This is a genomic window from Streptomyces sp. SP18CS02, from assembly GCF_036322365.1.
Classification (GTDB): Bacteria; Actinomycetota; Actinomycetes; order Streptomycetales; family Streptomycetaceae; genus Streptomyces.
Genome location: NZ_JAQYXC010000306.1, coordinates 57,672 through 115,342 on the forward strand (window position 1 = coordinate 57,672; position 57,671 = coordinate 115,342).

Here is a 57,671-nt window from a genome sequence, read left to right on the forward strand (position 1 = left end):
GCAGGACCCGGGGGATGATCCGTCCGGGGTTGCGGCCCGCCTGCTCCATGTCGATCAGGCCGACCCGTTCGGCGTCGCGCCCCAGGGCGTCGCGGAGCAACGCGAGGTTGGCGGCGGGAACGGCGACGGCCACCGGCTCGTCCTTGGCGAGCCCGGCCTCCAGGAACGGGACGGTGCCGGACAGGTACGCGGCTTCGTCCGCGTAGAAGAGGGCCGGGTGCACGAACGGCTCGGCCTGCGCCGCGACGCCGGTCACTTCGCGACCTCGATCCCGCAGAGGTCCGGCCAGAACAGGTCGAGCGACCGGACGAGGGAGGCGGGCGGGTTGCTGACCACGATCCGCCGCCCCATGGGCAGTCGCTGCGCCGCACGGGCCAGCGAACTCGCTCCCGCGACATCGACAAAAGTCAGTCGCGACAAATCCATGTGTACGTCCTCATCGCTCGTGGTCAGACGGTCCAGCGTCTGCTGCCACTCCGTCTGCGTGCTCAGGCACACCTCGCCGGACACGTGCACGCCCGGCCGGTCCTCGATCCGCCGGACCGCGAGGGCGGCACGGTGGGGCGCGCCTGCCTCCCCGCCCCCGCTGTTGTACTGCACCGCCATGCTCACCTCTGTGGGATGGGCCCTCTTCGGCCGTACCCGAAAGTACCGCGTGAACACCGAAGGACGAAGTCGTACCGGTTGTGATCCCGGTGCGGTCGTTCCGGGGAGACACCGGAACGCATGGCCGAGGACAGGAGAGCCGAAGCCTTTCGCCTGGTATGCGTGCTTTAGCCTGACGCCATGTCCGACAGGCCTGATACACCCGACGTGTCCCAGAACACCCGTGAACCCGTGCAGCCCGGCGCATCCGGGCCTTCGGACGCGCCCGGTGGCTCCGGACACGGGGCCCACGGCCGGCCGCCCACGGGGGCGGACCGCTGGGCGGCGTTCAAGCGGTCCCCCTTCCTCCCCGCCTGCGTCCTCGTCCTGATCCTGGCCGCCGCCGCCGCGCTGTTCGCCGGTTCGTACACGTACACCATGGCCAACCCGACCCCTCGGCACATTCCCACCGCGGTGGTCGGCTCCGCCGGGACGGAAGAGGGCCGCGCATTCATCACGGGGATGGAGAAGGCCCTCCACGCGTCGCTGGAACTGCGGCCGTTCGCCACCGACGCGCAGGCGCGCGACGCGGTGGAGGTGCAGCGGATCTTCGCGATCATCACCGTGCGGCAGGGCTCGGTAGAACTGGACGTGGCGAGTGCGGCCGGCGCGTCGGTCGCCCAGGTGCTCGCCGAGTCGGCGGCGCGGGTGAGCGGGGCGACCGGGGTACCGGTCGAGGTACGGGACATCAAACGGCTGCAGCCGGGGGACCCTCGGGGCCTCGCCCTCTTCTACATCTCGCTCGCCGCGGTGATCATCGGCTTCGTCGGTGCCATCCAGCTGAGCGTGCACGCACGGGCGCTCCAGCCCGCCGAGCGCATCGGCTTCACGGTGGCGTACGCGCTGCTCGGCGGGTTCGCGATCGCCGCGACCGTCGACTGGCTGCTGAACGCCCTCGATCTGCCCTTCGTGGAGTCATGGCTGATCCTGGCCCTGACCATGTTCGCCTCGGGCATGGTCTTCACCATGTTCAACACCCTCATCGGGCGCTGGGCCATGCTGCCCACCTGGGGGTTGATGGTGCTGCTGGGCAACCCGTCATCGGGCGGGGCGGTCTCCTGGCCGCTGCTGCCGTCCGCACTGGGCCACATCGGCCGCTGGCTGCCGCCCGGCGCCTCGGTCAACGCCCAGCACACGGCGGTGTACTTCGGCGGACACCAGCATGTCTTCCCGTTCGCCGTTCTGGCCGGCTGGGCACTGGTGTCCAGCGGCGTCTTCTGGTTCTGGCGCCACCGCCACCCCGGCGGCCGGAGCCGGACACCGGCGCATGCGGCGGACTGACACGACCCCGGGCGAGCACCGGCGAAGGGCCCACGGCCGCCGCACGGGCCGACGGAAGGACCGGCGGCAGGACCGGCGTGCGCGCCCGCAGTGCCGGGCCCGGCCGGCTCAGACCGTGAAGGGACGCTGTTCGAGGAACTCCTCCTGCGGCTGCCCCGCGAGATGGAGGTTCGGACTCTGGGTGGGCGGCATGCGCCGCAGGATGTCCCGGTGGAACGCCCGATACGGGCCCTGAAAGGCTCCGTCCCCCCACACCTCGATGAGGGTGCCGGTGAACTTGCCGTTGACGGGACCGTCGGAGGCGAGCTGGTTGTCCTGGCAGGCGGAGATCAGCACGGCGTTCGCCCGGGCGTGGTCGCCGCCGTCGGCGAGTTCCCGCTGGAGCCGCTGGAAGAAGTCCTTGTCCCGCTCGTAGATCTCCCGCTGCCTGTCGACCGGCATGAGTCGCGCCTTGTTCTCGATCTCGTCCGGGTCGTCCGTCTGGAACTGCTCCCGCATGGCCTCGGGATTCAGCAGGTCCCGCACCTCGATGGCGCTTCCGCTGTGGCAGCTGTCGAGGAAGGCGAGGATCCGCACACCGTCGGCGAAGCGGGCGAACTCGCGGTACAGCTCGTCGTCGAGGAACTCGCGGTCGAAGAGAACGAGCGTCTCGTCCATGTCGTCCGGTTCGCTGTCCGGACCGACCCTGTTGGGCACCTGGCCGCCGTGGCCCGAGTAGCTGAAGAGCAGGATGTCACCCCTGGTCAGCCTCTCGGCGGCCTTGCGCAGCTCGCCGGTGACGTTCTCCACGGTGCCGTCGGCGGTGAGCAGGGTCGTGTCGGAGAAGCCGGCGGCGCGGGCGATCCGCGCCATGTCATGGGCGTCGTTCTCGCAGGCGACGAGCTCTCCGTCCCAGCCGCCGTACTTCTTCGGATCGACCTTGTTGAGTCCGATATGAAGGGAAAGGCCGGTGGCCATGGGAACTCCTCTCATGGGGCGTCCTAGTCGTCCCGATGCCTTCCACGGCCTTGCGCACACCGAATCCGGCCGCCCCCGCAACCGCCTGAACGGGCCTGCCGCCGGGAAGTCCGGGCGCCCCGCCACCCGCACGACCGAACGGGTGGCAAACGGGTGGCATAGGCGCCCGTGTCGCTGAACGAGCCACGCGACGGGAACCTAGAATGTCATGATTTCACCCGATTCTTCGCCGACAGGTGGAGCGGACACCGCCACCTCCCGCGCCTCACTGAGCGGTCGCGACGGGTACGACGAGAGCTTCCTCGGGCACGAGGTGCCGCTTCCGAAGCCGGTCGATCCCCAGGTCCAGACGGTGACCCTGCCCTACACCCACTTCACCGTGGTCCTCAGACCCGACCGGCGACTGGCCGCCGCCACCGCCGTCTGCATCGACGGCCGGCAGCTGCTGGAGGACGTGCCGCGCGACGACAACTGGCGTTTCGACCCCCGGCTCCCGGAGGACCAGCAGGCCGGGAACGAGCTGTACCGGAACAACACACTGGACCGGGGCCATCTGGTCCGCCGCCTCGATCCGGTGTGGGGCGAGCGGCCCGAGGCGGTCCGGGCCAACGACGACACGTTCCACTACACCAATTCGGCTCCGCAGGCGGATGTGTTCAACCAGGGCAAGGAGGTGTGGCAGGGACTGGAGAACTACCTGCTGGACCACGCCGCGCAGTTCGACCGCAAGCTGGTGGTGATGACCGGACCTGTCCTGCACGACTCGGACCCCCCGTACCGCGGTGTGCAGGTGCCGTTGCGCTTCTGGAAGGTGGCGGCGTTCGCCCAGAACGGGTCCCTCGCCTCTACCGCGTACATCCTGGACCAGAGTCCCGACCTCACCCGGGAGGCCGAGCGGGCCTTCGCCGGCGCGAAGCCCGGAGAGCCGCCGCCACTGGGCGCCTTCCGGACCTTCCAGGTCCCGGTGTCGGACATCGCCGAGCTGACGGCGCTCGACCTCGGGCCGCTGCCGGACGCGGATCTGATGCCCGCCGCCCGGGCGCCCGAGGCACGCTGGAGGCGACTGGAGTCCCCCGCCGACACCGTTCTGAGCAGCTGACCGTCCCGGGTGCCGGCCGGCACCGTTCCGAGCGGCCGACCGGCGGACGCGGGCGCCGGCCGGCACCGGATGGCGGCCGCGCCACGCGCGACCGATACTGAGCGTGACCGGCGCTCTCGCGCCGGCGGGAGGCACCATGGGACCCAGGGTGATCTACGTCCACGGCAACGGGAACAAGATCCGCCGGGAGCTGCTCAAGCGGCAGTGGGACCTGGCCCTGTTCGGCGGCGACATGGGCGGGACGACCCGCATGGCGTACTGGGCCCCGTTGCGCCATCCGTCTCCCCTGCCGGACCGCGCCGTCGACCCGCTCGACGGCGGTGCCGACGCGTTCGACGGCCTCGCCGAGACGCCGCAGCCGCTCCCCCAGGACGTCGAACCGCCTCAGGAGTTCGTGGCGCGCACCCTCGGCGAGACGCCGTACGCGTCGGGGGGCATCGGCCAGGAGCTGCCCGGGGCCGGCGGACCGGACGACCCGCTCGGCGACTGGCTGAGCGAGATGACGTACTTCGGCGACCTGCTGGCCGAGAGCGAAGCCGGGACCGGGGTCGACACGGGGACCGGTGGCGGTCCCCGGACCGGCGGCGGGACACGGAACGGGCGGGACGGGACCGCGGGCCACGGGCCGGCGGACGGGGACTTCGCGACGGAGCCCCTGCCGGAGGTCCTGCCGCTGCCCCCGGTGGCCCGCAAGGCGCTGTTCAGGGCCCTCGTCAGACACACCTTCAAGGACGTCCACGCGTACTTCTTCACCGGGGCGGGGCAGCCGATCCGGGACCTGGTCACGGCGGAGATCGAGGAGGCGCGGGGCGCTTCCCTCATTGTGGTGGGCCACAGCCTCGGCTCCATCGTGGCGTACGAGGTCCTGCGGGAACTGGAGCGTGACGTGGAGCTGTTCGTCACCGTCGGCTCCCCGCTGGCCATCACGGAGGTGCAGGACCACCTGGCCCGGCCGCCGGCGGTGCCGCCCGGCGTGCGCGCCTGGCGCAACGTCTCGGACGTACGGGACCTGGTGGCGCTCGACCACACCCTGCGTCCCGAGTACGCCCCGGCCGACCGCGTCACGGACCTGCTGGTGGCGAACACCAGCAGGACGCACCACGGCATCTCGCAGTACTTGATGAATCCACAGGTCAGCGATGCCTGCCGGGAGCTCATGGACCGCCTTGCACGAGCCTGAACCGGGTGGAAGCATGACAAGTGGGGCAACAGACGAACGCTGCCCCGACGGGGGCACACGAAGAGGTGTGGCATGCCTCTGAAAGAACCGGAATGGGACCTCGTGACCCGGTGGGTCCGCGAGTACCTTCTCGACACCACCGACCCGCACACCCAGCTCGCAGCCGAATTCCCGCCCGAGTTCGTCTCCGCACTCCCGTTGACGGCGGTGAGCTCGGAGAACGCCCGTGCACTCGTTCAAGCTTCACGTAGAACGATCGAGCGCCAGCTCCGCCTCGTCGAGGTCATCGCGTCCAACGACCGGCTGTCCGTCCGGCCCGAGGTCGCCAAGGCCCATGAGTTCCTCGAACGCCTCCGCGAGGACCAGCACATCCATCTGTCCCGGGACAACTTCCGTACCTGCGTACTGAAGAACGGCACCGAGGTCTTCATCGACCGGCAAAGCCTGCGCGAGACGCTGCGCGGTTTCGTCGAGGACCCCGAGAAGTGGGTCCTGCTGGTCGACGGGGCGCCGGGCAGCGGCAGGTCCTACACGTACAACCTCATCCGCCACATCGGGCAGCACAGCGGCTTCAGGCCGGCACGGGTGACGCTGACCCGGACGTCGACCGCGGTCAGGGTGCTGCGGCGGCTGGCCGAGTTCGTCGCCGATCCGCACGCCGGGGTGTCCCCGCTCAACCCCACGGAGCTCAACGACCTGCTGCCGTCGATCGACGACGCCGTCCACTGGATCGTCGGGCGCGCCACCGCCGCGGACGACCGCTTCTGGATCGTCTTCGACGAGTGCGACAAGCTGGACCCCAGCTCCGACGTGTGGGACTTCATCGGCAAGCTCTCCCTGGCCATCTACGAACACGCCTCCGTGCGCGGCGACCAGGTGCCCCGGCTGGTTCTGCTCGGATACGGGCCGGCGATGCGGCAACTCCCCTACGACGTGCGGGGGAGCCTGTGCCGGGACACGGCCCGGGTCGCCGAGGCCGCCGATCTGCGGTGCTTCTTCGACCAGTACTTCCACGAATCGCCTCCCGCCGCCCTCGCCGACGCGGGCGAGGCGACGGAGGCCGCCATCGCCGACCTGGTCGAGGTGGCCGTCGAGGAGGTGCTGCGCGCCGCGAGCGCCGGCGAGGACAGCGGTGAGAGCTACATGCGGAAGGTCTGCACGGCGACGGAGGGGGCGATCCGTGTCTACCGGTCCCTCTGATCTGCGGGAGGTCTTCGCCGCCCGGCTCCGCCGGGAGCTGCACGGCGCGGAGGAGCACACGCCCGCCGTGTCCGACGCCCGCCGCGCCTACCGGGAGGCGGCCTGTCTGCTCACCCGCTTCGACCCCCAGACCCTCCGGCTGCCGGGCGAGGCCCGGCCGAACGGGAACGCCGTACTCGAACTGCTCGACGACTGCACGAGCGGCGGGGTGGAGGGCGCCGCCCTGTGGTCGCTCAAGACCGACGTACGCGAGGCGGCCCTGCGGGGGCTGGCGGATCCGCAGGCCGCCCGGCGCGCCCTGGAGTGCAACGTCGACCAGCTCCCGGACGAACCGGGGCCCGAGCAGAGCTGCCTGGCCTACCTGTCCGGCAAGGCGCGGCCCGCCCGGGCACAGAGCGCCGACGAGCTGGCCGACAGCCTCCAGGCGGTGCTGTGGCTCACCCACGTGCCGGGCATGACGGGACTTCCCGACCTGGAGGAGCTCCAGCACACCCTGGAGCGGGCGAGGCTGCTGGAACCCCTCGAACGTCTCGTTCAGGAGTCGTTCACGGGGCGCACCCGGGAACTCGGCGAGCTGCGCTCCCTCCTCGGACTGCCGGCGGGAACCGCCGCGGGCCTCCGGGCAGAGCACACCGTCGACCCGGGCGGGCGGCGCTCGCCGGGTGCGCCGCTGATCATCTACGGTCCGGGCGGGATGGGAAAGAGCACCCTGCTGGCCAAGTTCATCCTCGACAGCGCCCAGCACTCCACACCCGGGTTCCCGTTCGCCTACATCGACTTCGAGCGCCCCACGCTCTCCGTGCACGAACCGATCACGCTCATCGTGGAGGTGGCCCGTCAGCTGGGCGTCCAGTACCCCTCGCACCGTGCGGAGTTCGACGCGCTCGGCGACGAGGGTCAGCAGGCCGCGGGCAGCCAGCGCGAGGGGCAGGAACGGGTGACCCAGCTGCACCGGCTCGCCACCACCCGGGCCGTCCTGGGGCGCAGTTCGTCGCAGGAGTTCCAGCGGGCGGCCACCGAGCGGGAGACCGGCCTCATCCGCAGGATCGCGGACGTCCTGGTACGGGCGCTGGCCGGGGCGGGCCAGCAGGATCCGCCGTTCCTGCTGGCCCTGGACTCGTTCGAGGCGGCGCAGTACCGCGGGTCGCCGGTGCTCGGCCGGATCTGGGCCATCATCAACACCTGGCAGGCGATATACCCGCCGATGCGCCTGGTGGTCTCCGGGCGGGCACCGGTCGGGCACCCCTCGCAGACCATGGCACCGCTGGGCATGGAACTGCGCGACCTCGACCCGGAGGCGGCCGTCGGTCTGCTGGAGGCGTGCGGGGTCACGGATCACGGCGTGGCGCGGGCGCTGGCGGACCGGGTCGGCGGACACCCGCTCAGCCTGAAGCTCGCGGCCCGCGCGGCCGCCCTCGCCGGCGGCGACACCGACCGGATGGGCGACCTGATCAGCAGCCTGCCCGCCCGGCGGCGGCACTTCTTCCACCGCGTGGACCAGATGCTGGTCCAGGGCATCCTGTACGACCGGATCCTCAATCACATCGCCCACGAGGAGGTGCGCCGCCTGGCCCATCCGGGGCTCGTGCTGCGCGTCATCACCCCGGAGATCATCAAGGACGTCCTGGCCGAGCCCTGCGGGCTGCGGGTGGAGACCATGGACGACGCCCGGACGTTGTTCCACGAGCTCTCCCGGCTCGACCTGGTCGAGCCGGCCGGTGCCGAGGCGCTGCGGCACCGGCCGGACGTCCGGGCCATCATGCTGCGGCTCACGGGCACCGACCGCAACGCCCTGACCCGCGACGTGGAGCAGCGCGCGATCGCCTACTACGCCGCCCGGGAGGGGGTGGAGGCGCGTGCCGAGGAGATCTACCACCGGCTGCGGCTCGACGAGAACCCACGTGCGGTGGAGGAGCGGTGGCTGCCGGGGGTCGAGCTGTTCCTCACCGGGGCGCAGGAGGACATGGGGCCCAGGGCGGCCGGTCTGCTGACGGCGAAGCTCGGGCTCGGCGCCCAGGACCGGGTGATGGCGGGGGCCGATCAGGAGGACTGGGAGCGGATCGCCGCCCAGGTGGTCGAGGACCTGCTCGCCCAGGGTCACACCCAGAACGCGGTCATCAAACTGGGCGAGCGCCGGCCCTGGACGCCGTGCAGCCCCCTGCACGCGCTGCTGGCGGAGACACTGAACCGGTTGGGGCGGCCCGACCAGGCCCGTGAGACGGTGTCGAAGGCTCTCAGCGGCGTGGAGGCCGCCGGGTGCGGGGAACGCCGGCTGGAACTGCTGCTCCTCTCCGCCCGGCTGGCGGAGGAGGCGGGCGACCGGGAGAGCGCCGATCGCGATCTGCGCGTGGCCGAGGACATCGCGGTGGGGCTCGGTCAGGAGCTGGAGGCCATGGGGGCCCTGCTGGCCAGGACCCGGCTGGCGGCCGGCGGCGACGGGGACGACGACGCCGACGGCCGGCTCGCCCAGCGGCTGCGGCGGCTGCCCGACGCCGTCCTGGCCGACCAGCCCGTACTCGTACGAGCGGTCGCGTCGCAGATCTACACGATGGACTCCCACGCGCTCGATCACGTCCTCGATCTGGTGGGCCTGCCCGACGACGAGGAGGTTCCCGACATCCTCGGCTCGGCGATCCGCCGCGCGGTGCGGGGGGAGCCCGGTCTGATGCCGGTGCTGATGCCGCTGCTGGGTGACGCCGCCGTGCCGCCCCGGGGCGGTACGGCGCCGTCCAGCATCACCGAGATCCTGCGGCTGGCGCGCGAGCAGGGCAACCTCGACCAGCTGGCGCGGCGGCTGCTGTCGGTGCGCGACGGGAGCGGCCTGATCGTCGCCGGGGTGGCGGCGGCGATGGGGCTGGGCTCCGCCGGCCGGGCACGGGCGCGGTCCGGCGCTCGGGCCGACAGCGACGGACGGGGAACGCCATGACCGCGTATCTGTCGAGCGAGGAACTGCGCCGGGTGGCGGGCGCGGCGCTGGAGAGCGGGCTGGCCGACCCGTCGGTCCGGCCGCTGCTGTTCGACGGGATCATGCCCAGGTACCGCGGCACGCTGCCGTTGCTCGCGGCCCCCGGCCGGCAGGTGCAGTCGGACCTCGGCGAGATGAACCGGGTCGAGCGGCTCGTGGACGGTTCCGTACCGCTGGAGATCTGGCTGCGCAACGCGGTGGCCGAGACGACCGAGGCGGCGGCGCTCGCCGTGCTCCAGCGTGCCCTGGACGACGTGGCCAGGAAGGCGGGCGGGGAACCGGACGCGCTCTCGGGGGCCGGCACCCCCGAGATGAAGGAGCAGATCGTCCACCGGGACGACACGGTCCCGTTCGGGTTCCTGAGGGGCGGTGAGCTGGCCGGTACGGCGGTCGCGCGGATCAAGGTCCCGCCGTACGAAGGAGGCGCGCCGCTCCAGCCGAACGGCTACCCGCACTCGGGGACAGGCTGGCTGATCGCCCCCGACCTCATCGTCACCAACCACCACGTGGTCAACGCCCGGAGCGGCACGGGCGACGGGCGCCCCCGCGCGGCCGAGGACGATCTGCTTCTCCAGGCGCGGCACGCGCGTGCCAGGTTCGACTACGACACGGACGACGTCGAGTCCGAGGAGGCCACCGTGGGTGAACTCGTGGCGGCGGACCCGGATCTGGACTACGCGGTCCTCCGGCTGACCGCCGCACCGTCCCGGCCGGTGCTGAGACTGGCGACGAGGGCGCTCACGGTCGCCCGGGGCGACGTCGTCCCCGTCAACATCATCCAGCACCCGGGGGGACAGCCGAAGCGGGTCGCGCTGCGCAACAACCTCGTCTACGAGGCGGACGAGCACGATCTGCGCTATTTCACCGATACGCGGGGCGGGTCCTCGGGGTCGCCCGTCCTCACCGACGACTGGAAGGTGGTGGCGCTCCACAGGGGGACGCGGCGCGTGGAGGACGTGATGTTCCAGGGCAGGACGACGGCCTTCGTGAACGTCGGTACCCAGATGACCGCCGTCATGCGTCATCTGGCGGCCATCAGCCCCGGTGTCCACGCGGAGATCGAGGCGGCACAGCGCGATGGAGGAGGTTGACATGAGGCGTCGGAACGGGTCACCGGTGGCGACGGACGTCGAACAGGTCTTCTCGGACCTGGAAGGGGTCGCCCGGCGCGTCCGGGCGGGACTGGGGCGGGAAGTCCCCGAGTCGTCCCAGGATCTCCCGCCGGACCAGGAGCCCGCCGAGGAGATAGGGCAGTTCGCCGGGCAGGAGCGCGACCGGATCCTCGCAGCCGGCGCGGACGGACTGGAGAAGCTCGCCGAGGGGCGTGCGGACGAGATCACCGATGACGAGTCCTTCGGCATGGAGGCGATCGTCCTGCTCGAAGGCAGGCCGGCCATTCTCGTCCGGGGCAACGACTTCGCGTCCCAGGAGGGCGACTGGGCGGTGCTCGACGGGCACCGGGAGTCGATCCGCGCCTCGACCGCGCGCGTCGGCCGGGTCGAGGTGTCGGGCCACGTGAACCTCGACTGGATCGGCACCGGTTTCCTGGTCGGCCAGGACGTCATCATGACGAACCGGCATGTGGCCATGGAGTTCGCCGGAGGAGACGGTGAGAGGTACTTCTTCCAGCAGGGCATGTCCGCCCGGCTCGACATGGCCGAGGAGTACGGCGCCGTGGAACAGAACGGCGGGCCCGCCTTCGAGGTCACCGAGGTGCTGGGCATCCACTCCGAGGTCGACATGGCCCTGCTGCGGGTCGCGCCGTCCGACGGGGCGGGCTCCCTGCCCACGCCGCTGGCCGTGGCCGGCGACGCGCCCGCCGACCTCCCCGGCCGCCCGGTGTACTGCGTCGGCTACCCGGCGTGGGACGGCCGCCGCAACGAACCGGAGTCGATGCGGCGGATCTTCATGGACATCTACAACGTCAAGCGCCTCCAGCCGGGTACCGCCACCGAGCTGCTGGCGGAGCAGAACGTCATGCGGCACGACTGCTCCACGCTCGGCGGCAACAGCGGCTCGCCGGTCTTCGACCTGACCGACCACCGGGTCCTGGGGCTCCACTTCGGGGGCCGCTACCGGACGGGCAACTACGCGGTACCGCTGTGGCAGTTGGTGGACGATCCCCTGCTGAGCGGCGCCGGGGTCAACTTCGTGTGAGGGAGCAGTGGTCGAGCAGTTCCGCCGGGCCGGCACCGGCCGGTCTGACGACGGTGTGACCGGCCGGCGGGCGAGGCCCGTCGGTCAGCCAGTCCTCCAGGGCGGTGAAGGCGGAGCGGTGACAGGGCACGAGGGGGCGCAGCCGGCCGGGGAAGACGTCGACGAGCGAGTCGGTGTGGGTGCCGTCCTCGATCCGGTAGTAGCGGTGCAGGCCGCCGCGCCCCGCCTCGCGCACCATGCGCGCGTACACATCGGAGTCCTCGCCGATGGGCAGCAGCACGTCGAGGGTGCCGTGCACCGTGATCAGCGGCTTTCCGATCCGGCCCGTGAGCTCGATCCGCTCCACCGCGTCGTGTGTCCCGCTCGGCCGGGCCGCGTACGCGTAGTCCGCGTCACAGGCCGGTGCCCCCGGGGCGCAGTACGGGGTGCCCGCCTCGGCCGCGCCGTCGAAGTCCGGGTCCAGCTCCTCCCGGTAGATACGCTGCGTCAGGTCCCAGTAGACCCGGTGGTGGTAGGGCCAGAGGAATTCCGATCCCGCCGGGAACCCGGCGGCGTGGAGGGCGGCCGTGGCGTCCTCGGCGTCCGGTCCGCCGGCGGCGTGGGCCGGGTAGTGACGCAGGGCGAGAGGAAGCGAGGTGAGCGGGTTGGGTCCTGCGGAGCGCCAGAGGGTGCCCTCCCAGTCGACTCCGCCGTCGTACAGCTCGGGATGGTTCTCCAGCTGCCAGCGCACGAGGTAGCCGCCGTTGGACATGCCGGTCACCAGGGTGCGCACCGGTGGGCGGTGGTAGCGCTGGGCGGTCACGGCGCGGGCGGCACGGGTGAGCTGGGTGAGGCGGCTGTTCCACTCGGCGATGGCGTCGCCCGGTGCGCGGCCGTCGCGGTGGAAGGCGATGCCGGTGTTGCCCTTGTCGGTGGTGGCGAACGCGTACCCGCGGGCGAGGACCCAGTCGCCGATGGCCCGGTCGTTGGCGTACTGCTCGCGGTTGCCGGGCGTGCCGGAGACGACCAGGCCGCCGTTCCACCGGTCGGGAAGCCGGATCACGAACTGGGCGTCGTGGTTCCAGCCGTGGTTGGTGTTGGTGGTGGAGCTGTCGGGGAAGTAGCCGTCGATCTGGATGCCGGGAACCCCGGTGGGGACGGCGAGGTCCTTGGGGGTGAGACCGGCCCAGTCCGCCGGGTCGGTGTGACCGGTCCGGACGGTCCCCGCGGTCGTCAGCTCGGCGAGGCGCGCCGCCCGCTGGTGGGCGGCGCCGGGCACGCGCGGAGGCACGGCGGCGGACGTGGACCGGGCGGGGGCGCCCGTGCCCGGATCGACCTGCGGGGAAGCACCCGCGGCCCCGCTCGGGGCGGCCCCCGCCATGAGCGCGAGGAGGGCCATGAGGAAGGTGAGCAGGCGCGAGGTGGCCGTGACGGGCGACGGGCGCGATGGCATGAGGGGCTCCTGGATGGCGTGCGGCTGCCGTGGGGCCCCGCCGATGGGCCGGCGAAGGTCCCCGGACCGGGACCGTACGGGCGAGGCCCGGAGCGGGAATATGGCCATGGACACCACACTCCGATCAACTCCCGTCCGCGGCCGAGGGGTTGCGCGGTACGGGAGGCGGCTGCTAAGGCGTGTCCACGCGGCGGCTTAGGCCGCCCGGAGGGCGGGACGGGCGGTGACCGGCGCACGGACCCGTCAGACGGAAGGGGGCCCGGGGGCGGGTGCCCCGGCGTGCCCGAGGCGGTGTCGCCGGGGTCCGTCCGCTCGGCAGGGGTCCCGCGGGCGGCGGAGGAGCGGCGGCGGGCGGGCCGGGAGTGCCCAGGTCCCCGCGCGGGGGCCGGCGCGGCGCCGGGGTCCGGTGGGCCGGAAGCGTCCATTCGGGGCCTCCCCCGCGCCGCCCGTGCCCCCGTACGCCCTCCCGGGGTATGCGAGGTGCATGCCCGACAAGTCTTCCGGCGCCGTGGGCCGGGAACGGTGGATCAGACGGTGGCACGGCGCGTTCCACGGCTCGGCCGCCGGGCGCGGCTGGCGGCGGGGCCACCAATTGGAGCTGATGCATCGCGCGATGGGGTTCGCCGCCCTCGGGTTCCTGACGCTGGTACCGCTGCTCATCGTGGTGGCGGCGGCCGATCCGGCGAACGGCCAGGGGTTCGCGCAGTGGCTTTCCGACGGCCTGGGGGTGGAGACGGCGTCGGTGGACGAGGTGGAGCTGCTCTTCGCCCCGCCGGGCCAGGCCCTCGAATCGACGACCGGTTTCGGTCTGGCGGCGCTGGCGGTGTTCGGTCTGACGTTCGGGGGCGTGGTGCAGACGGGCTATGAGAAGGTCTGGGAGCTGCCGGCCGCCCGCTGGCACACGATGTGGCGCCACCTCGTGTGGCTCACCATGCTCATCGCCTATCTGCTGCTGTCGGCGCACCTCGCCTTCGACGCCGGCGCGGGGATCGGGATCCTGTGGCGCGGCGCGATCGCCGCGGCGGGCGCGGTGCTGTTCTTCTGGTGGTCGCAGCGGTTGCTGCTCGGCGGGCGGATGGCCTGGAGCGCCCTGTTCCCCGGCGCAGTGATGACCGTGGCCGGGCTGATCGGGCTGCGGGTCTTCTCCCGTCTGGTGTTCTCGCCGCTGATCGCGTCGAACGCCGTGGCGTACGGCCCGGTGGGCACCATGCTGGTGGTCCAGTCGTGGCTCGTCGGGGTCGGATTCGTCGTCTTCGGCGGCGCGATGGCAGGCCGGCTGATGTACGAGGAGCGCTGGCACCTGGCGCGCGTGCTCGGACGGCTCGGCAGCCGGCTGCCCGGGCGTCGGTGACGGTCGCGGTCTTCCTCACCCGGCCGCCCGGCCCGGGCTCGTGAGGTACCACCGGACAGGGCGCCACGGCCGTGCACCCCCGTGCACGGACGCGGCCCCTCAGGAGCCGGCCGGCACCGCGTAGTCCCCGAAGCCGGCCCAGTCGAGGACGACACAGCTCTCGTCGCCCAGCACCCAGGCGTCGTGCCCGGGAGCGACGGAGATGAAGTCGCCGGGACCCGCTTCGGCCGTCTCGCCGTCATTCATGACGATCTTCATACGGCCGCTGACGATGTAACCGGTGTGGGCGGCCTGACAGCTGTCGGTACCGGCGATGGGGCCGACGTGCTCGGTCCACCGCCAGCCCGGTTCGAAGACCGCCCGTCCGACCGGCCCGTGATCCGTGGTGAGCAGGGCGAGCTGCCCCTTGCCGTCCTCGAACGGGCGCGTCTCGTCGGCTGAGTCGAAGTTCCTGCACACGAGTCCGGCCATGATCATCCGCCTCCCGGCGGGCGAGTAGGGCCCCGAGTCCACTTCCAGGTTACGCCGGGCCGGTACCGCCGGCCGCGCCGTGGACGGGCGCCGCGCCCGGGGGTGGACCCGGGACGACGTCCACCCGACCGGGGGATCCCGCGTCGCGTGCCCCATGGCCACCCGTCCGGGGGTACGGGCCGCCCGGGCGCCGGCCCGGCCCGGGGATCGCGCAGAGCGGGCACGGGCGGCGCCGCCCGGGGCCGCCGGTCGCGCGCCGGGGCCGAAATCGTAGACTTCTCGGCCGCTGCCCGCGCTCGCACCCCCGGAGGACCGTCCATGACCGGCGTCATCATCGTCTTCTTCGCCCTCGCGGCGGTGACCCTCGCGCTGGCGCTCGCAGACCAGCGGTGGCTGTACCGGCGTCTCATGGCGTGGCGGTACCGCGACCCCGCGGCACACGAGCCTTCCGACGCCGCCTGCCGAGCGGGCCGCGTCCTGGCCTTCCTGGTCTGCGGCGCGCTGCTGTTCATGGGTTTCCGGGCCCTCGACTTCACCGACGACTCGTCCTGGAACCGGAGCGAGCTGCGTTCCGTGGTGGAGGCGGCGGCCGGATCGCTGGAGGAGGACGCGCATATCGGCGGCGCGGGCGGCGCGGAGGGCCTGATCAGGGACGCGCTGCGCGACGCCGCGGACTCCGACGGGGAGGGGCCGTCGTACGACCTCGCCGTGGAGGCCCAGGGTGCGCAGAAGTACGCGATCTCCACCCTCACGGGTGAGTATCCGTTCTGCCTCACCCTCGGTGAGGAGGAGTCGTCCGGGGGCGGGGTCGCCGTGCCGGGCGCGGACGGTTCGACCACCGTCATCACCGAGTACGACCTCACGGCCGACGTCAGCGAGGGGCGCTGCTCCTGAGGTCAGGCGGAGCAGACGGGGCGGCCGGCACGGCCGGAGGCACCCGCGGGGCGGGGCGGATCGGCGCGATCGGGAAGCGCGGGCGCAGCGCCGGCCGGGTCCGAGTACGGCCGTGCGCACAGTTCGTACTCCGACCTGACGATCCGACGGGTGGCGCGGCGGAATTCGAGCGTGGAGCCCGGCCACAGGGTCGTGTTGCGGCCACGGGGGTCCATGTACCAGCTGCTGCAGCCCCCGGTGCTCCACACGGTCCGCCTCAGCCTCCGGTCCACCTCCGCGTTCCACGCGTGCACGGCTTCCCCACGGGGGGCGAGCGCCGCGCCCGGCCCCGCCCCGTCCAGAACCCTGAGGTAGTCCATGAGGTAGTTCAGCTGTGACTCGATCATGAGGACCAGGGACGAGTTGCCGAGACCGGTGTTGGGCCCCAGCATCGTGAGGAAGTTGGGGAACCCCGCCACGGTCGAGCCGCGCAGGGCGCGCATCCCGCCGCGCCACGCCTCGGCGAGCGTGGCACCGCCGGCACCCACCACCCGGTGGGCGATCGGCGGGTCGGTGGCACGGAATCCCGTACCGAAGATGATCACGTCCGCGTCGGTGTGGGTGCCGTCCCAGGCGATCAGCGTGGAGCCGCGCACCTCGGCCACCGCGGAGGTGATCACCTTGACGTGCGGAAGGGTCAACGCCGGGTAGAACGTGCTGGACACGAGGATGCGCTTGCAACCGATGCGGTAGTCGGGCGTCAGCTTGTCCCTCAGCTCGGGGTCCTCGACGGCCCTGTTCAGGTGGGCGAGCGCCATCGCCTCGAAGAGCGCCAGCCCCGCCGGCAGGCGGGTGAAGGCACGGGTCATGACCTCCCTGATGCCCCACGCCACGGCCCGCCGGGCGGCCGCCGTGACGGGGGCGCGCCGGTGCAGCCACTGTTCGAGGCCGGTGATCCGCCGGTCGAGGCGCGGCACGACCCAGGCGGGGGTGCGCTGGAACAGCCGCAACTCGCGCACCATCGGAGCGATGGCCGGGACGATCTGGACCGCGGAGGCACCGTTTCCGATGACGGCGACCCGCTTGCCGCGCAGGTCGATCCGGGGGTCCCAGCGCGCCGAGTGGACCGCGTGGCCGCGGAAGGACTCCAGTCCCGCGATGGTGGGCAGGCTCGGCTCCGACAGCGGGCCGGTGGCACACACCACGACGTCCGCCGTCCACCGGCCGCGTGTCGTGGAGATCTCCCAGTGCGTCCGGGCGGCGTTCCACCGCATCAGCTGCACGTCACGGCCCAACTTCAGGTGCTGACGCAGGCCGTGACGGTCCGCCACGTCCTCCAGATAAGCTCGAATGTGCTCTTGACGCGAGAACACCCGTGGCCAACCGGGGTGCGGCGCGAAGGAGTACGAGTACAGGTGCGCGGGCACGTCACAGGCGGACCCGGGGTAGGTGTTGTCCCGCCACGTTCCGCCGATCCCCCCTGACCGCTCCAACACCACGAAATCCCGCAGGCCTTCGCTTCTGAGCCGGGCCGCGACCCCCAGTCCGCTGAGTCCCGCCCCGATGACCGCGACCCGTACATGCCGCGCACTCGTGCCTTCGCACACGTCCCGCAACTCCAGTCCTCTTTCGGCCAAACCGTTGATCACATAGAGTATCTAAGCAGCTGCACACAGTATGCAAAGCTGAGGTGGCTGGCCCCTGTTCGTCCCCCCTCATCGCGGAGCTGTACGTGAACACACCAGCCGGCCCCAGACTCGGAGCCGTGGACCGGAGCCTGCTGTACCGATCGGACCGCCGTCAGCCGATCACCGGTTTCTTCCTCGACTTCGCCGGACATCCGCCGCATACCCATGAGTTGGCGACGCGGATCCTCCGCCGGGCGGCGCACCTCCCCGCGCTCAACCTGCTCCCGCCCGCGCCGTACGGGCAGCGCTGGCGCCCTCGCGTCCGCTGCCTCGACCCGTCGGTGCACGTGCGTCACCGCACGGACCTCGCCGGGTACGCCGATCTCGCCCAGGTCACCGACGACCTTCTCCAGCATCCGCTGGCCGCCGCCGGGCACCCCCGGTGGGACGTGTGGCTGCTCTCCGGCTTCGCACCGGGCCGCTTCCGGATCGGCTACCGGATCCACCACGCCCAGCAGGACGGCGCCGGCGCGGCGCACGGGGCCCTGGCCCTGCTCACGGACACCCCCGCCGACAGCCCCTGCGGCCCCAGGCCGTATCCCGCCCTGCGTCCCGGTGTGGCCGGCCTGGTCCATCTGGGCCGCGATCTGATCCGTTCCCTGCGCGCCGACCGGCAGTGGGGCCGGGCGGCCCGCGCGGCCGGGCAGCGCTCCGCGCTCACCTACGAGGACGTCCCCGAACAGCGGCTGCGCGATCTGGCGTCCAGGTGGGGCGCGAGCCTCAACGACGTCTCCCTGGCCGGGCTCGCCATGGCGCTGCGGTCCTGGCGCGAGCGGCGGACCGGCGGCGCCGCCTGCCCGGACGTGCCCGTGCTGGTGCCGATGTCCACGCGCCAGGCGCACGAGACGCACACGCCCGGCAACCGTCTGGCCCTCCCGCGGCTGTCCCTGCCGTGCTCCGCTGCCGACCTCGCCGCCGCGGTGAGGGACGTGCGCCGCCAGACCGAGGCGGTGCGGCGCTCCGGCAGGCGGGACGCGGAGCGCGTCGCCCTCGCGTCCGTGCCGGCCCGTGTGGGCGTCTGGGCCACCCGCGCGATGACCGATCCGCGTACGCTGCCCCTTGTCGCGAGCAGCCTCTCGATGCCCTGCCCCTCCCCGTGCTTCGGCGCGCGCCTGGTGGCGGCGTCGATGTTCTGCGACCGGCCGGAGGGGCTTCTGGCGTACGTGTCCTTCACCCGCCTGCCGGGCACGGTGCGGTGCACGGTCGTCTGCGACGCGGCGGACTCGGCGCAGGCGCGCGGGATCGCGCGCCTCTGGCGGGGCGCGCTGCATCCGCAGGACGCCCCCTGAGCGGGGCCTCAGCCGCCGAACAGGCCGAGACCGTGGAGGTAGAGGGCGAGAAGGGCGGCCACGCAGGCGAGTACCGCCCAGGAAGCGAGGCCGGTGTGCCTTCCGCCGCGGGCCGGGCGCTTCGTCCTGCGGGACCCGCGCCGCTTCCCCGTGCGTCCGGGTCCGCCGGACCGGTCCGCCTTCCGGGCCGCCGGGCCCGCCACGCGCGGCGCCGCGTCGGCGGCGGCCTCGGCGAGCAGGCGGCGGCAGGTCGCGGCCAGTTCCCCCGTCCCCGCCGTCAGCGGAACGATCATTTCCGACCGGGCGGGGGCGGTGGTGCCGCCCTCGAGGATGCGTCCCGCCCGCACGAGTATCTCGTCCCGGCCTCCGGCGGGGGCGAGGCTGATCCAGCGCTGGACGTGCTCCCCCCGGATCACGACGCCCCCGGCGCGTTCTCGGTAGATCGTGTGCTCCCGCCAGAGAAGCCCGGCCAACTCCCCCGCCGTCTCCCTCAGTTGCGGACTCAAGGCCCTCCCCCTTCGCCGTGCGTCACCATGATCGAGCACCGCACTCTAACGTCAGGTACACACCAAGGCAGCTCCGGGGGCCCGCTCGCGCCGAGCCCGGACCGGCGGCGGGCGGCGGCGCCGGACGAGGCGGTGGGCGGGAGGGGGCGGACGCGACCGGTCGCCCGCCGGACTGCCGTGCGCTCCGGCACCGCTCGGCACGGTCACTCACCCGCCCGCTCCGCCAGGACGCGCGACGCGCCGTGTGCCAGCATGCTGGAGCGGGCTCACACGACAGGGGGGTGAGCTGGAGGACGCAGATGCACGACATACAGCAGCAGGACAGGGCTCCGGTGGCCACCGACCGGCCGGTCGGCGGAGCGGCAGAGCTCCGCCGCTCGGGATTCGCGCGCTACCGCGCGCAGGATCTCGGTCTCGGCCCGGCGGACGGCGCGTCGGCCGGGAGCCTCGCCGACGAGCTGGCGGCGATCACGTCCGCCTTCGCGGAACTGCCGCCCGACCCCTACGCACCGACGACCAACCGCTTCCGCAGGTACTCGCACGCCGCCTACCTGCCGTGGAGCGGCGAGCTCTCCTGGATCCCCGGACTGCCCCACCCCGAGTACGGCTCGGTCACCGAGTACTACCAGGACGGGCACAACCCGGAGTACCCGGAGATGCAGCGCCTCCTGCCGGACGTGCCGGCCGCGCTGCGCGAGAGCCGGCTGCTGGAGCACCTCATCCGCTTCGACATCGAGCAGGCACTGTGGCTCGACGAACTGCGGCGGGCACCTGTGTACGCGGGCGTCCACATGATCAAGCTCTCCGTCCGGGACGCCGATCAGATCGCCGTCTCCTCACCCGACTGCCTCCACCAGGACGGCGGGTCCTCGGCGACGTTCACCTTCGCCCACCTCATCAGGTGCGACAACATCGTCGGCGGCGAGAACGTGATCGCCACCCCGGAGAGCGCGGGCCGGCAGCCCGGGGAGCTGCCCGCGGAGGCCGTGCACGCCCGCTTCACCCTGGCCGACCCGCTCGACACCTATGCCGTCCACGATCCCCGCGTGAGCCACTACGTCGCCCCGGTGCGGCTGGGCGCGGGCCCCGGACAGGGGGAGCGCTGCATCCTCATCGTCGGTCTGGCCCCCTTCGCCCCACGCCTTTGACGCGAACGACGTGTGCGAGGTACCCGAATGCTGATGCAACCCCGGGGGGTCTACGGGCCTCAGGGCGACTCCCACCTGCTCAAGGAAGCCCTGGAGAGGGCGGCCGCGCCGAACGGTGCCCGCGTGCTCGACGTGTGCACCGGGACCGGTGTGATCGCGCTGACGGCGGCGCGCCTCGGAGCACGCGAGGTCCAGGCCGTCGACACCTCGTACCGGGCGGTGCTGACCGCCCGGTGCAACGTGTGGCTCGCCCGGCCCCCCGCACCGGTCCGGGTCCGCCACGGGGACTTCCGCACCTGCCTGACGGGGCAGCGCTTCGATGTGATCACCGCAAACCCGCCCTATGTGCCCTGTCCCGGCCACGAGCGGGGACGATCGAGTCTGGCCGGCGCGTGGGACGCCGGTCCGGACGGACGGCAGCTGCTGGACGTGCTGTGCGTCATGGCGCCCGAACTCCTCGACGCCGACGGCACCTTGCTCATGGTGCACTCCGACATCGCGCGACCCGCCCTGACGTTGCGGATGCTGAGCGACGCGGGGCTCAAGTCCTCGATCGTCGCGCGCAGGACGCAGCCCTTCGGCCCCGTGCTGCGCTCACGCGCCGCCTGGCTGGAGCAGCAGGGCCTGATCGCACCGGGACGACGGCACGAGGAACTGGTGGTGATCCGCGCCGACCGCGGGGCCTAAGAGGTATCCGGGAAGTGCGTTCAGTGGCTTCTGTGCCGACTTCGGTTCACCCGGGCGCCTCCCCCGGAGGATCGGTGCCTCCAGGCCCGTCCGGCGTCGGGGAGTCGATGGCACCGGCGCACCGGGGGCGCGGGGTCCGGGACCGGGAAGCGGGGCGGCACGAGCGCGGGCCTGTGCACCGGCGCCGGGGGCGCGGAGGCTTCGACGGCGTCAGATCCAGGAGATCGTCTGGACCTCGGAGCGCTGGACACCCTTCTCGGACCAGGTCTGGGTGACGCGTCCCTGCGGGGCCACTCCCATGTCCATGGCCAGGGGGAAGTCGACGTACGCCCTGCTCGGGATGCGCTCGGCCACGAGCATGCCGAAGAACTCGGGGGCGCTGCCCTCCCCCACCGGCTCGATGGCCAGCGCGACGTCGTCGGCAGCCACATCGCCGAGGTTCTCCACCCGCAGCCGGTGGTTGTGGCGCATCGTGCGCACCCGCCCCTTGAGGTCCGCGATCTGCCGGGTGTCCGCGAGGTGCGTGCAGCGCAGCAGCGCACGCGCCCCGCTCGCGGCACGCGGATCGCCCGTGGCGGCGACGGCCGGTCCGGGCGCGGTGGCCGCGTCGACCGCCAGGTAGGCGTCGTGCTCCAGGCACGTCCTGACCCTGGTCCGCAGTTCGTCACCGGAGGCGTACGTCCTGGTGAGGCCGTGCCCCTGCAGTTCGAGGCGGAACGCGTTGAGTGCGGCCAGCTGGGCGGGGTCGTGATCACGGGGAACAGGCGCCTCGGAGAAGAAGACATGCACCTGGGCGCCGCGGTCACGGGCCCGCAGGACCTCCTCCGCCGTGCCGGAGACGGCGCGCCGTGTGGCCTGCCCCAGACGGCTGTTGAACAGCGCGACCACGATGTCGGCGGCGTCCGCGAACTGCTCGTTGATGAGCGTCTGGGCGTCCTTGCGGCCGTCGAGCCGGGGCACGGCGCCCAGTTCCCAGCGCAGCGGCAGCAGATGGACCTTGCGCTGCAGTGTGTGGTCGCTGTTGAAGCTGCGGATGACGTCCTCGACGGCGTCCCGCTCGGCGGCCGTGTCCCCCGGCGAGGCGATCAGAACGCTGAGGGTGACGGTCTGTATGGGCATGGTCACATGCTACGTGGACGGCCTGCTCCAGCCGCGATCCAACGCCGGTCAAAGCCCGTCACGCCCGCCGAGCCCCGCCAGGAGCACAATTCGCCACGTCACAAGGGCAGTGGCTCCGCGCGCCGTCGGTGTGCGCCGGTGCATGCCATCGTGCGCTCCCCGTGCATCGCGAGTGCGCCCGGCGCACCGGATATTTACTGAACGGCGAGACAGCCCCTGTATCCGTTCTCGGCGATCCTTCCAGGGCTCGTCGGCAGGGGCGGATGGAAGGACGCACCAGGAATGACCGACCAGCAGGTTCCCACGTCGGCCGATGTCGGGAGCATGTACGACAACTCCACCGACCTGCTCTCCGAAGTCATGGGGGGCAACATCCACTTGGGGTACTGGCGGGACGAGAACGACGACTCGTCGGTCGAGGCCGCCACCGACGCCCTCACCGACATGGTCGCCGACCGGCTCGCGCTCAGGTCCGGCCTGCGGGTTCTGGACATCGGCTGCGGCAGCGGGAAGCCCGCCACCTACATAGCCATCGAGCGTGACGTGCACGTCACCGGTGTCACCATCAGCGCCCACCAGGCCGCGGTGGCCAATCGTCGCCCCCAGGTGGGGGACGGCAATCGGCAGGTGACGTTCCGCCAGGCGGACGCCATGGAACTCCCCTACCCGGACGAGCACTTCGACCGCGCCTACGCCATCGAGTCGTTCCTCCACATGTCCGACCGGGGCAAGGCCATCGCCGAGGCGGCACGGGTCCTGCGCCCCGGTGGCGTGCTGGTCACGGCGAACCCGTACCAGCAGGGTGAGCTCGACGCCCGGGGCACCGAGATCGTGGCCGCCAATCGCAAGCTCTTCCAGATCCCGCCGATCGGCGACGCGGACGAGTACGTCGAGCACATGGTCAAGGCGGGGCTGGAGATCGTCGAGCTGGTCGACATCGGCGAGAACGTCCGGCGCAGCCACACCCTCGCCGCGGCCCTGATCCGCGAGAACAACGGGTCGTTCGACGGCTCGTTCAACGAGGAGCTCGCCGAGGCCGCCGACATCATCGAGCGTTTCGGTGATCTGCCGCAGATCGGATACGGGCTGATCGCCGCCCGCAAGCCGTAGGGCGCCTGCGCGGGGCGCGGTCGCCGGGCCCGTCGGCTCGGCGACCGCGCCCCGCGGACGGCAGGCGGTCCCGGTGGGCGCCGGGACCGCTCACGGCCGTGAGCGCACGCCGGGCCGGGAGCCGTGCACGCGCGGCGCCCGGCCCGGCGTGCGCGGGGTCCCGCCCGGCACCCGGTCCGGGATCCGGCCGGGCACCGCGGCCCCGGCGAGGAACAACGGCGGACGCCAGGTGTTGAGGGTGACCGGACGCGCCGACACGCCCCACCGCCGGCGCGGCTACGACCGAACCCGCCCTCCGGCAGCAGGAGCTGATCACACATGACCGCGCATCCCAGTGGAGCCGACCCTCTGACCCTGGAGGTCGTCGACCTCATCGGCTCCGTCGTCACGAGTTACCACGCCGAATACGAACAGGCCGCCTCGCAACATGAACTGACCGGTACTCAGGCCCGCGTCATCGCGCTGCTGTCCCATCAGCCCCTCCCGATGCGCAGGATCGCCGAGCGGCTCAAGTGCGAGCCGTCGAACGTCACCGGGATAGTGGACCGGCTGGAGGCGCGCGGGCTGGTGGAGCGGCGGCCGGATCCGGCCGACCGCCGCGTCAAGCTGGCCGCCGCCACCGAGCGGGGCACCGAGGTGGCCGCCGCGTTGCGCTCCTCCATGGCCTTCGCCGGAGAGCCGCTCGCGGAACTCACACCGCGCGAACGCGAGGCGCTGCGCGACCTGCTGCGCCGCATGCTGGACCTGCCACCGGCCTAGGGAGTGTCCCGCTTGGCTCCTGCCGGGCCGATCCAAGCGAACGCCCCTGGGCACACTGCCGGACGTCCATGTTCCGTTGGGGGAATCGCTGCCTCAGCTTTGCGATTCCTTTGCTTCATGAAACATACCAAGCAGTCCGTATACTTCACCAAAGAGCGCTGAAAGGGCGCTCAAGCGGCCCTAGCGGAACCAGACATAACACTACGGAATGCCGTAACCAGGGATACCCCGTGGGGTAGTTCTCCATTGACGAACCGACTCGCCAGTTTGTATCTTCAAGATCGTCGGTCCGCTTGCAGCGCGAAATCGCACGCCAGTACCGCCACTACGGGGGAGGGCATTGCACTTGTTTCGTTGTGCTGCGCGGGAGAGAAACGCTTCGGCACGCCCCAGGGGGCGCGCCGTCCAACTCATCGCCCCGGCCCTTGAATGGGGAGTTCAATGCGCGCCGCCCGGACACCATCACGCACTTCGGTCAGCAGCCAAGACGAGCCCGTCGCGATAGTCGGCCTGGCCTGCCGGTTCCCCGGTGCGCCGGACGCCGACGCCTACTGGCGGCTGCTCAGCACGGGCGGGAACGCGATCTCGGACCCTCCGCCCGGCCGGGGGGTCGCCGACCGCCCGGGTGGCTTCCTGGAGCACGTCGACCGTTTCGACCCGGACTTCTTCGGCATCTCCCCGCGTGAAGCCGCCGCGATGGACCCCCAGCAGCGGCTGATCCTGGAGCTGAGCTGGGAGGCGTTCGAGGACGCGGGCACCGTGCCCTCGACGCTTGCCGAGGACAAGGTCGGGGTCTTCGTCGGAGCCATCTGGGACGACTACGCCACCCTGCTGCACCAGCGCGGCTCCGGATCGGCCACCCAGCACAGCATGACGGGGCTGCACCGCAGCATCATCGCCAACCGGGTCTCGTACGCGTTCGATCTGCGCGGGCCGAGCATGGTGGTCGACACGGGCCAGTCGTCGTCGCTGGTGGCGGTCCACATGGCGTGCGAGAGCCTGCGGCGGGGCGAGGCCACCGTCGCGCTGGCCGGTGGCGTGAACCTCAACATCACGCCCGACAGCACCCACTACTCGTCGAAGTTCGGCGGCCTGTCGCCCGACCACCGGTGCTTCACGTTCGACGCCCGGGCCAACGGCTACGTCCGTGGTGAAGGCGCCGGCGTCGTCGTGCTCAAGCCCCTGTCACGGGCCCTGGCGGACGGCGATCGCGTCTACTGCGTGATCGAGGGCACATCCGTCAACAACGACGGCGCGGGCGAGGGGCTGGGGCTGACCGTGCCCACGTCGCGCAGCCAGGAAGCCGTCCTGCGCGAGGCGTACGAGAAGGCCGGGGTCGATCCGGCGGACGTGCAGTACGTCGAGCTGCACGGCACCGGAACGAAGAAGGGCGACCCGATCGAGTCGGCCGCGCTCGGCGCGGTGCTCGGCGCCGCCAGGTCCGGCGGGGCGCCCCTGTCGGTCGGCTCGGTGAAGACCAACATCGGCCACCTTGAGGCCGCGGCCGGTGTCGCCGGGCTCATCAAGACCGCGCTGAGCATCAGGAACCGGAAGATCCCGGCCAGCCTGAACTTCGTCACACCCCATCCCGACATCCCCTTCGACAGGCTGAACCTGCGGGTGCAGACGTCCCTCGGCGACTGGCCCGAAACCGAGGGACCGGTCCTCGCCGGTGTGAGTTCCTTCGGCATGGGCGGCACCAACTGCCATGTCGTGCTGTCCGACGCGGTCACCACCGACAGCGGCGCCCCGTCGCGCGAGCTCTCCCCCGCCCAGGGCCCGTCGGTACTGCCGTGGGTGGTCTCCGGACGGTCCCGCGAGGCGCTGCGCGCCCAGGCGGAGCAGCTCGCCGAACACGTATCGGCCCGCCCGGGGCGCGGCGCCGCCGACATCGGTGCCGCGCTGGCCGGCCGCCGCACGGCGTTCGAGGAGCGCGCGGTGGTGCTGGGCTCCGCACCCGACGAGTTCCTGCACGGGCTCGGCGCCCTGGCCCGCGACCTGCCCGCGCCGAACGTGGTCCGGGGTTCGTCCCGGGGCGCCGGCTCGACGGCGTTCCTCTTCACCGGACAGGGCAGCCAGCGGCCGGGCATGGGCCGCCACCTGTACGAGACGGTCCCGGCGTTCGCGCAGGCCCTCGACGAGGTGTGCGAGCGGCTGGACGCCCATCTTCCCCACCGGCTCAAGGACCTGATCTTCGCCGAGCCGGGCAGCCCGAACGCCGCCCTGCTCGACCGCACATGGTTCACCCAGGCCGCCCTCTTCGCCCTGGAGGTGGCGCTCTTCCGGCTGCTGGAGCGGTCCGGTGTACGGCCCGGCCACCTCATCGGCCACTCCATCGGCGAACTCACCGCCGCCCACGCCGCCGGAGTGCTGTCCCTGGAGGACGCGTGCACGCTGGTGGCGGCCCGGGGGCGGCTGATGCAGCAGGCCACCGAGGGCGGCGCGATGATCGTCCTGGAGGCGACCGAGGCGGAGGCGCGCGAGGCGCTCGCCGGCCATGAGGAGCTCGTCTCCGTCGGCGCCGTCAACGGCCCGCGCACCGTGGTGATCTCCGGTGACGGCGAGGCGGCGGCGGAGATCGCCGGGCGGTTCGCGGCCCTGGGACGCCGGACCAAGGCGCTGCGGGTCAGCCACGCGTTCCACTCGTCGCACATGGACGGCGTGCTCGACGAGTTCCTGGACGTCGCACGGCGGCTGACGTATCACGAGCCGGTGATCCCGGTGGTGTCCAACGTCACCGGGCGCATCGCCACCGCCGAGGAGCTGTGCTCACCCGAGTACTGGGTGCGCCACATCAGGGAAGGCGTGCGCTTCTTCGACGGCGTGCGGGTGCTGGCGGCCGAGGGGGTCACCACCTTTCTGGAGCTCGGTCCCGGCGGGCTGACCGCGATGACCCGTGAGAGCCTCGCGGCCGTCGGCGCGGGGTCCGCCACGGCGGTCGTGCCGCTGCTGCGGGACGGCCAGCCCGAGGACCGCACCGTCGCCGCCGGTCTCGCCGAGGTCTTCGTGCGCGGGGAGCAGGTCGACTGGGAGGTGTTCGCCGGGTGGGCCGGCGCGGCCCACGTCGAGCTGCCCACGTACGCCTTCCGGCGTCAGTCGTACTGGCTCGACACGGTCGGCGGCGTTGACGCGGCCGCGCCGTCGGGTTCCGCCACGGACGGCGCGGCGGGCACCGCCGGGAACGGGACCGGCTCCGGCGCGCGGGCGGCGGAGACGCCCGGTTCCTCCGGCCGGCCGCCCCGGACGCTGTCGGACAGCGATCTGCTGGAGCTGGTGCGCACCTGTGCGGCGACGGTCCTCGGTCATCTCTCGTCGGCGGGCGTGGACACCGGAAGGACGTTCAAGGAGCTGGGGTTCGACTCGCTCACGGCGGTCGAGTTCCAGACCCGGGTGGCCGAGGCGACGGGACTGACGGATCTGTCCCCCACGCTCGTCTACAACCACCCCACGCCGGCCGAACTGGTCCGTCACCTGAGCGCGGAACTGAGCGGCGAGCACAGGGACGCGGCCGTGTGGCAGCCGTCGGGGGCGGGCGTCCACGACGAGCCGATCGCGATCGTGGGCATGGGGTGCCGGTTCCCCGGGGACGTGCGTTCGCCGGAGGACCTGTGGCGGCTGATCGCCGAGGGCAAGGACGCCATATCCGGCTTCCCCACGGACCGCGGCTGGGGCGACGACGAGCTTCGCGACCCGGAGAACCCCGACGTCACCTACGCGCGGGACGGCGGGTTCCTGTACGACGCGGCCGCGTTCGACGCGGCGTTCTTCGGTATCAGCCCGCGTGAGGCCCTCGCGATGGACCCGCAGCAGCGGCTGGTGCTGGAGACCTCGTGGGAGGCGCTGGAGCGCGCGGGCATCGACCCGACCTCGCTGCGGGGCGGCCAGGTCGGCGTCTTCACCGGTGCGACCGCGCAGGACTACGGGCCCCGGCTCGGCCAGCCGGTGGAGGGCGCGCAGGGCTACCTGCTGACGGGCAACACCGCCAGTGTGATCTCGGGCCGGGTGGCCTACAGCCTCGGGCTCGAAGGCCCGGCGCTCACCGTGGACACGGCCTGCTCGTCGTCGCTGGCGGCCCTGCACCTGGCGAGCCGCTCGCTCCAGCAGGGCGAGTGCACCATGGCGCTCGCGGGTGGCGTGACGGTGATGCCCACCCCCGGCATGTTCGTGGAGTTCGCCCAGCAGCGCGGGCTGGCGCCCGACGGCCGCTGCAAGCCGTTCGCGGCCGCGGCCGACGGCACCGGCTGGAGCGAGGGCGTGGGCATGGTCGTACTGGAGCGGCTGTCCGACGCCCGTCGGCACGGGCACGAGGTACTGGCGATCGTCCGCGGTTCGGCCGTCAACCAGGACGGGGCCAGCAACGGTCTGACCGCCCCCAACGGGCCGTCGCAGGAACGGGTGATCCGGCAGGCGCTGGCCAACGCCGGTCTCGCCCCGGCCGACATCGACGCCGTGGAGGCGCACGGCACCGGCACGAAGCTGGGCGACCCGATCGAGGCGCAGGCCCTTCTCGCCACGTACGGCAAGGACCGCTCGGACGCCGAGCCGCTGCGGCTGGGCTCGGTCAAGTCGAACATCGGCCACACCCAGGCGGCCGCCGGCATCGCCGGAGTGATCAAAATGGTGATGGCGATGCGCCACGGCCGGCTGCCCGCCAGCCTGCACATCGACGCGCCGACCCCCCATGTGAACTGGTCGTCGGGGACCGTGTCCCTGCTGACGGACGCGGTGGAGTGGCCGAGGGGCGAGCGGGTGCGCCGCGCGGGCGTGTCCTCGTTCGGCATCAGCGGCACCAATGTGCACGCCATCCTCGAACAGGCCCCGGAAGAGGTCGTTGAACGGAGCGTGGAAGCGCCCGGGACCGACGCGGGCGCGATGGTGGCGTGGCCGCTGTCGGCCCGGACACCGCAGGCCCTGCGCGGCCAGGCCGCCGCGCTGCGCACCCGTCTGGACGCCCCCGAGCGGCCCGCTGTCGCCGACACGGGACTGTCCCTGGCGACGACCCGGGCCGCGTTCGAACACCGTGCCGTCCTGCTCGGCGAGGACCACGACGCCCTGGCCGCCGCGCTCGACGCCGTGGCGCGCGGCGGCCCCTCGGACGCGGTGGTGAGCGGCGTCGCCGTGAGCGGCGGCGAGCAGGTGTTCGTCTTCCCCGGCCAGGGGGCGCAGTGGGAGGGGATGGCGGTCCGTCTGCTGGACTCCTCCCCGGTGTTCCGGGAGCGGATGCGGGAGTGCGACGAGGCGCTCGGCGCGGTGGTGGACTGGTCGCTGCTGGATGTGCTGCGCGGTGTCCCCGGCGCGCCGACGCTGGAACGGGTGGACGTCGTCCAGCCGGTGCTGTTCGCCATGATGGTGTCGCTGGCGGCGCTGTGGGAGTCCTACGGAGTGCGGCCGAGCGCCGTGGTCGGGCACAGCCAGGGCGAGATCGCCGCGGCCTGTGTCGCGGGGGGCCTGTCCCTGGCGGACGCCGCACGGATCGTCGCCCTGCGCAGCCAGGCCCTGACGGCGATCTCCGGGCTGGGCGGCATGGTGTCGGTGTCGCTTTCGGCCGACGCGGTACGGCGGCTGCCGTGCTGGGACGAGCGGCTCGACGTGGCCGTGATCAACGGTCCCTCGGCCGTGGTGGTGTCCGGCGAGCCCGACGCCCTGGAGGAGTTGCTGGCCGCGTGTGCCGCCCAGGGCACGAGGGCCAAGCGGATCCCGGTGAGTTACGCGGCGCACTCGGCGCAGGTCGAGGCCATCCGGGAGCCGCTGCTGGAGGCGCTGAGCGGGATCGAGCCGCGTCCGGCCGGGCTTCCCTTCTACTCGACGGTGACCGGGGAACTCCTCGACACGCGTGAACTCGACGCCGAGTACTGGTACCGCAATCTGCGTGAACCGGTCCAGTTCGAGCGGGCCATGGGCACGATCCTTCAGAAGAACCACACGCTGCTGATCGAGGTCAGCCCGCATCCCGTGCTGAACGCCGGGGCGCTTGAGGCCATCGAGACGCTCGGCGCGTCCGGTGCGGTGGTGGGTTCACTGCGGCGCGGCGAGGACGGGGCGAAGCGCTTCCTCACGTCGCTCGCCGAGGCCTATGTGCTCGGGGCCCCGGTGGACTGGGCCCGGGTGTACGCCGGTTCCGGCGCGCGCCGCGTGGACCTGCCCACCTACGCCTTCCAGCACCAGAGGTACTGGCTGACGGCGCCGGAGCCGGCGGCCGACGCGCCGGTGGCCCACGACGAGGCCGAGCAGCGGCTGTGGCAGGTGGTGGAGTCCGGTGACGCGCGGGCACTGGCCGCGGAGGTGGGGCTCGACGACCCGGAGGAGCTGCGCGGGCTGCTGCCGGCGCTGGCCGCCTGGCGCCGACGCCACAACGAGCGGGCCATCGTGGACTCCTGGCGCTACCAGGTCGCCTGGGAGCCGCTGCCGAAGGCTCCGCCCGTCACCCTGGCCGGGCGCTGGCTGGTGGCGGTCCCCGACGGCGACGGGGCGCGGGAGGCCGTGGCGGCCTGCACGGAGGCGCTGAGCAGGAGCGGCGCCGAGGTGGTGCCGCTGACTGTCGTGGGGGGCACCGTCCGGAAGGAACTCACGGAGCGGATCAGGGCGGTGGCCGCCGAGGGGGCGGAACCTGCCGGTGTGCTCTCGCTGCTGGCACTGGCGCCCGTCGGTGCGGCGCAGGACCTGTCGTCCGGGAACGCCGCGGACACCCTGACGCTGGTGCAGGCGCTGGGCGACGCGGGTGTCACGGCCCGGCTGTGGTGTGTGACCCGCGGTGCGGTGGCCGTCGGCGCCGGTGACTCGGTGACGGCGCCCGGACAGGCGCGGATCTGGGGCCTGGGCCGTGTCGCCGCCGTGGAGCACGCCCAGCGCTGGGGCGGGCTGATCGACCTTCCGGCCGACGCGGCCGAGGCGGTGGCGGGTCAGCTGCCCGCCGTGCTGGCCGCCGTGGGCGAGTACGCCGGGGGCGCAGACGGCGCCGAGGACCAGGTGGCCGTGCGCGGGGCGGGCGTGTTCGCCCGCAGGCTGGTGCGGGCGCCGCGACGCAGGGCCGCCGCGGAGCGGCCCTGGACACCCCGGGGCACCGTACTGGTCACCGGCGGTACGGGCGCCCTCGGCGCCCATACCGCGCGCTGGCTGGCCGCGAACGGCGCCGAGCACATCGTGCTGGCCAGCCGGCGCGGTCCCGAGGCGCCGGGCGCGGTGGTGCTGGAGGCGGAGCTGGGCGCGCAGGGGGCCCGGGTGACGACCGTCGCCTGCGACGTCGCCGACCGGGACGCCCTGGCGGGGCTCCTGGCGTCGCTCGACGCGGAGGGCAGCGAGCTGCGGGCGGTCGTCCACACGGCCGGGGTGATCGAGAACACCCCGCTCGGGTCGCTGACGCCCGGTCGTTTCGCGGAGGTGCTCGCGGCGAAGTCCGACGCCGCCCTGCATCTGCACGAGCTGACGCGCGAGCGGAAGCTGGACGCGTTCGTCCTGTTCTCGTCGGTCTCGGGCATGTGGGGCAGCGCCGGCAACGGCGGCTACGCGGCGGCCAACGCCTACCTGGACGCGCTCGCGGAGTACCGCAGGGCGCTGGGGCTGCCGGCCACGTCGGTCATCTGGGGTCCTTGGGCGGGCGACGGCATGATGTCGCGCGACGGCATGGACGAGTCGGTGGTCCGGCACGGGATCCGGCTGCTCGACCCCGAGCGCGCCATGGTGGCCCTCCAGCATTCGCTGGACCACGACGAGACGTCACCGGTCCTGGTGGACGTGGAGTGGGACGCCTTCTTCCAGGCGTTCACGGCGCAGCGGCCCAGCCGGCTGCTCACCGGTGTGCCGGAGGTGCGCCGGGCGCTGCGGGAGGCGCGGCCCGACGAGGCCCAGGACGGGCCCGCCGAGTCGGCCACACTGGCGCAGCGGCTCACGGGTCTGAACCCGGGGCAGCGACGGGAGCTCGCCTCCGGGCTGGTCAGGGCGCAGGTGGCGGCCGTGCTGGGGCACGCCGGCGCGGACGCGGTCGGTGACCGCGCGCCGTTCAAGGAGCTGGGCGTCGACTCGGTGATCGCGGTGGAGCTGCGCAACCGGCTCCAGACCGACACGGGGCTGCGGCTGCCGCTCACGGTGATCTTCGATCACCCCACGCTGGAGAAGCTCGTGGACCACCTGCTGGCCGAAGCGTCGGACGAGGACGTCCCGCGGGACGACGGTGACGCGGTGGACGGCGGGGCGGGCACGACCGCGCAGGACGCGGAGCGCGCGCAGGAGCTGCTCGCCGCCGCGCAGCGCATCGACGAGATGGACGCAGAGGATCTGGTGCGGCTCGTGCTCGCCGAGGAATCCGCGCGTACCGAAGAGAACTGAGTTCCAGGCCAACCGACTTGTGAGGGACCATGACCACGTCGCCGGACAAGATCGTCGATGCCCTGCGGGCGTCGATGAAGGAGACGGAGCGGCTGCGCCAGGAGAACCTGGAGCTCGTCTCCGCCGCCCACGAGCCCATCGCCATCATCGGCATGGGTTGCCACCTGCCCGGTGAGGTGCGCAGCCCGGAGGAGTTCTGGCAGCTCATCTCCTCCGGCGGCGACGCCATAGCGGAGTGGCCGACGGACCGGGGCTGGGACGCGGACGCGCTGTTCGACCCGGACACCGACCGGCCGGGCACCATCTACACGCGCCGGGGCGGCTTCCTCGGGGACGTCGCCGACTTCGACGCGGAGTTCTTCGGCATCAGCCCGCGCGAGGCCGTGGCGATGGACCCGCAGCAGCGGCTGCTCCTGCAGACGTCGTGGGAGACGCTGGAGCGGGCGGGCATCGACCCGTCGACGCTGCACGGCGGGCGGACCGGCGTGTACATGGGAACGGCCTTCCAGGACTACGCCACGCGGGTGCGGGGAGCCGACCTCGGCGAGTACGAGGGGTATTTCCTGACCTCCGGGGCGGCGAGCGTGCTGTCGGGGCGGATCTCCTACACGCTCGGGCTGGAAGGGCCCGCGGTCACCTACGACACCGCCTGTTCGGCTTCGCTGGTGGCGATCCACGCCGCGTGCCAGGCGCTGCGCAACTCGGAGTGCTCGCTGGCGCTGGCCGGTGGCGCGACGGTCATGACGACGCCGGCGCAGTTGCAGGGTTTCAGCCGTCAGCGCGGGCTGTCCAAGGACGGGCGGTGCCGGTCCTTCGCGGCGGCCGCCGACGGTACCGGTCTGTCCGAGGGCGTCGGTGTCATCCTGCTGGAGCGGCTGTCGGACGCCCGCCGCAACGGCCACCGGGTGCTGGGCGTGGTGCGCGGCACCGCGACCAACCAGGACGGTGCGAGCAACGGCATCGCCGCCCCCAACGGCCCCTCGCAGCAGCGCGTCATCCGGCAGGCGCTGGCCGACGCCCGGCTGTCGGCCGGCGAGGTCGATGCGGTGGAGGCGCACGGCACCGGCACGACCCTCGGCGACCCGATCGAGGCACAGGCGCTGCTCGCCACGTACGGCAGGGGCCGTGAGGGCGAGCCGTTGTGGCTGGGCTCGGTGAAGTCCAACATCGGTCACACCCAGGCGGCCGCCGGTGTCGTCGGTGTCATCAAGATGGTTCTGGCGATGCAGCACGGGGTGCTGCCGCAGACGCTGCACGTGGACGAGCCGACGCCGCACGTCGACTGGGCGATGGGCGGCATGGAGCTGCTGACCGAGGCGAAGCCGTGGCCGGAGACCGGCCGGGCCCGCCGCGCCGGCGTGTCGTCGTTCGGGATCAGCGGCACCAACGCGCATGTGATCCTGGAGCAGGCGCCCGAGGAGACCGCCCCGGAGGCGGGGGCCGGGAACGGGACGGCGCCGCTGGTGGCTCCGTGGCTGCTGTCCGCCCGCAGCGAGAGCGCCCTGCGGGAGCAGGCGCGTCAGCTGCTCCGCCGGGTGGAGGGCGGCCCGGAGGCGGCGACGGCGGACATCGGGTACGCGCTGGCCACCACCCGGACGGCCTTCAGGCACCGTGCCGCACTGGTCGCGTCCACCGACGAGGAGCTCACCCGGAGCCTGGCCGCGCTGGCCGACGACCGTCCCGGTCCCCGTCTGACCACCGGAACGGTGGTCCGGGGCAAGCTCGGGTTCCTCTTCACCGGGCAGGGCAGCCAGCGCCTGGGCATGGGGCGGGAGCTGTACGCGGCGTCCCCGGTCTTCGCTGAGGCGTTCGACCAGGTCTGCGCCGAGCTGGACCGCCATCTGGACCGGCCGCTGCGCGAGGTGGTGTTCGGCACGACGGACGGCACCGGGCTGCTGGACCGTACGGAGTACACCCAGCCGGCGCTCTTCGCCCTGGAGGTCGCGCTGTTCCGGCTGCTGGAACGGTGGGGCGTGCGTCCCGACTTCGTGGCGGGGCACTCCGTCGGAGAGGTGGGCGCCGCCCACGTGGCCGGGGTGCTGTCGCTGGCCGACGCCTCGACGCTGGTGGCGGCGCGCGGCCGGCTGATGCAGGCGCTGCCCGAGGGCGGGGCCATGGTCGCCGTCCAGGCCACCGAGGGGGAAGTGGCGCCGCTGGTGGCCCGCCACGCGGCGCGGATCGGGCTGGCCGCGGTCAACGGCCCGTCGTCCGTGGTGGTGGCGGGCGAGGAGGAGGCGGTGGCCGAGGTCGCCGCGCACTTCGGGGCCCAGGGCCGCAAGACGAAGCAGCTGACGGTCAGCCACGCGTTCCACTCGCCGCTCATCGACGCGATGCTGCCGGACTTCCGGCGGGTGGTGGAGGGGCTGTCCTTCGCCGCGCCGGCCATCCCGGTGGTCTCGGCGGTGACCGGGCGGACGATGACGGCCGAGGAGATCCGTACGCCGGAGTACTGGGTCGGGCACGCCCGGGCGACGGTGCGGTTCCACGACGCGGTGCGCACGATGGAGGCCGAAGGGGTCCGTACCTGGCTGGAGCTGGGCCCCGACGGGGTGCTGACGGCGGCCGGGCGCGACAGCGTCACCGAGGCGGACACCGACCTGGTCCCGATGCTGCGTTCGGGCCAGGACGACGGCCTCACCGTCGCGACCGCGCTGGCCAGACTGCACATCCGGGGCGTCGCGGTGGACTGGGAGGCGTACTTCGCCCCGTCCGGCGCGCGCCGGGTCGAACTGCCCACCTACCCGTTCGAGCGCCGCAGGTTCTGGCTGAACGCGCCCGCTTCCTCGGCCGTGGTGGGCTCGGCGGGGCTCTCGGCCGCCGGGCACCCGCTGCTGGGCGCCGTGGTGTCGCTGGCCGACGACGACGAGGTGGTCTTCACCGGCAGGCTGTCGACGGCCGCGCACGGCTGGGTCGCCGACCACATGGTGTTCGACCGCGCGCTGCTGCCCGGCACGGCCTTCCTCGAACTGGCTCTGCACGCCGGTGACCGGGTCGGCCTCGACCGGGTGGAGGAGCTCACCTTCCACACCCCGCTGGTACTGCCCGAACGGGACGCGCTCACGCTGCAGATGCGGGTCGGTGCCCCGGACGACTCCGGGCTGCGGTCCCTGAGCCTGTTCACCCGCCCCGAGGGCGCGGAGGACGACGAACCGTGGACCACGCACGCCACCGGTGTGCTGGGGCGGGCCGGTGCGCCCGCCGCGGAGGACCTGTCGGTGTGGCCGCCGCGCGACGCGCGGCCGGTCGACGTCGGCGGCCTGTACGCGCTGATGGCGGAGACCGGACTGGACTACGGCCCGGTGTTCCAGGGGCTGCGGGCCGCCTGGCGGCGCGGTGACGAACTGTTCGTGGAGACCACTCTGCCGGAGGACTCGGGGGCCGAGGACTTCGGCGTGCACCCGGCGCTGCTGGACTCGGCGCTTCACGGGGTCGCGCTCAACGTGGTGCTTCCCCAGTGGGAGCAGGCGCGGCTGCCGTTCTCCTGGCGCGGGGTGACCCGGCACGCGGCGGGCGCCGCGGAACTGCGGGTCCGGCTGGCTCCCGCGGGCGAGGACACGGTCTCCGTGGAGGCCGCGGACGCCACCGGGCAGCCCGTCCTGTCGGCCGACGCCCTGGTGCTGCGGCCCGCCGCGCGCGACCAGGGCCCGGCGTCCGCGGACGCCACCCGGGACCGGCTCTTCAAGGTGCAGTGGGACGCCTTCGTCCCGTCCGCGCCGGCCGGCGCCGACGCCCCCTGGGCGGTCGTGGGCAGCGGCGCGGCGGACCTCGTGTCGCGCCTCGCCGACGTGGGTGCCGGCGTGCGCGCCGACGCCCACGAGGACCTGGCCGCGCTCGCCCGGGCGGCCGAGGAGGGCGCGGCGGTACCGGAGACCGTGCTCGTCACCTGCCGGGCCACGGCCTGCCCGGCGACCGACCGGGCCGCCGCGGTACGGGAGGCCGCGCATCGCACCCTCGACGTCGTGCACGCCTGGCTGGCCGACGAGCGGTTCGGCGCGTCACGGCTCGTGGTGGTGACCCACCGCGCCGTCGACACGGGCGGCGAGTGCGTGTCCGACCTGCCGCACAGCGCGGTGTGGGGCCTGGTGCGGACGGCCCAGTCCGAGAACCCGGGCCGGTTCGCGCTCATCGACCTCGACGACCGCGAGGACACCTACCGCGGCCTGGCCGCCGCCGTCGCCTCCGGTGAGCCCCAGCTGGCCGTGCGCGACGGGGAGGCCCGGGTGCCCCGGCTGGCGCGGCTGCGGCCCGACAGCGCGCTGCACGCCCCGGCCGGCACCGCGTCGTGGCGGCTGGGCAGCGCCGGCGACGGCACGCTGGAGGGCCTCGCCCTCCTCCCCCACCCCGAGGCGGACGAGCCGCTGGCCGAGGGCCGGGTGCGGGTGGCCGTGCGGGCGGCCGGTCTCAACTTCCGTGACGCGCTCAACGCCCTGGGCATGTACCCCGGCGACCCGGTGCCGCTGGGCGTGGAGGGCGCGGGCGTGGTCCTGGAGACGGGTCCCGGTGTGACCACCGTGGCACCCGGGGACCGTGTGCTGGGCATGATCTTCGGGGGGATCGGGACGGTGGCCGTCACCGATCACCGGATGCTCGCCAAGGTCCCGGACGGATGGTCGTTCACCCAGGCCGCATCGGTGCCGGCCGTGTTCCTGACCGCGTACTACGCGCTGGTCGACCTCGCGGACCTGCGCCCGGGCGAGCGGGTGCTCATCCACGCCGGTACGGGTGGTGTCGGCATGGCGGCGGTGCAGCTGGCCCAGCACCTGGGGGCCGAGGTCTTCGCGACGGCCAGCCCGGCGAAGTGGCACGCGCTGCGGTCGATGGGGCTGGACGACTCCCACATCGCCTCCTCGCGTGACCTGGAGTTCGAGGAGAAGTTCCGGCGGACCGGCCGGGGACTGGGCATGGACGTCGTCCTGGACTCGCTGGCCGGCGAGTTCGTGGACGCCTCCCTGCGGCTGCTGAGCCCGGGCGGGCGGTTCCTGGAGATGGGCAAGACCGACGTGCGCGACGCCGCGGTCGTCGCCGCCGACCACGACGGCGCGGTGTACCGGGCGTTCGACCTCGTCGAGGCCGGCGAGGACCGCATCCAGGGGATGCTCGGCGAACTGCTCGGACTCTTCGAGCGGGGGCTGCTGCGCCACGGACCGATCACCACCTGGGACGTGCACCACGCGCCCGACGCCTTCCGCCACCTCAGCCAGGCGCGGCACATCGGCAAGGTGGTGCTCACCGTGCCGTCCGCGCCCGACCCGCGGGGCACGGTCCTGATCACCGGTGGTACGGGCGCGCTCGGCGCCGCGGTCGCCCGCCGGATGGTGACCGGACACGGGGTGCGCCACCTCGTGCTCGCCAGCCGCCGCGGCGCCGACGCCCCGGGCGCGGACGCCCTGGTGTCCGAACTGACCGCCCTCGGCGCCACGGTGGACATCGCGGCCCTCGACGTCTCCGACCGGGAGGCGGTGGCGGGACTGCTGGCCGCCGTACCGGCGGAGCACCCGCTGACCGCCGTGGTGCACACGGCCGGTGTCCTGGACGACGGGGTGCTGTCGTCGATGACGCCCCGGCGGATGGACACCGTGCTGCGTCCCAAGGCGGACGCCGCCCTGCACCTCGACGAGCTGACCCGGGACCTGGACCTGGCGGCGTTCGTCCTGTTCTCCTCGACCGCCGGTGTGCTGGGCGGCTCCGGACAGGCCAACTACGCGGCGGCGAACACGCTGCTGGACGCCCTGGCCGCGCAGCGCAGGGCGTCCGGGCGTCCGGCGGTGTCGCTGGCCTGGGGGCCCTGGGCCGACGCGGGCAGCATGCTCGGCGGGCTCGGCGACGTGGACCTGGTGCGGCTGAGCCGTACGGGCCTGGTGCCGCTGTCCGACGAGGAAGGCCTCGCGCTCTTCGACGCGGCGCTCACCGCGGGTGAGGCCGCCGTCGTTCCGGCGAAGGTGGACAGCGCGGTGCTGCGCCAGGCGCGGCCGGACGAGATGCCGCACATGCTGCGGGGCCTGACCCGCAAGCCGGCCCGGCGTGCCGCCGCCCGTTCCGCGGGCCGGGCCGCCGCCTCGTCGCTGCGGGAGCGGCTGGCCTCGGTCTCGCAGGCCGAGGGCGAGCAGCTGCTGCGGGACCTGGTCCGGACGCACGCGGCGATGGTGCTGGGGCACGCGGACGGTTCGGCGGTCGCGGCCGACCTGGCCTTCAAGGAGCTGGGGTTCGACTCGCTGACCGCGGTGGAGCTGCGCAACCGGCTCAACGGCGCGGTCGGGGCGCAGCTGTCCTCGACGCTGATCTTCGACCACCCGACGCCGGCCGTCCTGGCCCGGCACCTGCGGACCGAACTGCTGGGCGCCCAGGCCGGCGAGGAGAAGTCCCCGGTGCCCGCGCGGACGGTGGCCGTGGACGACGACCCGATCGCCATCGTGTCGATGAGCTGCCGTTATCCCGGCGGGGTCTCGACCCCCGAGGATCTGTGGCAGCTGGTCACCGACGGGAACGACGTGGTCGCCCCGTTCCCGGCCGACCGCGGCTGGGACCTCGACGGCATCTACGACCCGGACGGCAACCGGCCCTCGACGACGTATGTGCGGGTCGGCGGGTTCCTCGACGACGCCGCGCGGTTCGACGCGGGTCTCTTCGGGATCAGCCCCCGCGAGGCGCTGGCGATGGACCCCCAGCAGCGGCTGCTGCTCCAGACGTCTTGGGAGGCGCTGGAGCGGGCGGGCATCGACCCGACGTCCGTGAAGGGCAGCCAGGTCGGCGTGTTCGTCGGGGCCGCCGCCCAGGGCTACCCCTCCGACCCCCGCCAGGCGCCCGAGGAGCTCGGCGGCTATCTGCTGACGGGCAGTACGTCGAGTGTCATGTCGGGCCGCATCGCCTACACCTTCGGGGTCGAGGGGCCGGCGGTGACGGTGGACACGGCGTGCTCCTCGTCCCTGGTGGCGCTGCACATGGCGGTGCGGTCCCTGCGGCAGGGCGAGTGCTCGCTCGCGCTGGCGGGAGCGGCCGCCGTCATGGCCACGCCGGACATCTTCATCGAGTTCAGCCGTCAGCGCGGACTGTCCACGGACGGCAGGTGCAAGCCGTTCGCGGCGGCCGCCGACGGCACCGGCTGGGGCGAGGGCGTCGGTACGCTGCTGCTGGAGCGGCTGTCGGACGCCCGCCGCAACGGCCACCCCGTCCTGGCGGTGGTCCGGGGCTCCGCGATCAACTCCGACGGCGCCAGCAACGGTCTGACCGCCCCGAACGGCCCCTCGCAGCAGCGGGTGATCCGCCAGGCACTGACGGACGCGGGCCTGACGGCCCAGGACGTCGACGCGGTGGAGGCGCACGGTACGGGCACCAAGCTGGGCGACCCGATCGAGGCGCAGGCGCTGGCCGCGGCGTACGGGCGCGAGCGGCCGCAGGAGCGACCGCTGCTGCTGGGTTCGGTGAAGTCCAACATCGGGCACACCCAGGCCGCCGCGGGCATGGCGGGCGTGATCAAGATGGTCGCGGCGATGCGCCACGGGGTGCTGCCCCCGACCCTGAACGTGGACGCGCCGACACCCGAGGTCGAGTGGTCGACGAGCGGGCTGTCGCTGCTGACGGAGACCACTCCGTGGCCCGAGACGGGTCAGCCGCGCCGTGCGGCGGTGTCGTCCTTCGGCATCAGCGGCACCAACGCCCATGTGATCATCGAGCAGGCACCGGCCGGCGAGCCGGCGCCGGGTACGGCGGCCGGTCCGGCCGCCGGGGCCCCCGAGGTCTCCGGTGAGCGGACCGCCGAGGGGACGTCCGAGGCGTCGGCCCCGGCCGTCGCGTGGACGCTGTCCGGCAAGACGGAGGAGGCGCTGCGCGCGCAGGCACGCAGGCTGCTGGCCCGGCTCGACCGGCAGCCCGGCCTCGAACCGGCGGACGTGGCCCACGCGCTGGCCACCACCCGTGCCGCGCTCGACCGGCGTGCCGTGGTGGTCGGCGGCGGCCGGGAGGCGCTGCTGGCCGGTCTGGCCGCGCTCGCCGAGGGCGGCGAGTCCGACGCGGTGGTGCGGGGCGAGGCGCGCGGCCGAGGACGGACGGTCTTCGTCTTCTCCGGCCAGGGATCGCAGTGGGCCGGCATGGCCGCCGAGCTGCTGGACGCCTCCGAGGTGTTCGCGCAGCGGATCCAGGAGTGCGACGCGGCCCTGCGGCCGTTCGTGGACTGGTCCCTGACCTCGCTGCTGCGGGGCGCGGACGACGCGCCGTCGCTGGACCGGGTCGATGTGGTGCAGCCCGCGCTGTTCTCGGTGATGGTGTCCCTGGCCCGGCTCTGGGAGTCCTTCGGGGTGCGGCCCGAGGCCGTCGTGGGCCACAGCCAGGGTGAGATCGCCGCCGCCTGCGTGGCCGGTGCGCTGACGCTGGAGGACGCGGCCCGGGCGGTGGCACTGCGCAGCAAGGCGCTGGCGACGATGCCCGGCGAGGGCGGCATGGTGTCCGTCGCGCTGGGCGAGGAGGACGCGGGGCGGCTGGTCGGCCACTGGGAGGGGCGGGTGTCGGTCGCCTCGGTGAACGGCGCGTCGTCCACCGTCGTGGCCGGCGACGTGGACGCGCTCGCCGAACTGGAGGAGCGCTGCGCGGCCGACGGGGTGCGCACCCGGAGGCTTCCGGTGGACTACGCCTCGCACTCGCCGCAGGTCGAGCAGGTGCGCGAGGAGCTGCTGCGGGAGCTGGCGCCCATCACCCCCCGGCCTTCGGCTGTGCCGTTCTACTCGACCGTCACGGGCGGCGAGCTGGACACCACCACGCTGGACGCCGAGTACTGGTACCGCAATCTGCGTCAGACCGTGCATCTGGAGCGGGCGACCCGCGCGCTGCTGGAGAACGGTTACGACGTCTTCGTGGAGGCCAGCCCGCATCCGGTGCTCAACATGGCGATCCAGGAGACGATGGACGCCACGAACGTGGCGCACGGCGTGACGGTCGGTTCGCTGCGGCGCGGCGAGGGCGGCCTCGAACGCTTCCTCCTGTCGGCCGCCCAGCTCCACACCAGCGGGGTGGAACTGGACTGGACGGCGGCGACGGGTGCCCGGGACACGGGCCGGGTCGAGCTGCCGACCTACCCGTTCGGCGGTGAGCGGTACTGGCTGGAGCGGGTCAGCGGTACGGCCGACGTGGCGTCGGCCGGTCTGGGCAGCTCCCCGCACCCGCTGCTGGGCGCGGTGGTGCCGCTGCCGGGCTCGCTGGGCACGGTCCTCACCGGACGGCTGTCCCTGCGGACCCAGCCGTGGCTCGCCGACCACGCCGTGCTGGACACGGTGCTCTTCCCCGGTACGGGCCTCGTCGAACTGGTGCTGAGGGCGGGCGCGGAGACCGGCTGCGACGTGGTGGAGGAACTGACCCTGCTGGAGCCGCTGGTCGTGCCCGAGGAGGGCGGCGTACAGCTGCGTGTGATGGCCGAGGAGAGCGACGAGGCCGGGCGCAGCACCGTCGAGGTGCACTCGCGGCCGGAGGACGGCGCCTCTCGGGAGCCGTGGCGCAAGCACGCGGTCGGTGTGCTGAGCTCCGCCGGCCGGGAGCCGGTCGCACCGATCGGGCAGTGGCCGCCGGCCGGAGCGCTGCCGGTGGCGTGGGACGAGGGGTACGCCGCGCTCGCTGCGGCCGGCCTCGACTACGGGCCCGCCTTCCAGGGGCTGCGTACGGTGTGGCGGGAGGGTGAGGACGTCTTCGCCGAGGTCCGGCTGCCCGACGCGGGACAGGCCGGCCGGTACGGGGCGCATCCGGCGCTCTTCGACGCCGCTCTGCACGCGATCGTGGTGGGCGGTCTGCTGGAGGACGCCTCGCGGGCCCGGCTGCCGTACGCGTGGCAGGGCGTCTCGCTGCACGCGTCCGGCGCGGCCGCCCTGCGGGTGCGGCTGTCGCCGGCCGGTGAGGACACCGTGTCGCTGACGGCGTACGACGAGTCGGGCCGACCGGTGCTGGACGTCGGCGCGCTGATGCTGCGGCCGGTCTCGGCCGAGCAGCTCCACCGGGCGGGCGGCGCGCGCCTGCGCTCGTTGTACCGGGTGTCCGGCGAGGCCGTCGCACCGGCGTCGGTCACGGCGACGGGCCCCTGGGCGGTGCTCGGTCCGGACGAGCTGAAGGCGGCCGCCGTCGTGGAGGCCGCCGGAGGACGACTGGAGGAGTACGCGGACCTGGCGGCTCTGGCCGGCGCGGTCTCGGCGGGGGCGGTGGTGCCCGAGGTGGTGCTGGTGCCGTGCCTGGACGGGTGGGACGACGACGCGGGCCCGGCGGACACCGCCCAGGCCGTGCGGGAGGCGACCGGCCGCGCCCTGTCACTGGCTCAGGAGTGGCTCGCCGAGGAGCGGTTCGCCGAGTCCCGGCTGGTCTTCGTCACCCGTCACGCCATGAGCCCGCAGGACGGCGGCGACACCGCCGACGCGCGGGCCCGGAGGGATCTCGCGCACGTCCCGCTGTGGGGTCTGCTGCGCTCGGCGCAGTCGGAGCACCCGGACCGGTTCGTGCTGCTGGACCTGGACGACGACGAGGCGTCCCGGCGCGCCCTGCCGGCCGCGCTGGCGAGCGGCGAGCCGCAACTGGCGGTGCGCCAGGGCGTGATGAGCGCGTTCCGGCTCACCCGGGTCACCGCCGGTGACGCGGCGCGGGCGGGCGGCGCGGCGGCGGGCCGGGACGGTGCGGACCACGGGGCCGCGGAACGGACGCCGTTCGCGGCGGACGGGACGGTCCTGATCACCGGCGGGACCAGCGGGCTCGGCGCGCTGATCGCCCGGCACCTGGTGACGCGGCACGGGGTGACGCGACTGCTGCTCACGAGCCGCAGCGGCCGTGACGCGGCGGGCGTGGCCGAGCTGGAGAGCGAGCTGGCCGGCCTGGGAGCCGGGGTCACGGTGGCGGCCTGCGACGTGGCCGACCGGGAGGCGCTGGCCGGGGCGCTGGCCCTGGTCCCCGCGGACCATCCGCTGACGGCCGTGGTGCACGCGGCCGGTGTGCTGGACGACGGTGTGGTGACCTCCCTGACGGCCGACCGGGTCGACCGGATCCTGCGGCCCAAGGTGGACGGGGCGCTGAACCTCCACGAGCTGACGGCGGGCGAGGAACTGACGGCGTTCGTACTGTTCTCGTCGGCGGCCGGAGTGCTCGGCACCGCCGGGCAGGGCGGCTACGCGGCGGCCAACGCCTTCCTGGACGCGCTCGCCCGTGAGCGGCGGGCGGCCGGGCTGGCCGCCACCTCGCTGGCCTGGGGCCTGTGGGAGCGGCGCAGCGGCCTGACCGGCGACCTGTCGGAGGCGGACCTGCGGCGCGTGGCCCGGGGCGGCGTCGGGCTGCTGCCCACCGAGGAGGGTCTTGCGCTGTTCGACGCGGCGCTGGCCGCCGAGGACGCCGTACTGGTGCCGATGCGGCTGGACACGGCGGCGCTGTCGGCGGCCGGGGAGCCGGGGCTGGTTCCGCCGGTCCTGCGCTCCGTGGTACGGATTCCGCAGCGCCGCGCGGAGGCGGCGCGGCCGGCCGGCGAGGGGTCCTCGGACGGCTTCGCCGCCCGGGTGGCAGCCCTGCCGGAGGGCGAACGCGACCGGGAGGTCCTGCGCTTCGTGCGCGAGCAGGCGGCGACGGTGCTGGGGCTCGCCTCGGCCGAGGCCGTCGGCGAGACCCGTGGGTTCCTGGAGATGGGCTTCGACTCCCTGACGGCGGTGGAGCTGCGCAAGAGGCTGAGCGCGGCGACCGGTCTGCGCCTGCCGGCCACGCTGGTCTTCGACCAGGTGACGCCCGTCAACACGGCGCGTCATCTGCGGGAGCTGCTCTTCCCGGAGAGCCGGGGGCTCACCGAGGCGGAGGCCGCCGAGAAGGAGTTCCGGGACGCCCTGGCCGCCATCCCGATGGCGCGCTTCAAGCAGTCCGGTCTGGTGGCCGAGCTGCTGCGGCTGGCCGCCCAGAACGGGTCGGGCGATCAGAACGAGGAGCGGGCCGGGGAGTCCGCATCCGACGCGAAGGACATCGACGACATGGATGTCGACGCGCTCGTGCGCGCGGCCGTCGGCGGCGACGACAAGTCCTGAGCTTCATCCGAGACGTAGGAGGTGACATGGCTACATCCGAAGCGGTGGTCGAGGCACTACGGGCTTCACTGAAGGAGAACGAGCGGCTCAGGAACGTCGTGCAGGCCGCGGTCGAGCCGATCGCCATCGTCGGCATGAGCTGCCGGTACCCGGCGGGGGCGAACACCCCCGAGCAACTGTGGGATCTGGTGCTGGAAGGCCGTGACGCCATCTCGGGGTTCCCCACGGACCGTGGCTGGGACCTGGACACGCTCTTCGCCGACGACGCGGACCAGCCGGGCACGTCGTACACCCGTGAGGGCGGGTTCCTGTACGACGCGGCGGAGTTCGACGCGGGGTTCTTCGGGATCTCACCGCGTGAGGCGCTGGCGATGGACCCCCAGCAGCGGCTGCTGCTGGAGACGTCGTGGGAGGCGGTGGAGGGGGCCGGCATCGACCCCCGGTCGCTGCGGGGCAGCAGGACCGGGGTGTTCGCCGGGGTGATGTACCACGACTACGGCGCCCGGCCCGGGATCGCGTCGCAGGAGGTGGAGGGCTACCTCGGTACCGGCAGCGCGGGCAGCGTCGCCTCGGGCCGGATCTCCTACACCCTGGGGCTGGAGGGCCCGGCCGTCACGGTGGACACGGCGTGCTCGTCGTCACTGGTGGCGCTGCACCTCGCGGTGCAGGCGCTGCGGCGCGGCGAGTGCTCGCTGGCCCTCGCGGGCGGCGTCACGGTGATGTCGACCCCCTCCACGTTCGTGGAGTTCAGCCGCCAGCGGGGGCTCGCTCCCGACGGCCGGTGCAAGTCGTTCGCCGGGGCGGCGGACGGCGCCGCGTGGAGCGAGGGCGCGGGCACCCTGCTGCTGGAGCGGCTCTCGGACGCCCGGCGCAACGGTCACCGGGTGCTGGCGGTGGTACGGGGCAGCGCGGTCAACCAGGACGGTGCGAGCAGCGGACTGACCGCGCCGAACGGCCCGTCCCAGCAGCGGGTGATCCGTCAGGCCCTCGACGACGCGGGGCTGACGACCGGTGACATCGACGCCATCGAGGGGCACGGCACCGGCACGCCGCTGGGCGATCCGCTGGAGGCCCAGGCGATCCTGACGACCTTCGGTCATGAGCGCGAACGGCCGCTGTGGCTGGGCTCGATCAAGTCGAACATCGGGCACGCCCAGGCGGCCGCGGGGGTCGCCGGGGTCATCAAGATGGTGATGGCGATGCGCCACGGCGTCCTGCCGAGGACGCTGCACGTCGACGAGCCGACGCCCCAGGTGGACTGGACGGCCGGGGCGGTGGAGCTGCTGACGCGGACGCGGGAGTGGCCGGAGACCGGGCGGCCCCGCCGCGCGGGGGTGTCGTCCTTCGGGATCAGCGGCACCAACGCGCACGTGATCGTGGAGCAGGCCCCGTCGGCCGACCGCGACGGTGCCGCCGGCGACGGCGCGGTGGACGGGGGCACCGCCGAGGCCGGCGCCCCGCTGCCGTGGCTCGTGTCGGGCAGGAGCGAGGACGCGCTGCGCGCGCAGGCGGAGCGGCTGCTGCGGTATGTGGAGGACGGCCCGGGGGCCCCTGTCGCCGACGTCGTCCATACGCTGGCCACGACCCGCCCGCCCTTCGAGCACCGTGCGGCCTTCGTGGCGGCGGACCGTGAGGAGGCCGCACACGCGCTGAGGCTGCTGGCCGCCGGCGATCTGCCGCCCTCGGGCGCGCGCGGCGCGGTCCAGGAGGGGGGCCGGCTGGCGGTCCTGTTCACCGGCCAGGGCGCACAGCGCGTCGGCATGGGGCGGGCGCTGTACGGGCGTCACCCGGTCTTCGCCGAGGCGTTCGACGCGGTCTGCGCGGAGCTGGACGGGCACCTGGAGCGGCCGCTGCGCGAGGTGGTCTTCGGTGGGGCGTCCCCCGACGGCACCGACGGCACCGACGGCACCGACGGCCTGCTGGACGAGACCGGGTGGACGCAGCCCGCGCTGTTCGCGATCGAGGTCGCGCTGTTCCGGCTGGTGGAGTCGTGGGGAGTACGGGCGGACCTCGTGTCCGGTCACTCCATCGGCGAGCTGGCCGCGGCGCATGTCGCCGGTGTGCTGTCGTTGGCCGACGCGGCCGCCGTGGCCGCCGCGCGGGGGCGTCTGATGCAGGCGCTGCCCCGGGGCGGCGCGATGATCGCCGTGCAGGCGACGGAGGACGAGGTCGCCCCGCTGGTGGCGAAGCAGTCCGGGCGGGCCGACCTCGCCGCGGTCAACGGCCCCTCGTCGGTCGTGGTCGCCGGGGACGAGGACGCGGTCGCCGAGGTGGCCGCGCACTTCGCGGAGCAGGGGCGCAACACCAAGCGGCTGCGGGTCAGCCACGCGTTCCACTCGCACCGCATGGACGCGATGCTGGAGGAGTTCACCGCCGTCCTGCGGGGTGTCTCCTTCCAGGAACCGCGCATCACCGTGGTGTCGGCGCTGACCGGCGCCCCGGTGCCCGCCGAGGAGCTGTGCACGCCCGAGTACTGGGCGCGCCACGCGCGTGGGACGGTCCGGTTCGGGGACGCGATCCGCGCGCTGGAGGCCGAAGGGGCCCGTACGTTCCTGGAGCTGGGTCCGGACGGGGTGCTCGCGGCCATGGGCCAGGAGAGCTCCGGCGGTGACGCCGTCTTCGTCGCGACGATGGGCCGGGACGAACCGGAGGAGCGGTCGCTGGGCGCGGCTCTGGGCGCGCTGTACGTGCGGGGCGTCGAGGTGGACTGGCGTGCCGTCCTGGCGGACGGCGGCGGCCGGGTGGTGCCGTTGCCGACGTACGCCTTCCAGCGCGAGCGGTTCTGGCTGGAGGCGGCGGGGCAGGAGGACCGCTCCTGGGAGCGCGTCGACGACCACCGCTACCGGGTGGGCTGGGCGGCGTTGCCCCCGGCTCCCGGCGCGAGGCTGTCGGGCAGGTGGCTGGTCGTGTCGCCGGCCGCGACGGGCGGCGCCGGGGATCCCTCGGGTGCCGGGACGGGCGCCGGTGTGGTGGCGGCCTGCCGCCGCGCCGGGGCGGAGGTCGTGGAGCTGGTCCTGGAGGCGGGCGAGGCGCTCGACCGGGAGGCTCTGGGGGCGCGCCTGGGCGCGCTCGCCGCCGAGGGCGGGCTTGCGGGCGTGGTGTCCCTCCTGGCCCTGGACGACCGGCCCTCGGGCGACCTGGCGCCGTTGACGGCGGGGGCCGCCGCGACGGTGGTCCTCTCCCAGGCGCTGGGCGACACCGGGGCCGGCGCGCCGCTGTGGTGCCTGACCAGGGGCGCGGTGGCCACCGACGACGAGCCGGTCCGCCGTCCGGCGCAGGCCGCCGTGTGGGGCCTGGGCCGGGTGGCCTCGCTGGAGTGGCCGGACCGCTGGGGCGGTCTGGTCGACCTGCCGGAGACGGCCGGCGAGGCGGACTTCGCCAGGCTGGCCGATGTCCTGGCGCAGCCGGGCGGCGAGGACCAGCTCGCCCTGCGGGCGGGTAGGGCGTACGGCTGCCGGCTGCTGCGCTCGCCCTTGACGGACGTACCGGTACGGCACGCCTGGAGCCCCACGGGCACGGCAGTGGTGACCGGTGGTACGGGCGCGCTCGGCGCCCATGTGGCCCGCTGGCTGGCCGGCCGGGGCATCGGCCGTCTGGTGCTGCTCAGCCGGCGCGGGGCGGACGCCGAGGGTGCCTCCGCACTCCGCGCCGAGCTGGAGGAGTCGGGCGCCGAGGTGACGGTGGCCGCGTGCGACATCACCGACCGGGACGCGCTGCGGCGGGTCGTCGAGGCGCTGCCCGCCGACCGTCCGGTGACGACGGTCGTGCACGCCGCGGGCGAAATCCACCTGGAGAAGCCGCTGGCGGAGTGCGAGCTGACGGAGATCGCCGAGGTGCTGTCGGCGAAGGTCGAGGGGGCGCGCAACCTGGACGCCGTCTTCGACGGGACCGTCCTGCCCGCCCCGGACGCCTTCGTCCTGTTCTCCTCCGGCGCGGGGCTGTGGGGCAATGTCGGTCAGGCGCCCTACGCGGCGGCCAACGCCTTCCTGGACGCCATGGCCAGTGCCCGTCGGGCCAGGGGCCTGGCCGCCACCTCGGTGGCCTGGGGTGCCTGGGACGGCGGCGGCATGGCCGGCGCCGACGGCGCGGGCGACCTGCTGCGCGAGCGGGGTGTTCCGCTCATGGCCCCGCGTACCGCCCTGGAGGGTCTGCGGTCGGCGCTCGACCGCGACGAGACGCTTCTGGCGTTCGCCGACATCGACTGGGAGCGGTTCGCGCCCGCGTACAGCATGGCGCGCACCCGCGCGTTGCTGAACGATCTGCCCGACGCGCAGCGCGCCCTGCGCGCCGAGGCCGGGCCCGCCCGGTCCGACGCGCTGCGGGAGCGGCTCGCGGGACTGTCCGAGGAGGACCAGGAGCGGCTGCTCCTGGACCTGGTACGTGCTCAGGCGGCCCACGCGCTCGGCTACCGCGGTGCGCAGGAGGTGCGGGCGTCGGTGGCGTTCAAGGACCTCGGGTTCGACTCCATGACGTCCCTGACGCTGCGCAACCGGCTCAACGAGGCGACGGGGCTGGCCCTGCCGACCACCGTGGTCTTCGACCACGCCACCCCGGTGGCGCTGGCCAGGCATCTGCGGGCGGAGGTCGGGCCCGACGCGGGGGCGGCCACCGAGGTGCTGGCCGATGTGGACCGGCTGGAGGCGGCCGTCGAGGCGATGGATCCCGACGCCGAGACGCGCGGCCGGGTGGTCGCCCGGCTGCGGACGCTGATGTGGAAGTGGGACCGGTCCGGGCCCGACGCGGCCGGAGCACCGGGTGACGACGCGCTGGCGATGGCGAGTGACGAGGAGATGTTCGACATCGTCAACAAGGAGCTGGGAATATCGTGACGACCACCGAAGACAAACTGCGCCAGTATCTGAAGCTCGTCACCACCGAGCTCCGCCAGACGCGCGCGCGTCTGGACCACGCCGAGCAGCGCCAGCACGAGCCCATCGCGATCGTGGGCATGGGCTGCCGCTTCCCCGGGGGCGTCGAGACCCCCGAGGACCTCTGGCAGCTGGTGGCCGACGGCGCCGACGCGGTCGGCGGTCTGCCCGAGGACCGCGGCTGGGACCTCGACGAGCTGTACGACCCGGAGCCGGGTCTGACGGGCCGGACCTATGTGCGCACGGGTGCCTTCCTGGACGACGCGGCCGGTTTCGACCCGGAGTTCTTCGGGATCAGCCCGCGCGAGGCGCTGGCCATGGACCCGCAGCAGCGGCTGTGGCTGGAGGTCGTCTGGGAGGCCCTGGAGCGGGCCGGGATCGATCCGGCGTCCCTGCGGGGCAGCCTGTCCGGTGTGTTCGCCGGTGTGACGCACCAGGGGTACGCGTTCCCCTCGCAGGTCAGTACGGACGACGAGGTGGCCGGGTACCGGCTGACCGGCAGCACCGCCGCCGTGGTGGCCGGTCGGGCGTCGTACGTCCTCGGGCTGACCGGGCCCGCGGTGACGCTGGACACGGCCTGCTCCTCCTCGCTGGTGGCGATGCACCAGGCGTGCAGCGCGCTGCGTGCGGGCGAGGCCTCGCTGGCGCTGGCCGGCGGCGTGACCGTGATGTCCACCCCGAACGCGTTCGTGGAGTTCAGCCGGCAGCGCGGGCTGGCGGCCGACGGGCGGTGCAAGCCGTTCGCGGCCGCCGCCGACGGCACCGGCTGGGGCGAGGGCGCCGGCGTCCTGGTCCTGGAGCGGCTCTCCGACGCCCGCCGCAACGGCCACCCCGTCCTCGCGGTGATCCGGGGCTCCGCCGTCAACCACGGTGGCGCGGGCAACGGGCTGACGGCCCCCAACGGGCCGTCCCAGCACCGGCTGATCGACGAGGCGCTGGCCGACGCCCGGCTGTCGCCCGCCGACGTGGACGCGGTGGAGGCGCACGGCACCGGCACCACCCTGGGCGACCCGATCGAGGCGCGGGCGCTGCTGGCCGCGTACGGTCAGGGCCGCCTGGAGGACCGGCCGCTGTGGCTGGGTTCGGTGAAGTCCAACATCGCGCACACGCAGGCCGCCTCGGGTGTGGCCGGTGTCATCAAGATGGTGATGGCCATGCGCCACGGGGTGCTCCCGCGCACCCTGCACGTCGACGAGCCCACCCCGCACGTCGACTGGACCGCCGGAGCCGTACGCCTGCTCACCGAGGAACGGGCGTGGCCCAAGGCCGGGGACCGCCCGCGCCGCGCCGGCGTCTCCTCCTTCGGAGTCAGCGGCACCAACGCCCACGTCATCCTCGAACAGGCCCCCCCGGCGGTCGACGCGCCGGCCGAGGAGGGCACCGACGGGGAGCCCGCCGCGGATTCCGGGACGGCGGCGGCCCCCGCCCCCGACGTCATCGGCGCCACCGGGACCCGGGTGCTGCCCTGGGTCGTGTCCGGTGTCACCCGGCAGGCCCTGCGCGCCCAGGCGGAACGGCTCGGCGCGTACGCCGAGGCCCGTCCGGAGCTGAGCGACGCGGACATCGGCCATTCGCTGGCCGCCACCCGGTCGGCCTTCCCGCACCGGGCCGTCGTGGTCGGTTCCGGCCGCGCGGACCTGGTGGCCGCCCTCCGGGCGGTGGCGCGGGGCGAGGAGTCCGCGTCGGCCGTCCTGGGCCGCACGCGCGACGACCTGGACGACGCGGGCGCCGGCCGCGACAGGACCGTGTTCGTCTTCCCCGGTCAGGGATCGCAGTTCGCCGGGATGGCGGCCGGTCTGCTGGAGTCCTCGCCGGTCTTCCGCGAGGCGATGGAGGAGTGCGCCGAGGCGCTGGCGCCCTACGTCGACTGGTCGCTGCTGGACGTGCTGCGCGACGAGCAGGACACCGGCTGGCTGGAGCGGGTCGACGTCGTCCAGCCGGCGCTGTTCGCCGTGATGGTCTCGCTGACCCGGCTGTGGCGCTCGGTGGGCGTGGAGCCGGACGCCGTGGTCGGCCACTCCCAGGGCGAGATCGCCGCCGCCTGCGCGGCGGGCATCCTCTCCCTGGACGACGCGGCCCGCGTGGTCGCGCTGCGCAGCAAGGCCCTGCGGGCGCTGGCCGGGCGGGGCGGGATGGTCACCGTCGCGCTCGGCGAGGCCGAGGCGGCCGCGCTGATCGGGCCCTGGGAGGGGCGGCTGTCGGTGGCGGCGGTCAACAGCCCCACCTCGGTCGTGGTCTCGGGCGACGTGGAGGCACTGGAGGAACTGCTGGCCCGGTGCGAGCGGGACGGTGTCAGGTCCCGCCGCATTCCGGTGGACTACGCCTCCCACTCGCCGCACGTCGAGGAGATACGCGAGGAGCTGCTGGCGCAGCTGGCGGGGATCTCCCCCGCCCCCGCGCGGATCGCGTTCTGCTCGACGGTGACCGCCTCCTTCGCGGACGGCACGTCGATGGGGGCGGAGTACTGGTACCGCAACCTGCGCAACCCGGTCCGCCTGGAGGAGGTCCTGCGGTCGCTCGCCGCCGACGGCTACGGCGTCTTCGTGGAGGTCAGCCCGCATCCCGTCCTGACGGTCCCGGTCCAGGAGACGGTGGATCACATCGAGGCGTCCGGTGTACTGGTCACCGGTTCGCTGCGCCGGGACGACGGCGGAGCCGGCGGCTTCCTCAAGGCGGCGGGCAGGCTCTACACGCACGGCGTCCCGGTCGACTGGGCGCCGGTGTTCGGCTCCGGCCGGGCGCGGCGGGTGGAGCTGCCGACGTACGCCTTCCAGCGGCAGCCCTTCTGGCTGCTGGAGCGTGAGACGGGTGCGGGTGTCGCGGCGGCCGGCCTGGAGGCGGGCGGCCACCCGCTGGTCGGGGCGGTCGTCACCGCGGCGACCGGCGACGGGCTGGTGCTGAGCGGGCGCGTGTCGACCCGCACCCACCCGTGGCTCGCCGACCACGTCGTCCACGGCACGGTCCTGCTGCCGGGGACGGCGTTCCTTGAACTGGCCGCCCACGCGGGCGGACTGCTGGGTCTGGGCCGGGTGCGGGATCTGACCCTTCAGGCACCGCTGCCCCTGCCCGAGGACTCCGACGTCACGATCCAGGTGGTGGTCGGCGGCCGGGCCGGTGACGAGGGCCGGCCGGTCAGCGTCCACTCCCGCTCCGGTGAGGACGAGGCGTGGACGCGGCATGCCGAGGGCGTGCTCGCCCAGGACACGCGGAGCGGCGAGCCGCCGGCCGAGGCATGGCCGCCGGCCGGCGCCGTACCGGTCGAGGTCGGCGAGCTGTACGACCGGCTGGCCGGTCAGGGGTACGCGTACGGCCCCGCGTTCCAGGGGCTGCGCGCCGCCTGGCGCCTGGGCGGGACCGTCTTCGCCGAGGTGCGGGCCGACGAGGGGCGTCTGACCGACGCCGGGTCGTTCGGCCTCCACCCGGCCCTGCTCGACGCGACCCTGCACGCGGTCGGCCTGCTGGCCGGGGAGAACCCCGAGGCGCGGGAGCGGGAGGGACGGCCGACGCTGCTCCCGTTCTCCTGGAGCGATGTCTCGCTGCACGCGGCCGGTGCCTCCTCGCTGCGGGTGCGGCTGTCGCCCGCGGGCAAGGACACGGTCGCGCTGTCGATCGCGGACGGGTCCGGTGCGCCGGTGGCCACGGTGGAGTCGCTGGCCCTGCGGCCGGTCGATCCCGCGCAGCTGGCCGCCGTCCGGCACAACGGGCAGGACGGGCTGCTGCGGCTGGAGTGGCCCGCCGCGTCCGCCACGGCACACCCCGCGGCGGACCCGGCGACCGGCGCCGCGCCCGGGAACTGGGCACTGGTGGGCGACGTGCGCGCCGAGGGCGAAGGTCCCCGGCACCACGCGGACCTGGGGGCACTGATCGAGAGCCTCGCGGCGGGCGGTCCCGTACCGGAGGCCGTGGTGGTCGCCTGTGACGGGGCCGGAGCCGGTCCGGCAGCCGGGGCCGCCGCAGCCGAAGGGGTCGGGGCGGCGGCGCTGGGTGCCCTGGCGCTGCTGCAGACGCATCTCTCCGAGGAGCGGCTCGCCGATTCGCGGCTGGTGCTGCTGACCCGTGCCGCCGTGGCGGTCTCCCCGGACGACGTCCCCGACCCCGCCCAGGCGGCCGTGTGGGGACTGGTGCGGTCGGCGCAGACGGAGAACCCGGACCGGTTCGTCCTGGTGGACCTCGACGGGACCGAAGGGGGCTCCCCCACCGTCGAGGAGCTGGCCGCTGCCCTGGCCTTCGGCGAGCCGCAGCTCGCGCTGCGGGACGGGACGTTCCACGTGCCCCGTCTGGTCAGGACGGCGGCGCGGCCCACGCCGGACGAGCGGGTGCCGGACGGCGCCGCGCCGTTCGCCGAGGGAACCGTCCTGATCACCGGCGGCACCGGGGTACTGGGCGCGCTGTTCGCCCGGCACCTGGTGAGCGCCCACGGGGCCAAGCGGCTTCTGCTGGTCGGCCGTCAGGGTCCGGACGCGCCCGGCGCGTCCGAGCTGGTGGCGGAGCTCGCCGGGCTCGGCGCCGAGGCGTCGGTGGTCGCGTGCGATGTGAGCGACCGCGCGGCACTGGCTCAGCTGCTGGCATCGGCGACGGCCACCGCTCCGGTCTCCGCCGTGATCCACGCGGCCGGCGTGCTGGACGACGCCGTGGTGACAGGCGTGACGCCGGACCGTCTGGGCCGGGTGTTCGCGCCGAAGGCGGACGCGGCCGTCCATCTGGACGAACTCACCCGTGAGCTGGACCTGTCGGCGTTCGTGCTGTTCTCGTCGGCGTCGGGCACGCTCGGTACGGCCGGGCAGGGCGCGTACGCGGCCGCGAACGCGGCCCTCGACGCGCTGGCCCGCCGCCGCCGCGCGAGCGGTCTGCCCGCCACCTCACTGGCCTGGGGCTTCTGGGAGCGGCAGAGCGCGATGACCGGCCACCTCGACGAGGTGGACCTGTCCAGGATGGCCCGCTGGGGCGTCCGGCCCCTGACGGCGCAGCAGGGTGTGGCGCTGTTCGACGCCGCCCTGGCGTCGGGCGGCACCGTGCTGGTGCCCATGGGCATCGACATGGCGACGCTGAGGGCGCGGGCCGCCGCCGGCGCGGTGGCGCCGCTGCTGCGCGCACTGGCGCCGGCCGCCCTGCCCAGGGCCGCTTCGGCGGGGCAGGGGCAGGGGCCGGGCGCCGACGGCTCGTCCCCGGATGTGACCGTCGAGGGGCTGGCGACGATGGCTCCGGCCGAGCGTGAGCGGGTTCTCGGGGACCTGGTCCGCGACACGGTGGCGAAGGTGCTGGGGCACCGCTCGCCGGGTGAGATCCCGGACGGCCGGGGCTTCCTGGAGATGGGTTTCGACTCGCTGACGGCGGTCGAGCTGCGCAACCGGCTCGCCGCCGCGACGGGACTGCGGCTGCCGACCACCCTTGTCTTCGACTATCCGACGCCGCACGCCGTGACGCGGTACCTGAGTACGCGGCTGGCGCCCGACGAGGCGCAGGTGCAGGCGGCGCTGCTCGCCGACCTCGACCGGCTGGAGGCCGGGCTGCTCTCCCTGGACGGGGCGGGCGACGGAAGGGCTCGGGCGGTGGCCCGGCTGGAGGACCTCCTGACCGAGCTGCGGGGCGGTGAGGCGATCGTCGCCGAGTCCGCGCTGGACTCCGCGTCCGACGACGACCTCTTCGACCTGGTGGACAACGGCTTCAGCGATGCCAAGTGACCAGCCGCCGTGCCGGCTGCAAGGAAGGTGTGTAACGCATGGCGGATGAAGCGAAGCTCCGCGACTATCTGAAGCGGGCGATCGCCGAGGGGCAGCAGACGCGGCAGCGTCTGGACGCGCTGGAGGCCAGGGACCGGGAGCCGATCGCGGTGGTCGCGATGGCCTGCCGGTACCCGGGCGGCGCCCGCACCCCCGAGGACCTGTGGCAGCTGGTCGCCGAGGGGCGCGACACGGTCAGCGACCTGCCGTCCGACCGGGGCTGGGACCTCGACCGGCTGCTCGACCCCGACCCCGACCGGCCCGGCAGCTCCCACGCCGGTGTCGGCGGATTCCTCTACGACGCCGCCGAGTTCGACCCGGCGTTCTTCGGGATCAGTCCCCGGGAGGCGCTGGCCATGGACCCGCAGCAGCGGCTGCTGCTGGAGGTCACCTGGGAGGTGCTGGAGCGGGCGCGGATCAGCCCGGACAGTCTGCGCGGCAGCCGCACCGGCGTGTACCTCGGCGTCATGTACAGCGACTACGGCGGCCGCTTCACCCGTGCGCCGGAGGGACTTGAGGGGTACATCGGCAACGGCAGCGCCGGAAGCGTCGCCTCGGGCCGGGTCTCGTACACCTTCGGGCTGGAGGGCCCGGCGGTGACGGTGGACACGGCGTGCTCCTCGTCGCTGGTGTCGCTGCATCTGGCGAGTCAGGCGCTGCGTGCGGGTGAGTGCTCGCTGGCGCTGGCCGGCGGTGTGACCGTGATGTCGACACCCGGTGTGTTCGTGGAGTTCAGCCGGCAGGGCGGGCTCGCCTCCGACGGGCGGTGCAAGCCGTTCGCGGCCGCCGCCGACGGCACCGGCTGGGGCGAGGGCGCCGGCGTCCTGGTCCTGGAGCGGCTCTCCGACGCCCGCCGCAACGGCCACCCCGTCCTCGCGGTGGTACGCGGCTCCGCCGTCAACCAGGACGGCGCGAGCAGCGGGCTGACGGCCCCCAACGGCCCCTCGCAGCAGCGGGTGATCCGCCAGGCGCTGGCCAACGCGCGGCTGTCGCCCGCCGAGGTGGACGTGGTGGAAGCGCACGGCACCGGCACCAGGCTGGGCGACCCGATCGAGGCGCAGGCCGTGCTCTCGGCGTACGGTCAGGACCGGCCCGAGGACCGGCCGCTGTGGCTGGGTTCGGTGAAGTCCAACATCGGCCATACGCAGGCGGCCGCCGGTGTGGCCGGTGTCATCAAGATGGTGATGGCCATGCGCCACGGGGTGCTCCCGCGCACCCTGCACGTCGACGAGCCCACCCCGCACGTCGACTGGACCGCCGGAGCCGTACGCCTGCTCACCGAGCAGCGCGCGTGGCCCAAGGGCGGGGACCGCCCGCGCCGCGCCGGCGTCTCCTCCTTCGGCGTCAGCGGCACCAACGCCCACGTCATCCTCGAACAGGCCCCCCCGGCCCCGGTGGCCGACGAGGTGACGGCGGCCGCGGACGACGACGGCGTCGTACGGCCGTGGTTGCTGTCGGCGAAGAGCGAGGACGCCCTGCGGGCCCAGGCCCAGGGGCTGCTGGACCACCTCGACGAGCGGCCCGACACCCGGCTCGTCGACGCCGCCTCGTCCCTGGCGTCGCGCGCCGCGCTCGACCACCGCGCCGTCGTGGTCGGCGGGGACAGGGCGCGGGTGCGGGGGGCGCTGGGCTCCCTGGCCGCCGGGGAGGTCGCCCCCGGCCTGGTGCGCGGCGTGGCCGGTACCCCCAAGGTCGCCTTCCTGTTCACCGGGCAGGGCAGCCAGCGCCGCGACATGGGGCGCGAGCTGTACGCCGCCTTCCCCGCGTTCGCCGACGCGCTGGACACCGTCTGCGCCGCGCTGGACGTGCATCTGGACCGGCCGCTCAAGGAGGTCGTGTCCGCCGGCCCGGAGGCCGGTGACGTCCTCGACCGGACGGCCTACGCCCAGCCCGCGCTGTTCGCGATCGAGGTCGCCCTGTTCCGGCTGCTGGAACACTGGGGTGTCCGCCCGGACTTCGTGGCCGGGCACTCGATCGGCGAGCTGGCCGCGGCGCACGTCAGCGGTGTGCTGTCGCTCGCGGACGCCGCCCTGCTGGTGGCCCACCGCGGCCGGCTGATGCAGGGCATGCCGTCGGGCGGGGCGATGACGGCGGTCCAGGCGAGCGAGGAGGAGGTGCTCGCGGAGCTGGCGGGCACCCTGGACCGGGCGGGCATCGCGGCCGTCAACGGCCCCTCGTCGGTCGTCGTGAGCGGCGACGAGGACGCGGTGGAGGAGATCGCGCGCCGGTTCTCCGAGCGCGGCCGCAAGACCCGGCGGCTGCGGGTCAGCCACGCCTTCCACTCCCCCCACATGGACGGGATGCTGGAGGAGTTCCGCCGCATCGCCGCCGGGCTCGACTTCCGTACTCCGCGCATTCCGCTGGTGTCGACGCTGACCGGCGAGGCCGTGCCGGTGGCGGAGCTGCGGTCGCCGGACTACTGGGCCCGGCAGGCACGCGGCGCGGTGCGCTTCCGGGACGCGGTCCGCACGCTGGAGGCCGCGGGCGTGAGCGCCTTCGTGGAGCTGGGCCCCGACGGCGTGCTGACGCCGATGGTCGAGGGCGCGCTCACACGGGAGGACGCGGTGCCGGTCGCGGCGCTGCGCGCCGGCCGGCCCGAGGAGGAGACCCTGGTCACGGCCGTGTCCCGGCTGCATGTGCGGGGTGTGCCGGTGGACTGGGGGACGTATTTCTCCGGCACCGGCGCCCGGCCGGTGGACCTCCCGACGTACCCCTTCCAGCGCCGGCGCTTCTGGCTGGACGCCGGACCGGACGCGGGCGAGGCCGGCCTGCCCCACCTGGCGGGGCTGCGGGAGGTGGACCATCCGCTGCTCGGCGCCGCCACCGA

25 protein-coding genes and 2 pseudogenes (2 of these 27 cut by a window edge) are annotated in these 57,671 nt (G+C 73.8%); 19 read left to right on the forward strand and 8 right to left on the reverse strand.

Annotation, left to right across the window (positions count from 1 at the left end; translation table 11 throughout):
* Both PUR26_RS33965 and PUR26_RS33970 read right to left on the reverse strand, forming a co-directional pair.
* Positions 1-256, reverse strand: partial view of an anti-sigma factor RsbA family regulatory protein gene (locus tag PUR26_RS33965; RefSeq protein ID WP_329878676.1) — the beginning only. 680 nt of this gene lie to the left of the window's left edge; the window shows 256 of its 936 coding nt (coding positions 1-256); it begins with the start codon at positions 254-256; its stop codon lies off the left edge, out of view.
* Positions 253-606: an STAS domain-containing protein gene (locus PUR26_RS33970; protein WP_329878677.1), complete on the reverse strand. Its 354-nt coding sequence runs from the start codon at positions 604-606 to the stop codon at positions 253-255. The genes PUR26_RS33965 and PUR26_RS33970 overlap by 4 nt, the downstream gene beginning before the upstream one ends.
* Before the next feature lie 180 nt (positions 607-786).
* Here PUR26_RS33970 and PUR26_RS33975 point away from each other — a divergent pair, with 180 nt between their 5' ends.
* The gene (locus tag PUR26_RS33975; RefSeq protein WP_329878678.1) at positions 787-1,926 is read left to right on the forward strand and encodes an ABC transporter permease; all 1,140 of its coding nucleotides are present in this window, start codon (positions 787-789) and stop codon (positions 1,924-1,926) included.
* Between the two features lie 108 nt (positions 1,927-2,034).
* On the opposite strand, the gene PUR26_RS33980 is transcribed toward PUR26_RS33975, so the two are convergent.
* On the reverse strand, positions 2,035-2,883 hold the full coding sequence (locus tag PUR26_RS33980) for a caspase family protein (RefSeq protein WP_329878679.1): 849 nt from the start codon (positions 2,881-2,883) through the stop codon (positions 2,035-2,037).
* A gap of 208 nt (positions 2,884-3,091) precedes the next feature.
* Here PUR26_RS33980 and PUR26_RS33985 point away from each other — a divergent pair, with 208 nt between their 5' ends.
* The 6 genes from PUR26_RS33985 to PUR26_RS34010 all read left to right on the forward strand — a co-directional run bounded on the left by PUR26_RS33985 (position 3,092) and on the right by PUR26_RS34010 (position 11,484).
* Positions 3,092-3,982: a DNA/RNA non-specific endonuclease gene (locus tag PUR26_RS33985; RefSeq protein WP_329878680.1), complete on the forward strand. Its 891-nt coding sequence runs from the start codon at positions 3,092-3,094 to the stop codon at positions 3,980-3,982.
* Between the two features lie 136 nt (positions 3,983-4,118).
* Complete coding sequence (locus tag PUR26_RS33990) at positions 4,119-5,162, forward strand: hypothetical protein (RefSeq protein ID WP_329878681.1); 1,044 nt, start codon at positions 4,119-4,121, stop codon at positions 5,160-5,162.
* A gap of 72 nt (positions 5,163-5,234) precedes the next feature.
* On the forward strand, positions 5,235-6,362 hold the full coding sequence (locus tag PUR26_RS33995) for a hypothetical protein (RefSeq protein ID WP_329878682.1): 1,128 nt from the start codon (positions 5,235-5,237) through the stop codon (positions 6,360-6,362).
* A complete protein-coding gene (locus tag PUR26_RS34000) occupies positions 6,343-9,288 on the forward strand; it encodes an ATP-binding protein (protein ID WP_329878683.1) in 2,946 nt (981 codons plus the stop codon). Before PUR26_RS33995 ends, PUR26_RS34000 begins: the two co-directional genes overlap by 20 nt.
* Positions 9,285-10,418, forward strand: coding sequence for a trypsin-like peptidase domain-containing protein (locus tag PUR26_RS34005; RefSeq protein ID WP_329878684.1), 1,134 nt, complete (start codon positions 9,285-9,287; stop codon positions 10,416-10,418). The genes PUR26_RS34000 and PUR26_RS34005 overlap by 4 nt, the downstream gene beginning before the upstream one ends.
* A 1-nt stretch (position 10,419) precedes the next feature.
* Positions 10,420-11,484, forward strand: a complete 1,065-nt coding sequence (locus PUR26_RS34010) for a trypsin-like serine peptidase (RefSeq protein ID WP_329878685.1) — start codon at positions 10,420-10,422, stop codon at positions 11,482-11,484.
* Here the strand turns inward: PUR26_RS34010 and PUR26_RS34015 are convergent.
* Positions 11,471-12,916 carry a 3-hydroxybutyrate oligomer hydrolase family protein gene (locus tag PUR26_RS34015; protein ID WP_329878687.1) on the reverse strand — a complete coding sequence of 482 codons (1,446 nt, stop codon included), beginning with the start codon at positions 12,914-12,916 and terminating at the stop codon, positions 11,471-11,473. The two genes, PUR26_RS34010 and PUR26_RS34015, sit on opposite strands and share 14 nt — an antisense overlap.
* 484 nt (positions 12,917-13,400) lie before the next feature.
* Between PUR26_RS34015 and PUR26_RS34020 the strand changes: the two genes are divergently transcribed.
* Positions 13,401-14,267: a ribonuclease BN gene (locus tag PUR26_RS34020; protein WP_443077259.1), complete on the forward strand. Its 867-nt coding sequence runs from the start codon at positions 13,401-13,403 to the stop codon at positions 14,265-14,267.
* 99 nt (positions 14,268-14,366) lie between these two features.
* On the opposite strand, the gene PUR26_RS34025 is transcribed toward PUR26_RS34020, so the two are convergent.
* Positions 14,367-14,738, reverse strand: coding sequence for a cupin domain-containing protein (locus PUR26_RS34025; RefSeq protein ID WP_329878689.1), 372 nt, complete (start codon positions 14,736-14,738; stop codon positions 14,367-14,369).
* 318 nt (positions 14,739-15,056) lie between these two features.
* Here PUR26_RS34025 and PUR26_RS34030 point away from each other — a divergent pair, with 318 nt between their 5' ends.
* Positions 15,057-15,632 (forward strand): hypothetical protein, encoded by a 576-nt coding sequence (locus PUR26_RS34030; RefSeq protein ID WP_329878691.1) that lies wholly within the window; start codon positions 15,057-15,059, stop codon positions 15,630-15,632.
* A gap of 2 nt (positions 15,633-15,634) precedes the next feature.
* On the opposite strand, the gene PUR26_RS34035 is transcribed toward PUR26_RS34030, so the two are convergent.
* Complete coding sequence (locus PUR26_RS34035) at positions 15,635-17,218, reverse strand: flavin-containing monooxygenase (protein WP_329878853.1); 1,584 nt, start codon at positions 17,216-17,218, stop codon at positions 15,635-15,637.
* A 158-nt stretch (positions 17,219-17,376) separates the two neighbouring features.
* Between PUR26_RS34035 and PUR26_RS34040 the strand changes: the two genes are divergently transcribed.
* Positions 17,377-18,588, forward strand: a complete 1,212-nt coding sequence (locus tag PUR26_RS34040; protein WP_329878693.1) for a wax ester/triacylglycerol synthase domain-containing protein — start codon at positions 17,377-17,379, stop codon at positions 18,586-18,588.
* Between the two features lie 8 nt (positions 18,589-18,596).
* Here the strand turns inward: PUR26_RS34040 and PUR26_RS34045 are convergent, their stop codons facing one another.
* Positions 18,597-19,094: a hypothetical protein gene (locus PUR26_RS34045; RefSeq protein ID WP_329878695.1), complete on the reverse strand. Its 498-nt coding sequence runs from the start codon at positions 19,092-19,094 to the stop codon at positions 18,597-18,599.
* A gap of 299 nt (positions 19,095-19,393) precedes the next feature.
* On the opposite strand from PUR26_RS34045, the gene PUR26_RS34050 reads away from it, so the two are divergent.
* Together PUR26_RS34050 and PUR26_RS34055 are read left to right on the forward strand one after the other, a co-directional pair.
* Positions 19,394-20,242 carry a 2OG-Fe dioxygenase family protein gene (locus PUR26_RS34050; protein WP_329878697.1) on the forward strand — a complete coding sequence of 283 codons (849 nt, stop codon included), beginning with the start codon at positions 19,394-19,396 and terminating at the stop codon, positions 20,240-20,242.
* A 27-nt stretch (positions 20,243-20,269) separates the two neighbouring features.
* Complete coding sequence (locus tag PUR26_RS34055; protein ID WP_329878699.1) at positions 20,270-20,929, forward strand: HemK2/MTQ2 family protein methyltransferase; 660 nt, start codon at positions 20,270-20,272, stop codon at positions 20,927-20,929.
* 210 nt (positions 20,930-21,139) lie between these two features.
* Here the strand turns inward: PUR26_RS34055 and PUR26_RS34060 are convergent, their stop codons facing one another.
* The gene (locus tag PUR26_RS34060; RefSeq protein ID WP_329878701.1) at positions 21,140-22,048 is read right to left on the reverse strand and encodes a hypothetical protein; all 909 of its coding nucleotides are present in this window, start codon (positions 22,046-22,048) and stop codon (positions 21,140-21,142) included.
* Positions 22,049-22,330: 282 nt separating this feature from the next.
* Here PUR26_RS34060 and PUR26_RS34065 point away from each other — a divergent pair, with 282 nt between their 5' ends.
* From PUR26_RS34065 to PUR26_RS34095, 7 genes and pseudogenes are all read left to right on the forward strand, one after another.
* Entirely contained in the window at positions 22,331-23,158 is an 828-nt protein-coding gene (locus PUR26_RS34065; RefSeq protein WP_329878703.1) for a methyltransferase domain-containing protein, read from the forward strand.
* Positions 23,159-23,476: 318 nt separating this feature from the next.
* Entirely contained in the window at positions 23,477-23,917 is a 441-nt protein-coding gene (locus PUR26_RS34070; protein ID WP_329878705.1) for a MarR family winged helix-turn-helix transcriptional regulator, read from the forward strand.
* A gap of 441 nt (positions 23,918-24,358) precedes the next feature.
* Positions 24,359-32,239 (forward strand): type I polyketide synthase, encoded by a 7,881-nt coding sequence (locus tag PUR26_RS34075; protein ID WP_329878707.1) that lies wholly within the window; start codon positions 24,359-24,361, stop codon positions 32,237-32,239.
* Between the two features lie 29 nt (positions 32,240-32,268).
* Positions 32,269-44,256, forward strand: a complete 11,988-nt coding sequence (locus tag PUR26_RS34080; RefSeq protein ID WP_329878709.1) for an SDR family NAD(P)-dependent oxidoreductase — start codon at positions 32,269-32,271, stop codon at positions 44,254-44,256.
* Between the two features lie 50 nt (positions 44,257-44,306).
* Positions 44,307-49,085, forward strand: a pseudogene (locus PUR26_RS34085) (type I polyketide synthase); the annotation flags it as partial.
* Positions 49,079-54,805 carry a type I polyketide synthase gene (locus tag PUR26_RS34090; RefSeq protein ID WP_443077261.1) on the forward strand — a complete coding sequence of 1,909 codons (5,727 nt, stop codon included), beginning with the start codon at positions 49,079-49,081 and terminating at the stop codon, positions 54,803-54,805. The pseudogene PUR26_RS34085 and the gene PUR26_RS34090, both read left to right, overlap by 7 nt.
* 47 nt (positions 54,806-54,852) lie before the next feature.
* Positions 54,853-57,671: pseudogene (locus PUR26_RS34095) on the forward strand (type I polyketide synthase); its annotated part runs 3,382 nt beyond the window's last position; the annotation flags it as partial.

What these genes read in the sequence shown, in the direction of transcription:
- PUR26_RS33970 (WP_329878677.1), bottom strand. Translation starts at nt 606, where the DNA reads ATGGCGGTGCAGTACAACAGCGGGGGCGGGGAGGCAGGCGCGCCCCAC.
- PUR26_RS33975 (WP_329878678.1), top strand. Translation starts at nt 787, where the DNA reads ATGTCCGACAGGCCTGATACACCCGACGTGTCCCAGAACACCCGTGAA.
- PUR26_RS33980 (WP_329878679.1), bottom strand. Translation starts at nt 2,883, where the DNA reads ATGGCCACCGGCCTTTCCCTTCATATCGGACTCAACAAGGTCGATCCG.
- PUR26_RS33985 (WP_329878680.1), top strand. Translation starts at nt 3,092, where the DNA reads ATGATTTCACCCGATTCTTCGCCGACAGGTGGAGCGGACACCGCCACC.
- PUR26_RS33990 (WP_329878681.1), top strand. Translation starts at nt 4,119, where the DNA reads ATGGGACCCAGGGTGATCTACGTCCACGGCAACGGGAACAAGATCCGC.
- PUR26_RS33995 (WP_329878682.1), top strand. Translation starts at nt 5,235, where the DNA reads ATGCCTCTGAAAGAACCGGAATGGGACCTCGTGACCCGGTGGGTCCGC.
- PUR26_RS34005 (WP_329878684.1), top strand. Translation starts at nt 9,285, where the DNA reads ATGACCGCGTATCTGTCGAGCGAGGAACTGCGCCGGGTGGCGGGCGCG.
- PUR26_RS34010 (WP_329878685.1), top strand. Translation starts at nt 10,420, where the DNA reads ATGAGGCGTCGGAACGGGTCACCGGTGGCGACGGACGTCGAACAGGTC.
- PUR26_RS34015 (WP_329878687.1), bottom strand. Translation starts at nt 12,916, where the DNA reads ATGCCATCGCGCCCGTCGCCCGTCACGGCCACCTCGCGCCTGCTCACC.
- PUR26_RS34020 (WP_443077259.1), top strand. Translation starts at nt 13,401, where the DNA reads ATGCCCGACAAGTCTTCCGGCGCCGTGGGCCGGGAACGGTGGATCAGA.
- PUR26_RS34025 (WP_329878689.1), bottom strand. Translation starts at nt 14,738, where the DNA reads ATGGCCGGACTCGTGTGCAGGAACTTCGACTCAGCCGACGAGACGCGC.
- PUR26_RS34030 (WP_329878691.1), top strand. Translation starts at nt 15,057, where the DNA reads ATGACCGGCGTCATCATCGTCTTCTTCGCCCTCGCGGCGGTGACCCTC.
- PUR26_RS34050 (WP_329878697.1), top strand. Translation starts at nt 19,394, where the DNA reads ATGCACGACATACAGCAGCAGGACAGGGCTCCGGTGGCCACCGACCGG.
- PUR26_RS34055 (WP_329878699.1), top strand. Translation starts at nt 20,270, where the DNA reads ATGCTGATGCAACCCCGGGGGGTCTACGGGCCTCAGGGCGACTCCCAC.
- PUR26_RS34060 (WP_329878701.1), bottom strand. Translation starts at nt 22,048, where the DNA reads ATGCCCATACAGACCGTCACCCTCAGCGTTCTGATCGCCTCGCCGGGG.
- PUR26_RS34065 (WP_329878703.1), top strand. Translation starts at nt 22,331, where the DNA reads ATGACCGACCAGCAGGTTCCCACGTCGGCCGATGTCGGGAGCATGTAC.
- PUR26_RS34070 (WP_329878705.1), top strand. Translation starts at nt 23,477, where the DNA reads ATGACCGCGCATCCCAGTGGAGCCGACCCTCTGACCCTGGAGGTCGTC.
- PUR26_RS34075 (WP_329878707.1), top strand. Translation starts at nt 24,359, where the DNA reads ATGCGCGCCGCCCGGACACCATCACGCACTTCGGTCAGCAGCCAAGAC.
- PUR26_RS34080 (WP_329878709.1), top strand. Translation starts at nt 32,269, where the DNA reads ATGACCACGTCGCCGGACAAGATCGTCGATGCCCTGCGGGCGTCGATG.